Source organism: Dactylosporangium sp. NPDC051541 (assembly GCF_044454505.1).
In the GTDB taxonomy this organism is placed as follows: domain Bacteria; phylum Actinomycetota; class Actinomycetes; order Mycobacteriales; family Micromonosporaceae; genus Dactylosporangium.
Window position 1 is genome coordinate 1 of the sequence record NZ_JBITDU010000008.1, and the last position, 57005, is coordinate 57005.

The following is a 57005-nucleotide window of genomic DNA, read 5'->3' on the forward strand; positions in this document are numbered from 1 at the left end:
ACCACGAAGGTGCACACTATGGCCGACGGGCGTGGCCGGTCGCTTGCCACGCGGATCACGCCCGGTCAGGCTGCCGACACCCGGCAGCTGATCGCCCTGCTGGATCACGTCTCGGTGGCCCGGCCGGGTGGGGTTGGCCGGCCGCGGAAACGGCCGGACTCGGTGACAGCGGACAAGGCGTACTCGTCCAGGGCGAACCGGGCGGCGTTGCGGGCCCGCGGGATTGTGGCCGTGATCCCGCAGCCGAAAGACCAGATCGCCAACCGGGCAAGGAAAGGATCACGTGGTGGACGGCCACCAGCGTTCGACCCGATCCGGTACAAGGACCGCAACCAGGTCGAACGCGGGTTCGGCCGCCGCAAGCAGTGGCGCGGCCTGGCGACCCGGTACGACAAGCTCTTGACGAGCTACCAGGCCACAGTGGACCTCGTCGAAACCCTCGACTGGCTCCGCGCCGTACCCGACCACACCCCATGATCCGCTAGTCACGGCCTAGTCAGCGCAGGTCGGCCAGGGCCGCGGCGGCGTGGTCGGACCAGTGGGTGTGGCCGAGCTCGACGAAGCGGTCGTGTGCGGTCTTCAGCAGCGTGCGGGCCTCGTCCACCCGGCCCTCGGCCGCGCGGAGGCGGCCCAGCTCGAGGCGGGCCCGGGCGGCGCCGGTCTCGTCGCCGTGGCGGGTGAAGATGGTCAGCGCGTCGGTGAACCGGTCCGCCGCGGCCGGGGTGCGGACGGCGGCGCAGTCGAGGCGGCCGAGGTCGAGGGAGAGGTACGCGACGCCGGTCTCGTCCCGGAGCTGCTGGGCGTCGCGCAGGCTGCGGCGGAAGCAGGACAGGGCTTCGTCGTGGCGGGCGTGGGACTCGTACCACATGCCGAGGCGGCGTTCCATCATCGCGGCCTGCCGGATCGCGCCCAGGTCGCGGAGGCGGTCGCGGCAGTCACGGTAGGCGGCGGCCACCGCGGGGCTGTCGGGGTCCTGTTCGTGGTCCCAGCGGACGAGCTTGCCCTCGGCGTTGACGGCCATGTACTCGTCGCCCGACTCGCGGGCGGCGGCGATCGCGGCGCGGAACAGGCGGCGCACGTCGTCGCCGTTGTGGCGCCACTCCGCGATCTCGGCCATGGCGAACAGGGCGATCGAGCGGCCCATGGCGTGACCGGCGGCGTCGAAGATCTCGAAGGCCGCGAGGGCGTCGGCCTCGTCGACGGTCCCGCCCTCCGACGCCACCCGCTGGGCCAGGGAGACCAGCATGCACGCCTCGCCGATGCGGGACCCGGCGCGGCGGGCGGCGGCCAGGCCGGTCTCGGTGGTCTCCTGCCACAGCCGCCAGTGGCCGCGGGTCTCGAGGTAGTTGCGCAGCACCCAGGCCAGGCGCCAGCAGTGCTCGTCGAGGCCGAGCGCGTGCGCCTGGTGCACGGCCGCGGCCAGCGCGTCGGCCTCCGCGTCCAGCCAGCCGAGCGGGTCGCCCGCCGGTTCGGCCAGTGCGCTCAGGCCCCAGGCGCGGTCGGGGCGGTCGCCGCTGAACGAGCACACCGCGGCCAGAGCCAGGGACAGCCAGCCGTCCATGACCCGGGTCGCGGCGGCCCGGACGTCGGCCGGGTCCTCCTCCTCGGTGCAGCGTTCGGCGGCGAAGAGCCGGACCAGGTCGTGCAGCTGGAACGCGGCCCCGCCGGCGCTCTGCAGGAGCTGCGCGTCGCTCAGCTCGTCGAGCACCGGGTCGGCCCGCACCGCGTCGCCGTCGAGGACCGCCGCGACCGTCCACGCCGGGAACGGCCGGGTGGTCAGCGAACCCAGGCGGCGCAGGGCGGAGCGGGCTGCGGTACCGAGGCCGCGGTAGGAGACGAGCAGGCTCGCGGCGACCCCACCGTCCGAAGTGGACAGGGCGGCGAGGCGGCGGCGCTCGTCGGCCAGGCGCTGCGAGTAGGTGGCCAGGGGCAGCTCGACGCGGCCGGCCAGGCGGGCGCCGGCCACGCACAGAGCCAAGGGCAGGCCGCCGCAGTACCGGATGACGTCGCCCGTCGCCACCGGCTCGGCCTGCGTGCGGACGGCCCCGACGAGCTCGTCGAGCAGCGCGCGGCTGGGCCCCGGGCCGAGCAGGCCCAGCGACAGGTGCTCGGCCTCGGTCAGGCCGAGCAGGCGCGGGCGGCTCGTGACCAGCACGGCCGAGCCGATGCCGGGGCTCAGCGCGCGGACCGTCGCCGCGTCCTGCGCGTCGTCGAGCACCAGAAGCACCCGGCGGGCCGCGAGCCGGGCCCGGTACAGGGCCTCGCGCTCCCCCGGCCCGGCCGGGACGGCGGCCGGCGGCACACCCAGCGCGATGAGGACGGACGCGTGCGCCTCCCACGGCCCGTCGAGGCCGCTGAGGCGGACGTGGACCTGCCCACCGGGGAAGCGCGACCGTACCGAATGCGCCACCGACAACACCAGAGCACTCTTGCCGATGCCGGCCGCGCCGCTCACCGCGAGAATCCGGGTCGCCTCCCCGCCGATGCGGGCCAGCAGCCACGCGATCTCGTCGTCGCGGCCGACGAGCGGGCGCGGCGGTGGCGGCAGCAGGCACGGCCCCGGCGGCTCGGCCGCGCCGGCGTCGTCCACCAGGATGCTCTGCTGCCGGTCGCGCAGCTGCGGCCCCGGCTCGATGCCCAGGTCCTCGACGAGGCGGCGGTGGCCGTCGCGGTAGACGGCCAGGGCCTCGGCCCGGCGGCCGGCCCGGTGCAGGGCGGTCATGAGCTGCGCGCGGAGACGTTCGGCGTAGGGGTGCTCGGCGACCAGCGCGGTCAGCTCCGGCAGCGGGTCGCCACCGACGGCGAGCTCGGCGTCGAAGCGTTCCGCCAGCACGGCCAATCGGAGTTCGGCGAGGCGGGCGGCCTCCACGGCCATCGGCGGGGTGTCGAGGTCGGCCAGGGCCGGGCCACGCCACAGGGCGGCGGCGGCGCGGTACAGGGCCACGGCATCCTCGAGGCGGCCGTCGGCCACGGCCCGGCGGGCGTCGGCGGACCGGGCGCTGAACACACCGAGGTCGATCTCGTCGTCGGCGGCGGCGAGGAGGTACCCGGAGGCGACGGTCTGCACGGTGTCCTCACCGAGGACGGTGCGCAGCCGGTGGACGGTGCTGTGGACCTGCTGGCGGGCGGTGGCGGGGGCGGTTTCCCAGGTGGCGTCGACGAGCTCGGCCAGGCTGACGGGGCGGCGGGGGCGCAGGAGCAGGACGGTGAGCATCGCCCGTTCCCGCCGGCCGCGGGGGCGCCAGACCTGTGGGTCCGGACCGATTTCCAAAGGGCCCAGCATCCGGTACCGCACGCGACTCCCTCCGAATCTGCCCGTCGACTCGCCTGCGTCTGCGTCGACGCGGTCGGCGCCGGTTGCGCGGTAGGTACTTCGTAGGCCGACGATAGCGGCCGATGTCATGGTGCCTCGTCGGCCGTGGTGGCCTCCACGGCGGCCGGGTGCCGCCGACGGGGGGAGGCCACTGCGGCGGAGACGCCTATCGGAACAGCGTCACGATGTCGTCGTAGGCGGTGACGACGATGCCGGCGACCAGCCCCGCCGCCCCGGCGACGACGGCTCCGGGGATGGCGATCGCGCCCGCACCGGCCCCGACGGCCGCGGCGGCGGCGAGCCCGGTGAGGGCGATCACGATGAGTATCAGATTGCGCACGATGTGTCCCCTGCCGAGCGGCGTCGCCGAGGCCCCGAAGCACCGGCACGGCGCCCGGTTGCCGCCGCGCAGGCTGATCGCGATGGCCGCCGCGAAGACGGCGAGGAGCCCGGCCGCCAGCACGAACCCGGCGACGGCGGCCCACCGCCACGGCAGCACGAGCAGGAGGACCACCGCGCCCTCGGTCACGACCGAGGCGAGCGCGGCCGGCCGGGCGACCCGGGCCGGCAGCACACGCATCCGCGCGATCGAGTCGGCGAACGCCGCGTACGCCCGGCCGCCCGTCACCTTCCCGAACAGCGCCACCGCGAACACCGTGGCCAGCAGTAGCCGGGCCGCTACTTCGAGATACCCCATAGCGTCCTCCCCGTGATCGATGCCAGCCTATCCTCAGGCGATGGATCTGAACGCGTTCGCCCGGGAGTTGCTCGACGAGAACCGATACGTGGTCCTCGGCACCGCGGACGAGCACGGCGAACCGTGGGTGTCGCCGGTGTTCTACGCGCTGGACGGGTACCGAAGCGTGCTCTGGCTCTCCCGCCCGGACACGCGGCACTCGCGCAACCTGGCCGTCCGCCCGCAGGTGAGCCTGGTCGTGTATGACTCGACGGTGCCGGTCGGCGGCGCGAAGGCGGTGTACATGTCGGCCCGGGCCTCCATCGACCCGGACGGCCTGGATGCGTTCAACCGCGGCTGCTTCACCAAGGGCGCCGAGCCGTTCCCACCGGAGAAGATCGCGGACGGCGGCCCGTTCCGCCTGTATCGCGCGACCGTCCGGGAGCACTGGGTCCTCGACCCGACCGCCCCCCGCGACGAACGGGCGCCCGTCACGCCCTGACCGGCAGCGCTTGACAAGCGGAGTTTGTTTGTGTGTACTCACTTACATGCGCAGCACCGCCGAGCACCGCCGAACCGTCCTGGTCGACCGGGCCGTCACCGTGTTCGCCCGCAACGGGTACCACGCGACGCCGGTCACCGCGGTCGCGGCGGCGGCCGGCATCTCGGAGGCGTACGCGCTGCGGCTGTTCACCAACAAGCTCGGCCTGTTCCTCGCGGCCATCGACGCCTGCTACGACCGCATCCTCGCCACCCTGGAAGCCGCCGCCGAGACCGCGCCCGACCGGAGCCCGGAGCGGCTCCTCGAGCACCTCGGCGACGCCTACGCCCGGCTGATCTCGGACAAGAGCCTGCTCATGCTGCAGGTGCAGGCCCAGAGCGGTACGGACATCCCGGAGGTCAAGGCCGCCGTGCAGGCCGGCTACAAGCGCCTGGTCGCGTTCCTGCGCTCCATCGGGGCCGGCGACGCGCACATCCAGCAGTTCATCGCGCTGGGCCAGCTGTGCCATCTCATCGTGACCGCGGGGCTCGACGACGTCGACGAGTCCTGGGCGCGGGCGCTGACGTCCGGCATGACGCACGTGCGCTGACGCGCCCCGTTTTTCTGTCCATTTTTGTGAGTCAGTGCACACATACTTACTTCAGGAGGTCCCCGTGAACGCCACCGAAATCGTCCTGCCGGGCATCGTCGAGCCCGCCGGCCTGCTGGTCCGCGACCGCGAGCTCCCCGCCCCCGGCCCCGGGCAGGCCCTGGTCCGGCTCGAGGCCAGCGGGGTCTCGTTCGCCGAGCAGCAGATGCGCCGCGGCAAGTACTACGACCAGCCGCCGTTCCCGTTCGTCCCCGGCTACGACCTGGTCGGGCGGGTCGAGCAGGTCGGCGCCGGCGTCGATGGGGCGCTCGCCGGGGCCCGGGTCGCGGCGGTCACGAAGACCGGCGGCTGGGCCACCGCGGTGCTCGTCGACGCCGGCCACCTGGTGCCGGTGCCGGACGGCGTCGACCCCGCCGAGGCCGAGACGGTCGTGGTCAACGGCGTCACCGCGTGGCAGATGCTGCACCGCATCGCCCGGGTCGGCCGGGGCGGCACGATCCTGGTCCTCGGGGCCAACGGCGGCGTCGGGTCCACGCTGACCCAGCTGGCTCGCTCCGCCGGGATCCGGGTCGTCGGCACAGCGTCACCACGCCATCACGACACGCTGCGGGCACTCGGGGCCGAGCCGATCGACTACAAGGATCCGCAGGTGTACCGGCTCGCCCGCGACCTGGCCCCCGACGGCTACGACGCTGTCTTCGACCACGTCGGCGGGCCCGGCATCGTGGAGTCCTGGCGGCTCGTGCGGCGGGGCGGGGCACTGGTCTCATACGGCACGGCCGCCACCAGGGACGCCACCGGCAGCTCCCGACTCCCCATCTACGGCCTGTTCGCCCGCCTCCTCGCGTGGAACCTGGCTCCGAACGGCCGCCGCGCCCACTTCTACAACCTCTGGGCCGGCCACCGCCGCCGGACCGCGTTCCAGGCGAAGCTGCGCGCCGACCTCACCAAGGTGTTCGCGCTGCTCGCCGACGGCACCCTGACCCCGCAGGTCGCCGCCCGCATCCCGCTGCGCGAGGCCGCCGAAGCCGTGCGCCTGGCCGAGTCCGGCACCGTCGCCGGCAAGGTCGTGCTCGTCCCCTGAGCATCGGGCACGCGCGTCGGCGCCCTGGTCGCCCGGCGCCGGGCGACCAGGGCGGATGAATATCACCGCTCGTTCTGATCATGCCGTCGCCGCCGGTGCCGATCGACTGGGGTGGAGGGTGGTGCGATGAAGCTGGCGAACCGGACCAGAGGGCGGTCGCTGCGGGCCCGCGTGTACCTCGTCGTCGCCGTCTGTGCCGTCCCGGCCGCGCTCGGCAGCGCCATCGCGCTCGTCGGGCTGGGGCAGACGCACGGGAGCGTGATCGAGCTGCACTCGCATTCGGTGCGGCCGCTCGCCGCGCTCGGCGACCTGCGCGACATGGAAGGCGACACCCGGGTCCAGGTGTGGCAGTACCTCGCGGCCGCGCCGGGCGACCGCTCGGCCCTGCGCGGCGAGATCGCCGACACCGACCGCACGGCCGACGACGACATCGCCGCGTATCTGCGCACGCATGACAGCGCCGGCGACGGCCGCGAGGAGCTCATGCACGACTTCGCCGGCCGGCTGCACGACTGGCGCACCGTCCGCGACCAGCAGGTCATCGCCGCCGCCGACGCGGGCCGGACGGCGGAGGCGTACGCGGCGGCCAACGGGGCCCTCGCCGACGCCAACGAGGCGATGGCCGACCCGCTGGACAAGCTGTTCGAGTCGGAGGTCGCCGCCGCGGAGACCCGGGTGGCGCAGTCCAACCGGGAGTTCACCCGCGTCCGCTACGCCGTCCCCGCGATCATCCTCGTCGGGCTGGCCCTCGCCGTCGCCGTCGCGCTGCTGCTCCTGCGGGCCGTGATCGGCTCGGCCCGGCGGATCAGCGACCTGCTCGCCGCCGCCGACCGCGGCCGCCGCATCGGCGCCAACCGCGACACGAGCGAGATCGGCGACCTCGGCCGGCAGCTCGACTCGATGCTGGACGCGCTGCACGCCCAGGAGGACAGCCTGCAGCGCGAGCGGGCGGCGAAGGAGGCCCAGCTGGTGCGCAACACGGTGCGGCAGCGGCTGGCCGAGCAGAGCACCCGCCGCCGCGCCGGCGACATCGTCCAGCAGACCGGCGGCGCCGTCGTGACCGAGCTGCAGGCCGTCCTGGACCGGGCGGGCACGGTCCTCGAGGGAGCCAACGCGATCGAGCGGGAGGCGGCGTCGGCCGACGAGGAGACCCGTACGGTCGTGGCGCGGGCCGCCACCGCGGACACCGTCGTCGGCGCGGTCAACACGAGCCTCGGCCAGGTCGACGGCATCGCCACACTCATCGCCGCCATCGCCGGGCAGACCAACCTGCTCGCGCTCAACGCCACCATCGAGGCGGCCCGGGCCGGGGCGGCCGGCCGCGGCTTCAGTGTCGTGGCCGGCGAGGTGAAGGCCCTGGCGGCCAAGACGAAGGACTCCACCGACCAGATCGCCACGACCGTCGAGGCGCTCGGCACGGACGCGTCGGCCATGGCGTCGGTGATCGCCGACATGAGCGCCGGCGTGGTCCGCATCGGGGATGCCACCGCCCAGCTCACCGGCGTTTCGGCCCGCCAGCGGGAGGCCGTGCACCAGCTCGTCGACGGGGTGCGGGAGGCGGTCGGGCGGATCGAGGCGCTGTCGCAGGTGACCGAGCGCCTCGAGCGCCGCCGGCACGATCGCGTCACCGTCGAGGACCGGGTGACGGTGCGGTCCGGCGCCGACGAGCACGCGGTCAACATGCTCGACCTGAGCGTCAGCGGCGTGCGGTGCACGACCGGGCCGGGCTGGCACCCGCGGCCCGGGGACGATCTGGAAATCACGATGCGGCTCGGCGACCGGCCGCTCACGGTGCGGGGCCGCGTGGTCCGGCTGATCGACGGCGACGAGGGCGAGGAGGCCGGCATCGAGTTCGCCGGGCTCAGCGCCGTCGCCGCGGGCACCATCGAGGCGTTCCTGGACGACCTGATCGGCGGGGGCCCACCGGCGCCCGCCGTGACGCCCGGCGCCGGCGGCTGAGCGGTCCGGTCAGGCCGCGCGCAGGTGCACGATCGTCGTGGTCAGCGGGGCCGGTGGCGGGCCGGACAGCCCGACGTCGGCCAGGCTCGCGCCGCTGACCGGGCCCGGCGGGGGCGTGTAGTCCGGGCGCCGGCCGGGATCGATCCGTGTGACCAGATAGCGGCGATCGGGCGCCAGGCCGGGAATGAGGAACGCCGGGGGTTCGTGGTCGAGGTCGTCCAGCTGCACATACGCGAAGACGGCGGCCGACCGGTCGGGCGCGACGATGCCGTGGACCCAGGCGCCCGGCTCGGCCAGGTCCAGGCGGATCAGCCGTCCACTGTGGAGCAGAGCGCGATGCTCCTTGTACACCTGAATCCAGCGCTCCAGGGCGGCGAGGTCGGCGTCGGTGGCGGTGGTGATGTCCCACTCGATGCCGAAGTGGCCGAACAGGGCGGTACCGCAGCGGAAGTCCAACGGCAGGCGGCGGCCGGTCTGGTGGGAGCGCGGGCCGCTCACGTGCGCGCCCAGATACTCCGGCGGGACCAGTTGGGCGGTCCACCGCTGGATCGACTGCCGGGCCAGGGCGTCGTTCTGGTCCGACGTCCACACCCGGGAAACGAGCGAGAGCACCGCCAGGTCGATGCGGCCGCCGCCGGACGCGCAGCTCTCCCACTCCACGGCCGGGAACCGGGTCCGCAGCGTCGACAGCAGCCGGTAGAACGCGGCGGTCTGGGCGTGCACGGCGGGGCGGCCGGCGGCGGTGGCGGAGCCGCCCTCGATGACGTCGCGGTTGTGGTCCCATTTCACGCTGTCGATGTCGTACTTGGCCAGGACCGCGGTCATCTGGCCCAGCACGTGCGCGAACGCGGCCGGCTGGGTCAGGTCCAGGATGTGCTGGTTGCGCTCCTCGGGCGGGATGCGGCCGCCGCTGGCGAGAATCCAGTCGGGGTGGGCGCGATACAGGTCGGAGTCGGCGTTGACCATCTCCGGTTCGAACCACAGCCCGAACTGCAGGCCGAGCGCGTGCACGTGCTCGACGATCGGGGCCAGGCCGTCGGGCCAGACGTCCGGCGACTCCAGCCAGTCACCGAGTCCGGCCGCATCGTGGCGGCGGCCACCGAACCAGCCGTCGTCGAGCACGTACCGTTCGACGCCGATCCGGGCGGCGAGGTCGGCGAGTTCGCGCAGCCGGCCGAGGTCGTGGTCGAAGAACACCGCCTCCCACACGTTGAGCGTCACCGGCCGGTCACTGTGCGGGTGCGCGGGCGTGGCGCGCAGGAACGCGTGGAACCGTGCGGCGAGCCCGTCAAGACCGTCCCGGGCGGCACCGGCGTAGACCCACGGCGTTGCGTAGGACTCCCCCGGACCGAGCGTCACCTCGCCCGGCAGGAGCAGTTCACCGCCGCCGAGCGTGGTGATCGTCGGGCTGATCCGCCCGAGCGGCGTGCGTTCGAGGCGGTGCCGGTGATTGCCGCTCCACGCGACGTGCACGCCCCACACTTCTCCAGAGCCAAAAGCGATTCCGGGGGTACCGCATGTGAGGACGGTCGCCGCGTCGAACCCGGTCTTGCCGCGCCGGTTCTCGCGCAGCCACAGTCCGTCACCGATCCGATGCCGCTGCGGCACCCGTTCGCGGGCCCACCGCCCGGTGAAGTCGAGTGCTTCGGTGACCCGATCGGGCACCGGCAGTACCACTTCCAGGGCTTCGAGAAAATAGGGGGTCGTCCCGGTGTTGGTGATCGTGTGCCGGATGCGCAGGAGGCCACCGGCGACCCGTTCGATCTCCGTCACCAGTCCCAGGGCCGCCACCGGGTCGTGCGCGTGCATGCGGGCGCCGTGCTCGTCGATCGCGACGTCGAGGGGCATGAACCGGGTCGACCACGCGCCCGGCTCCGTGCCGCCGCGGTGACCGGCGAGGCCCGGGCGGCCGTACCAGATGGTGGAGGCCTCCGGGAGCAGGCTGACGCCGTGGCCACCGAGGGTGACGATGTCCTCCGCGTTCGTGTCCGGGGTGACGACGCCGCACCACACGGCGGTCGGCAGCCGGTCGGGGTGGTCGAGCAGGACCAGGCCGGTCTCGCCCGGCGCGCCGATGAGATGCGCGGCCGGGGTCATTTGATCGCGCCGCGGGTGACGCCGGAGATGACCCACCGCTGGGCGAAGACATACACGATCAGCAATGGCGCCATCGCCATGAGATAGCTGGCGAACGCGACCGGGTAGTCGGTCTGGAACTGGCTCTGGAACACGTACTGCACCAGCGGGAGGGTCGCCGAACGCGGGTCGGACAGGATGACCAGCGGCAGCAGGAAGTCGTTCCAGGCCCACAGGCAGGTGAGGATACCGACGGTCGCGTTCATGGGGCTGAGCAGCGGGAAGATGACCCGCCAGAAGATGCCCCAGGTCGACGCGCCGTCGATGGCGGCCGCCTCCTCCAGGCCGCGCGGGATGCTGTTGATGTACGCCGTGAAGATGAAGATGTTGAATGCGAGCCCGTACACGACGTACAGCAGGATCAGCCCGACCCGGTTGTCCAGGTGCAGGATCGCGGTCTCCTTGGCGACCGGCAGCATGATGATCGGGAACGGGACGAACAGCGCGGAGACGAAGTAGAAGTACAGCGTCTTGAACAGTTTCCGGTGCATGTTGCGGGCGATGGCGTAGGCGACCATCGAGTTGGTGAGCAGGGTCAGCACGACGGCACCGACGGTGATGACGGCGCTGTTGAACGCGGCGACCGGGAAGTCGGTGAGCCGCCAGGCGGTCGCGAAGTTGTCCCAGTGCGGGGTGCCGGGCAGGCCGAAGCCGGTGCCGGTGAGCTGGTCGGGGGTCTTCAGCGCGGTGACGACGGCGAAGTACAGCGGAATCGCGATCGTCAGCGCGAACACGATGAGCAGCGCGGTGAGCCACCAGTTCACGGTGCTGCGGCGGCGTTTCACACCGAACGTGGTCACTCGGTCACCTCCCGGCGGCGCAGGACGTTGAGCTGGACGATGGAGAACCCGACGATGACGATGAAGAAGACGACCGAGTTGGCGCTCTGGTAGCCGTATTCGCCGCCCTGGAAGCCGCCCTTGTAGATGAGCAGCGCCACCGATTCGGTGTCGGTGCCGGGGCCGCCGCCGGTGAGCGCGACGATGTGGTCGAAGATCTGCAGGAACCCTTTGAGCGACAGCACCATGTTGATGGTGAAGAAGCCGGCGATCATCGGGAACGTGATGCTGCGGAACTGCCGCCAGGCCGAGGCACCGTCCACTCTGGACGCCTCGAGGACCTCGGCCGGCACCGTCTGCAGCCCGGCGATGTAGATGATGATGTTGAACGCGGCGGCCTGCCACACCGCGAGGATGACGATCCCGATCCAGGCCGTGCTCGCCTTCGTCAGCAGCGAGGTGGAGAGCGCGTCGATGCCGAGCTGCTCGCCGAGCGCGGGCAGCGAGTTGGAGAACAGGTAGTTGAAAATGTAGCCGACGACGAGGATGGCCAGCACGTTCGGGATGAAGTACACCCCGCGCAATGTCGTTTTGAATTTGATCCGGCCGTTGAGCCCGACCGCGACCGCCAGGGACACGATATTGACCGCGATCGTCGCCACGATGGCGATGAGGAACGTGAACCAGTAGGCGTGCAGCACCCGCGGGTCGGTGAACAGCGCGATGTAGTTGCGCAGGCCGACGAGCTTCGACGGTCCGTAGCCGGGCGAGTCGGTGAAGCTGTAGTAGACGCCCTGGATGACCGGGATCGTGTGGAAGACGAAGAACAGCACGAACGCCGGCAGCACCATGACGTAGTAGGCGACCGGGAACAGCTTGCGACCGCGCGGCTTCGGCGGGTCATCCCGGCGGTCGATGCGCGGCTCGTCGCGCAGGGTATCCGTGGCCCGCACCGCACTCTTCTCGGTCGTCATGACTGCACCGCCCCGAGGGCCCAGGTCCGGCGTTTGGCGACCTTGTCCCAGCTGCTGTCCAGGCCGTCGAGGAATGTGCGTTCGTCGCCGGTCAGCAGGAACGACTGCAGCAGCGGCGCGAGGGGAATGGCCGGGATGAACTGGTGGTCGGTGAAGCCCACGATCCGGCCGTTCTGAATATATTCGCGAATGCCGGTGAGCGCGGGATCGTCGTTCGTCAGGCCGGTGCGGGCGGGGATGGCGACCTGGGCCGCGCAGTAGTCCTGCATGATCTTCTCTCCCATGAGGAAGTCGATGAACTTGCCTACCTCCTGCGGGTGGGGACCGTTGCGCGCGGCCGTGATAACCACGTCGACGCCGGAGACGAGGGTGGTCCGGGCCGGATCGTCGGTGGCCGGCAACGCCATGCTGCCGACGGTGAACGTGGGCTTGCCCTTGCGGATCTGCGGCACGGCGTAGGAGCCGAGGAGCAGCATCGCGGACTCGCCGCGGGCGAATGCGGCGGTGCCGTCCTCATAGCCTTTCGACAGAGGATCCGGCTGGGTGTACTGGTACAGCTGCGCCAGTTCATCAGCGGTGCTCTTCCAGCCGGCCGCGAACGTCGTGCGGTTCTGGAAGCGCTGCTGGAAGAAGTCGGCCGGCTGCAGCTGGGCCGACAGCGGCGCGAGCGGCGACTGCGCGGTCCAGGCGTCGGCGAGCATCCCGTAGAACGGCGTGACACCGGCCGCCTTGAACGTCTTCGCGGCCGCGATGAGCTCCGCGAATGTTTTCGGCACGGCGACGCCGAATTTCGCGAACAGCTCTTCGTTGTACAGCAGCCCGCTGGCGTTGGCGGCGAAGGGCACCCCGTTGACCTCGCCCTTCGAGCCGGCCCCGAGATTGCCGATGACCCGCAGATAGGCCGGGTTGACGCCGGCCAGGACGGGGTCGTCGCGGAAGTCCTTGAAGATCTTCGCGGTCGCGAACTCGCCGAACGTGCCGTTGGCGTTGAGCGTGAGCACGTCCGGGACGTCGTTCTTCACGAGCCGGGTGCGCAGCGCCGTCTCGGGGTCGGCGGGGTTGTCGACGATGACGCGGATGCTGGGGTTCGCGCGCTCGAACTGCGCGGCGAGGTCCTGGAAGTACTGCTGAGCCTCGCCTTTGAACTGGAAGAACGTGATGGTGGTGCGCGCGTCGCGGGCACAGGCCGACAGCATCGCCGCGGCGAGCAGCAGCAGGACGGCACCGGTGGACATCGATCGGCTCGACATAGCGACCCCTCAATCGACTTTTTTCCATCCTGGTTGAAAGTAACCTCGTAACATCGACGAAACAAGAGGCCTTTGTAATCTGGCCTCGTGGCCCTCGAACCAGCAGGCCTGTCCGCCGGCGAACTGGCGGTCACCCGGCACCTGCTCACGCACGGCCCCGCCTCGCGCGGGCACCTCGGCGACACGCTGCGGCTCTCCGTCGCCTCGATGTCCCGGCTGGCCCGCTCCCTGGTCGCGGGCGGCATCCTCGTGGAGGACCTGGAGCCGCAGCCGGGCATCGGCCGGCCCCGCCAGATCCTGTCGGTCCTGCCCGGGGCCCGGCACGTGGTCGGCTGCAAGCTGACCGGCGACACCGCCTACGGCGTCGTCTGCGACATCTACGGCGAGGTCAAGGCCTCCGCCCGGGCGGCACTGCCGGCCGGCACCCCGGTCGCCGGCACGGTCAAGGTCATCGCCCAGCTCGCGAACCGCCTCGCCCGCCGGGTCCCGTCCGTCGACGGCGTCGGCGTGTCCCTCGGCGGCATCGTCACCGGCCGTTCCGTGGTCCGCGAGGGCACGTTCCTGGGCTGGCACGACGTCGACCTCGGCGCGGCCCTGCGGGAGCGCCTGGGCGGCCCCGTGGTGGTGACCAACGACGTCACCGCCCTGGCCCGGGCCGAGCTCTGGTTCGGGGCGGGGCGCGGCCACAGTACCTTCGGCCTCCTCACCATCGGCGCCGGTCTCGGCTTCGGCGTCGTCCGCGAGGGCGTCGTCGTGGAGTCCCTGGTCGACAACGGCCACCTCCTCGCGCACGCCCCCGTCACCGGCACCGGCCCCCGCTGCGGCCTCGGCCACCGCGGCTGCGTCGCCGCCTACCTCAACCGCGACGACCTCGAACGGCACGCCGGCCGGGGCTTCGAGGACCTCGTCGCCGCCCGGGCGGCCGGCGACCAGGCGGCGACGGCGGTCCTGGACGCCGCCGCCCGCGCCCTCGGCCACACGGTGGCCACCTTCGCCGGCGCCCTGCAGACCACCCGGATCGTCCTGGCCGGCGAGGACGTCGCGGCCGTCGCCGACTCCCCCGCCCTGGCCGCGACCGTCGACGAGCGGCTGCGCCCCGGACCCGACGAGGCCCAGCGCTGCCGCCTGGAGATCACCACCGCGCCGCTGACCTTCGCCGACTGGGCCAGGGGCGCGGCGGTCGTCGGCATCCAGAACGTCCTCGGCGCCCTCTGACGGCCGCCGCCCCCGGCGATCGGTGCGACGCCGAGGTGCGGCTTCGTCATCCGCCCGGGCCACGCCCGCGGCTCGAGGGCCGCCGTTGCTCCGGCCACGCCTCGGCCAGCTTCGTGAGCAGGTCGCTGGCGGTGAAGGGTTTCTCGATGAAGACGATGTCGTCGTCCAGGATGTGCGTCGTACCGAGAAGGCCGTTGCTGTACCCCGACATGTACGCCACCGGGAGGTCCGGGTGTTCGGCCTGCAGCAGCGCGGCCAGGTGCGTGCCCAGCATCTCGGGCATGATGACATCGGTGAGCACGATGTCGGCACCGTACTGGCCGAACAGGTCGAGCGCCTCGGCGCCGTTGGCGGCGGTGCGGACGTGATACCCACCACCGGTGAGGATTCGGGCCACGACTCGCCGCAGCGGCGCCTCGTCCTCGACAACGAGCACCGTGCGGCCCTGCCCCGGGGGCGACGCCGTGCGCTGTGCCGGTGTGATGGTGTCCGAGCGCTCGGTGCTGCCGACGACCGGCAGGTAGATGCGGAACGTGGTGCCGATGCCGGGCTCGGAGTACAGGTTGATCCCGCCGCCGGCCTCGGTGACGACACCGTAGACGGTGGCCAGGCCCAGGCCGGTGCCTTTGCCGCGCGGTTTGGTGGTGTAGAAGGGTTCGAAGATGTGCGCGGCGACCTCGGGGGGAATGCCGTGGCCGGTGTCGCTGACGACCAGCCGGGCGTAGGCGCCGGCCGGTAGCGCGGGCTGCATGGCGAGCTCATCGCCGTCGAGGCTGGTCATACCCGCTTCCAGCACGATGGTGCCGCCGTCGGGCATGGCGTCGCGGGCGTTGATGGTGAGGTTCAGCAGCACCTGCTGGAGCTGGCCGGGGTCGATGTGCACGGTCAGCGTCTCCGGGCTCGGCCGGGCGATGAGGGTGATGTGCTCGCCGATGGTGCGTCCGAGGATGTCGCGGATCTCGATGACGGCGCCGTTGAGGTCGACGTGCTGCGGTTGGATCGCGTCGCCGCGGGTGAAGGTGAGCAACTGCCGGGTCAGGTTGGTGGCCCGGTCGGTGGCCGCGCGGACCTGCCACAGGTCGGCCTGCACCTCGGTCTGGCCGGCGGTCTGTTCGAGCGCGAAGTCGGTGTAGTTGGCGATGACGGCCAGCAGATTGTTGAAGTCGTGGGCGACGCCACCGGCGAGCTTGCCGAGGCTTTCCATCCGCTGTGCCTGATGCGTGCGCTCGGTGATGGCATGATGCCGCTCGGCGGCCTCCCGGGCCGCGGTGACGTCGCGGGCGGTGACGGAGATGCCGATGACCGCTCCGGCGGGGTCGGTGATGGCCGTGATGCTGAACGACACGTCGACCGGGGTGCCGTCCTTGCGCAGCCGCTGGGCCTCGTAACTGATGCTGCGCTCGCCATGGCGGATGCGGTCCAGGGTGTCGCGCTGGTGCCGGCCGCCGGGGTCGTCGGCGAGCATCGCCCCGGGCCGGCCGATCACCTCATCGGCCACATAGCCGAAAATGCGTTCGGCACCGTGATTCCAGGCCGTGATGACGCCTTCCGGGTTCAGGCCGATGATCGCGTCGTCGCTGTGCTGCACGACGGTGGCCAGCGTGGCCCGATGGGCCTCAGCGGCGTCGCGGGCCGCCCGCTCCCGGGCGCCGGCCTCGTCGAGGACCTGTTTGCCGGTCGGGTCGAGGTAGATCGCGCCGCGGCTGAGCAGCACGCCGTACGCGCGCCGCAGCGTCCAGTAGTAGACCCCGACGGCCGCGGTGAGCACATCCCACCCGGCCGACAACATCGACGGACCGGCCATGACCATGCCCGGATGACCGGCATCGGCGGTCTGGGCGGCGGCGCGCAGCGCCATCAGCGCGTGCAGACCATGCCGACCGAGCAGCTGAAGAAGATCATCGCCGTCGCCGTGGCCAGCTTGTTCGTCCGCAGCTGCCCGGCCCGCGCGACCGGCACGACGATGGCCACGGTGATCGCCGCGTACGCGGTCATGATCACCGAGTTGGCCAGAATATGCATCTGCTCCGGCACATCACCGGATTCGGCAGCGTCGCGGCCCGCTTGAGGGAAACCGGTCCGCCGAGCACGACCGCGACCCGCGCGGCACCCACATCGCGGCGGCGTCCGATCGGGTTCAGCCGGGACCGCGCACGGTGTTGGCGTACTCCGACCAGCCGGCACCGAGCAGGCTCAGCTTCTCCTGTGCGCTCAACGGGTTGCCGGCCGCGCAGCTGACGCAGGACCGGGGCCGACACCGCCCGAGCCGCAGGTCAGTGTGCTCCAATTCGCCCGCACAACCGTCACGGCCGAGGCCGAGGATACCAAGCCCGCGGCGCCGGTACCGGCACAATGGTCGCGTGGCGACGGTTCGCTGGGTGCTGCGCCGGAGCGCTGTGGCGGCGCTGCACGTCACGGTGTGGCTGGCGCTGCTGCTGGTCGCGCCGGCCGTCGGACCGCGGTGGCTGCTCCTCCTGGGCGCGGTGTATGCGCTGGTCACGTGCCTGATACTGGTCGAGATCGCCGACGGGGACGGCGGCCGCCGGGGTGTCGTCCGGGGCGTCCTGGCCATGCTCGCCAGCGGCGCGCTCGGCCTGGGCTTCCCGAGCTGGTACGTGCAGCAGCACGGCACCGACACCCCCGCGGTCGTCACCGCCCACCGGTGCCTCGACACCGACCGCACCCGGTGCGGCCCGCAGTACCGCGTGACGGCGGCCGCCTCCGAGCGCGATCTGGGCTGGACCGTATGCACCTCCGGGCACCTGGACGACGGCGCGCTGGTCATGGTCCGCACCGACCCGCTCCACCGGCTCCCGGCGGTGATGCAGGGCTGCGGCGCTCCTACCATGCCATCGGTGATCATCGCCGTCAGCGCCGCGATCGGCGGGCTGACGCTGACCCTCACGTCGTTCAACGTCCGGCGACGCCCCGCACGCCCCTCGTGAGATCGTCGCACCGGCGCGGCGCGGGCGCCGGCCACAGCGGTGACGGCGCCCGCCCGTGGAGCCTACGCGCGGCGGCGCCGGGTGCCGGCCAGCACCAGCGTGCCGCCGCCGGTCGTGGCGGCCACGCCGATGAGCAGCAGCATCAGCGTGTTGGTCCCGGTGACGGGCAGGGAGCCGCCGGCGGCCGGGCCGCGGACGGTCACCGCCAGCTTCATCGCCCGCGGTGCGCCGTTGGGGTCGACACCGGAGGCGATCACCTGGTGCTGGCCCGCGGTCAGGGCGGCCGGGAGGGTGACCGCCTGGCTGAAGCTGCCCGCGCCGTCGGTGACCGTCGTGCCCAGCGTGACCGGCGACGAGTAGACGACGATCGACGCGGTCGAGTAGGGGGCGAAGCCGGTGCCGATGACGGTGATCCGCTGGGCCGGCGCGGCCGTGGTGATGGCGCCCTTGTCGGTGGTCAGGGTCAGGGTGGTCGACGGGGGCTGGGCCGGTGGTATCGGCGCGGCCGGTGTGGCCTGGTTCGACGGACCGGCCGCGACCGAGTCGCCGTAGTCGTTGAGGCTGGTGACGGTGTAGGTGTAGGTCGTCCCGGCGGTACCGCCGAGCACGCACGTGGTGGCCGTGGTGGTGCAGGTCGCCGGGCCGGGCGTCGCCACCACACGGTAGCCGGTGATGTTGGTCGTGGTCGTGGGCGCGGCCCAGGTCACCGTCACCGACGAGACGCCCGCGGCCGCGGTCACCGCCGTGGGGGGCTCGGTCGCCGGGTCCACCGTGAAGCTGCGGCTGACCGTCGGCGCGGCCCCGTAGGTCGCGTCGCCGGGCTGGTCGGCGGCGATGGTGCAGGTGCCCGCCGAAACCAGGGTCACCGTCGTCCCGCTGACCGTGCAGACGGCCGGCGTCGAGCTGGTGAAGGCCACGGTCAGGCCGGAGCTGGCGGTACCCCCGACGCTGATTGTGCCTTTGGACAGCGACCACTCCTGGGGCTGTTCGAAGGTGATGGACTGAGCCAGGCCGACGACCGCCAGCGAGAGCGTCCCGCAGGCGGTTTCCTGCTGGCCGCACGGCGTGCTCAGACTCACCTTGATGTTGTCGTGGGTGGTGGCCACGGTGTTGGGCATCGCATAGGTGGCCGACGTCGTCGACGTGACCGCGATGGACAGGTCACAGGTCGACGTTCCGGTCATCGACCCGCCCGTCCACGTGATCGCGCCGTCCGCCGCGGTGAGCGTGCCGCCGCAGGTGTTGGCGGGCGTACCGCTCGCGACGGTCAGGCCGGCGGGGAGCGCCAGGGTGAGGTTCATCCCGGTCGAGACGCCGGTCGGGTTGGCGTCGGTGCGGGCGAGGTGCAGGCCGAGCGTCGACGTGCCGCCCGAGTTGATCTGGTCCGGGGTGAACGAGCCGGTCAGCGTGGGCGTCGAGTTGACCGTGAGGGTCTGGTCGGTGACCCCGTTGGTCATGCCGCCGCCGGTGAGGCCGGTGAACGAGCTGCTGTGGAAGGTGTACTGGCCGGAGGCGGTAGGTGTGACGAACACGGTGTAGCGGCAGAACGTGTAGTTGGAGTTGATCTGCCAGTTCGTCATCGTCACCGACGTCGCGCCGATCGCGATGTTGTTGGCGCCGCTGCAGGCCGCGCTGGTGCGATACACCGTGCCGTTGGAGAAGGTCAGGCCGGTGGGCAGGGTGAACGTGTAGCCGAGGCCGGACAGTACCGATCCGGTGGTGGACCGGTCGATGCTGATCTCGACGGCGACCGCGGTGCCGATATCCACTGTGGACACCCCCCAGGCCGCGGTCAGTGCGACGCCGGCGGTTTCGGCGTGCGCGGGCGGCGTCGTGCTCGGCGCGTTGACCGTCCGCGTTCCGTCCGTTTCCGTGTGCGCGGCCTTGTTCGCCGGGTTGGCGGCGTGCGCCGCGCGACTGGCGGGCCGCGGCGGCGGATCGTGCGGGGCGCGGGCGGGGCCGTGCGTCCGCTGGTGACGATGATGATGCTGCTGCTGATGCTGATCCGCGGCGAACGCGGCCTGTGGTGCCGCTGCGATGCCGCCGACGACGGCGACCGCGACGACAGCCACCGCCCGCCAGGACCTGACGTTCAGGCGTTCCAAGTTCTCCACCCCCGTGGCCGGCGCCGGCCGAGCCACCGGCACCATTAGCCACAAAATAGGGCAAAACTCACATCCGCCTCACGGTTTTGCAAGGATTGTTGCCGTTTGGACCATCAGCGGCCGGGAGCGCCGGCCAGCCGGATCAGCACGGCGGCGACGTCGTCGTCCGCGGCCCGGAACCCGGGCGGCGCGGCGGACAGCACGGACTGCAGCATCGCCGGCGCCGACTCGGCCAGGGCCGACGCCAAGGCGCGGCCGAGCTTGTCGATCGCTTCCATGATCGGCTGCCCGCGGCCCTCGACGAGGCCGTCGGTGTAGGCGAGCAGGATGCTGCCGGGCGGCACCTCCACATACTCGACGGTGACCGGACTCGCGGGCACGCCGATCGGCAGGGTCCGGCCACCGGTCAGCGCGACCGCATTGCCGTCGGCCGTTCGCAGCAGCGGGTACGGGTGGCCGGCGCTGAGCAGGCCGACGCGCCGGCCCGCCGGGTCGACGTGCAGCAGCTGCGCGGTGGCGTACATCTCCGGCACCAGCGGAAGCTTCCCGGTGACGAAGCTGAACGTCTCGGCCATCGGCACGCCGGTGTCGACGGCCGCGGCCACGAGGTACTGCAGCCGGGCCATCGTCGCGATGCCCGCGACACCGTGCCCGACCACGTCGCCGACCAGCACGATCAGCGAGCCGTCGGGCAGCGCGACGAACTGGTACCAGTCGCCGCCCATGGCCACCGAGTCCGCCGCCGGCCGGTAGTACACCGCCGTCTCGATCCCCGGGACCGGCGGTGGCGAGGGCAGCAGGGCCTGCTGCAGCGCACTGACGACCCGCCGTTCGGCCTCCGAGAGCTGGGCCCGGATGATCGTCTGGGCGCACAGGCCGGCCAGGGCCCGCAGCGCCGCCGTGCCGCGCGCGTCCGGGACGAGCGGCTCCTTCCAGCGCACGACGAGCCAGCCCACCACCGCATTGTCGGGTCCGGGCATCGCCTCGAGCGTCTCGGTGACCGGCGGCCCCGCGCCCGCGCCCGCACCGGGCCCGAGCGCCGCGCCGGTCGCGGTCTCGGTCTCGGTCTCGGCCATGATCGTGTCGACGGTCTGCGCACCGAGGACGTCGGGCGCCAGGCGGGCGATGACCGCCAGGACATCGTCGGTGTGGGCGGCCGCGGACAGCTCCGCGGCGAGCGCCGCGAAGGCCGCCGCCTGCTGCGCCACGATCTGCTGCTCGGCGGCGGCGGTGCGGCGGGCCCGGTCCAGCTGCACGTTGCGGATTCGCAGCGTGATCGAGACCGCGGTCAGCAGCAGGGTGCAGACGCCGATCGCGAGCGTGAGTGCCGGGTCGAACGGCGAGCGGTCGTGCGCGACGATCGTCAGCGTCAGGCCTCCGGCCGCGACCTCGCGCCGCGTGCCGGGCCCCGCATAGCCGGTCAGCGTCGTCCCGCCGACGGCCAGCCCGAGCTCGACCGTCCGCCCCGCGGCCGACGCCGCGCTCCTGAGCAGGTCGTCGGCGGCGAGGGCCGCGGACACGTAGCCGACCGGCGCGGACGAGGCCCCGCCCGGCATGATCGCGTCGACCACGAACACGCCCGGCCGGTTGTCGGACGCCAGCCCGGTCGGCCCGGCCAGCACCGGCCCGCCGGACTGCCGGGCCCGCCCGACCGCCGGGCCCCGCACGGCCTCACTGCCGATGTCGAAGCCCAGCACCGGACGGGTCGTTCCGTCCAGGGGTACCACCTGCACCACGGCGATGTACACGTCGCGCTCGGCCGCCACGACCAGCTCGCCCGCCCCGTCGCGCTCCCTGATCGGGAAGCCGCGCTCCCGCTCGAACGACGCCCGGCCGGCCCTCGGCACCGCCACCTCGCGGGCCAGCGACACGAGAGGCGAGTCCGTCAGCACGTCCCGGGCGAACAGGTCGAACTCGACGTCGCTGACCACGCCGTCCGCGGCCAGCCCGTCGACGCCGCGCAACGCCGACAGCGCCCGCGTCAGCGACTCCTTGACCGACGCCACCGCCGCCTTCGCCGCCGCGGCGTCGCGCTCCTCCGCCAGCCGCCGCTGCTGCACGGCGGCCGCGGTGCTGCCGGCAACGCCCACGGCCAGCAGCAGGGCGATGGCCGCCCACGGCAGGAGCCGCCGCACGCTCGCCGCCCGCTCGCGCGTCGCGGGCCGAATATTCCGCCCGGTCGCCGGCCAGATCATGGAGCGCCTCCGCCTGACCGCCACCGGCGGCCGGCGGCGCGCGGCGCCGGCGTCCCGACACTCAGCAGGCCGGCCGTGCCCGTGCGCTCCAGCAGCAACGCCACAATCGGCCCCGGGCGGACGTCGTACACGATGCCCTCCTCGCGCGCGCGGCGGCCGCCGGCCAGCAGGATGGCCAGCCCGACCGAGTTCATGAATACGACAGCCGTCAGGTCCACTTCCAGGTGGGTCGGCGGCCCGGCCAGCGCGGCCTGGACCGCGGCATCGAACCGGTGACTGTTCGTCCAGTCGATCTCGCCCCGCACGGTGAGGACCGTGACGCCGCCCGGCCGCACCGCGGTGTGGACCGACAAATCCGTCATGCCGCTACCCTTTTGCCCCAACGCCGATCCGAGCCTGACGCCGCGAACCCCCGTCGTCGCGGCACCGTCCGGCCGCGGGAAGTACACCACCGGCCCGCCGCCGGCGCCAAGAATCGACGCAGCCCAGGGCCACCCCGGACCGGCACGATGGCGCTCATCGGCCGGGTCCCATAGGCTCGCCGGGTGTCACGCTCCGGGCAGCGCCCCGTCCCCATGACCAAACGAGCCCTGGTGACGGTGTCGCACGCCATCGAACGGGCCGCCCTCTTCGCCGCCGACGACGCGCCGATGGTGGTCTTCGGGCTGTTCCAGCGATGGGCGTACTTCGACCGCGAACGCGCCGTCTACACCAAGATCGCCGCGCAGGCCGACGCCACGATCGTGGCCGGCGTCGGGCTCGACCACGCGGCGCCACCCGGCGACCTCGTAGCGGTCGCCCTCGCCGACGACGACCCGCTCGCCCGCGAGTGGAGCGTGGTGATCCTCACCCCGCGGTTCGGCGCGGTGCTCGTCGCCCGGGATCTGGAGCAGGTGAGCGCGGCGCCGACGCTCGAGGCGGGCCGGCTGTTCGACGCCGCATGGTGGTTCCGCCGGGACGAGGCCCTGCACGAGGTGGCCCGGCTGCGGCGCGTCCTCGGGTCGCGGCTCCCGCAAGCCACCACAGCGGCGATCGACGGCGTGCTCAACCGTGCCCGCGAGCTCCCCAGCACCGCGGGCGAGCTGCGCGCCGAGGCCGCCATCCGGCTGCTGGCCGAGCGGCTGGAACGGCGGCCGGCACCGGCACCGGTCCCCTCCGGGCGCGACGACGAGCAGACCCAGGACCTCACCGAGCAGCGGGCCGCGCAGCGCTGGCTCGGCGACACGGGCACGACCGCCGCCGGCACGCTGCCGCTGGCACTGCTCGGCATCCGGCTGCAGCACGCCCACGAACTGTCGCCGCGGCTCGGCCGGCGCGCCGAGACGATCGCCGCCATCGAGGTCGTCCGCGCGGCCACCGCCGTCCTGCGGCCGGTCGACCGCGCCGTCCGCCTCGACGCCGACGATCTGCTGCTCATCATGCCGGCGCTGCCGCACGACGAGGCGGTCGCGGTGGCCAACCGGCTCACCGAGGACATCGCGCGGCTGCGGGGCACCCACCCCTTCATCCCCCGCACGACGTGTGCCGTCCTGGTGACGCGGGACCGGCCGCTGCCCCTCGACCAGCTCCGGGCCGGCCTGGATTGGAGCGCGGCCCAGCAGATCCCCGTGGCGACGCTCGGCGACTCCGAAGCGCGGCCCTGACGACCACGGCGGCCGGCCGGTGCCCGGTGTCGTGCACGATGCGGGCGCCGGCCGGGCCGTCTCAGCCGACGACTTCGACGTCCTTCCAGAAGGCGACGCGGTCGGAGACCATCGACGCCTCCGGCTTCGGCTGCGGGTAATACCACACGGCGTCCGTGCTGCGGGCGCCGTCGAGCTCGAGAGTGTAGTAGGACGCCGTGCCCTTCCACGGGCAGACGGTGTGCGTGCCGGACTCCCGCACCACGTCGTCGCGCAGGGCCGCCCGCGGGAAGTAGTGGTTGCCCTCCACGACGACGGTGTCGTCGCTCTCGGCGATGACCGTTCCGTTCCAGATTGCTTTCGGCATACCCGCAAAGCTAGCGCGGCCGCCCGGGCGCCGGCCCTGAAGTGACGTGACCGGTTGCCCGCCACGACGTCGACGATGGGCGCGGTCAGGTGCCGGGCCGCAGGACCGGCCGCCGCCGGCGCAGCGCCGTCGCCGCGACCGTCAGCAGCCCGGCCACCGCGGTCGCGGCCAGCACCGGCCGGCCCGCCATGACGGCGCTCACGGTGACGCCGGTGAGCGCCCAGGCGGCGGTGAGGGTGTACGGCAGCGTCAGCCAGGCCGGCCGGGACCCGGCGGCGAGCAGCCAGCCCACGAAACCCAGCTGCACGAGACTGAGCGGCAGCTGGACCAGCCGATACGGGGTGGTGGCGGCGCGCCGCCGGGGCAGTCCCCACGCCGCGGCGAGCAGGCAGCCGAGCACGACCGCGCCCCAGACGGCGAAGAACGGTCCGGGCGGGACGATCGGCGGGTCCGTGGCGTCGCCGGCGAAGCCGATCAGCGGCGGCGCGGCCGCCTGCAGCAGCGCCGTGCCCAGCAGCAGCCATCGACCGGCGCCGCCGGCCGCGCTTTCGGTGCGAACCGTCATACCTCGCATTCGCCGGCCGCCCGGGCCGCAGATGCGCCGGCCCCGCTGTTCCCGGATCGCCGATTCGAAACAACGTTCGAAGAAAAGCGAAATTCGGACCGCCGGCCGACCGGAAATGCGACCGACCGCAGCGGTTCGGCATAACCGTTTCCGCGAATTTTCGATAATTTTATTCCCGTCGCAGCCCGCTCCCGAAAGCAATCTTCCGATAAACTTCCGGAAATTGTTGTCATCGATTAACTCCTATGCCAGCATCGCGTACGCACTTACGCATGAGGAGGTAGGAGTGGCACGCAGACCCGTCAGCAGCCGCCTGGGGCTCGCGATCGGCGCCGCCATCGCCGCGGTCACCGCGGCGGCCGTCATCGTCCCGAACGCGAATGCGGCCGCGAGCACGCTCGGTGCGGCGGCCGCGCAGTCCGGGCGCTATTTCGGCACGGCGATCGCGGCCGGCCGGCTCGGCGACTCGACCTATACGACGATCGCCGGTCGTGAGTTCAACATGATCACGGCCGAGAACGAGATGAAGCCCGACGCGACCGAGCCGCAGCGGGGGCAGTTCAACTTCAACTCCGGTGACCAGATCTACAACTGGGCGACGCAGCGCGGCCTGAAGGTCCGCGGGCACACCCTCGCCTGGCACGGGCAGCAGCCCGGCTGGATGCAGAGCCTGTCCGGGTCGACCCTGCGGCAGGCGATGATCGACCACATCAACGGCGTGGTGGGCCATTACAAGGGCAAGCTGGCCTACTGGGACGTCGTCAACGAGGCGTTCAACGAGGACGGCAGCCGCCGCAACTCCAACCTGCAGGGCACCGGCAACGACTGGATCGAGGTGGCACTGCGCACCGCCCGCGCCGCCGACCCCTCCGTCAAGCTGTGCTACAACGACTACAACATCGAGAACTGGTCATACGCCAAGACGCAAGGCGTGTACCGGATGATCCAGGACTTCAAATCGCGTGGTGTCCCGATCGACTGCGTCGGGCTGCAGACCCACTTCACCGGCGGCAGCTCCCTGCCGTCCAACTTCCAGACCACCCTGTCGAGCTTCGCGGCACTGGGTGTGGACGTGGCGCTGACCGAGGTCGACGTCACCAACTCGGCCACCAACCAGTACGCCGGGCTCACCCAGGCCTGCGTCAACGTGCCCCGCTGCGTCGGCATCACCGTGTGGGGCGTGCGCGACAGCGACTCCTGGCGCTCCAGCGAAAACCCCCTGCTCTTCGACGGCAGCGGCAACAAGAAGGCCGCCTACACCTCCGTCCTCGACGCGCTCAACGCCGCCCAGCCGAGCACCTCGCCGTCCGTCACGGTGTCACCCTCCACGCCCGGCGGCGACACCAACCCGTACCAGCGCGGCCCCGACCCGACCGTCGCCTCGGTCGCCGCCACCTACGGCCCCTTCGCCACCGCACAGCTCACCGTGCCGCCCGGCAACGGCTTCAACGGCGGCTACATCTACTACCCGACCGACACCAGCCAGACCTACGGCGCGGTCGCGATCGTGCCGGGCTACACCGCGCTGTTCGCCAACGAGGAAGCCTGGATGGGCCCGCGGCTGGCGTCGTTCGGCTTCGTCGTCATCGGGATCGAGACCAACAGCCGCAACGACTACGACACGGCCCGCGGCACGCAGCTGCTCGCCGCGCTGGACTACCTCACCGGCCAGAGCGCGGTCCGCGACCGGGTCGACCGCAACCGCCTCTCCGTCATCGGCCACTCCATGGGCGGCGGCGGTGCGCTCTACGCCGCCACCCAGCGCCCGTCGCTGAAGGCCGCGATCGGCCTGGCACCGTACAAGCCGTCGGGCAACCTGGCCGCCGACACGGTCCCGACGCTGATCGTGGGCGGCCAGAACGACACCACCGTCACCCCGTCCTACCTCGACGGCCTCTACCCGACGATCCCGGCCACCACCCCCGCCGCCTACATCCAGCTGGCCGGCGCCGACCACCTGTACTTCACCAAGCCCAACGACATCGAGCTGCGCAGCCAGATCGAGTGGCTGAAGATCTTCGTCGACAACGACACCCGCTACAGCCGGTTCCTGTGCCCGAGCATCGCCGACACCACCGGCATCGCCCGCTCGAGCGTCAGGTGCTCGCTGGTGCCGTCCCCCGGCGGCCCGACGTCCCCGCCGCCGTCGTCGTCCCCGCCTCCGCAGGGCGGCGCCAAGCGGATCGTCGGCACGCAGTCCGGCCGCTGCCTCGACGTGCCGAACGCCTCCCACACCAACGGCACCCGCGTGCAGCTTTACGACTGCAACGGCCAGACCCAGCAGCAGTGGACCCCCACAACGGCCAAAGAGCTGCAGGTGTACGGCAACATGTGCCTGGATGCGGCCGGCTCCGGCAACGGCGCCGCCGTGCAGGTCTACAGCTGCAACGGCCAGACCAACCAGCAGTGGAACATCAACGCCAATGGCACCATCAGCGGCGTGCAGTCCGGCCGCTGCCTCGACGTCTGGGGCACCGGCAACGGCCAGCAGATCCAGATCTACGACTGCCACGGCCAGGCCAACCAGCAGTTCAAGCCGGCCTGACGCGCCCGGGCCGGCCCGGGCACCGGGCCGGCCCATCAGGACAGGATGCCGCGCAGCAGGGAATGCCCGGAGTGGGCCGCGTTGCCGTCGTGGGGCTCGGCGGAGATGTCGATGATGCGGTACTGCTCGAGGTTGAGATCGGCCGGGACGGGCAGGTCCTCGTCGGTGCCGCCGGCGAGGACACCGAGGGCCTCCATCCGCAGGCTGGGACCGTTGAGGCTGGTGGCGTCGAGGAGCCAGGCCTCATAGTCGCCACCGGCCGGGGCCGGCATGCCCTGCGCGTGGATGTGCAGCCGGCGCTGGCCGTCGACGGTGCGCAGGCAGGCGGAGCCGCTGACCCCCGCCGGCACGCCCGGCAGCGCCTCCAGCCGCACCTCGGCGACCCCGGCGCACGGCGCGGCCTGCGGCGCCGGTGCGGGCCGGCCGGTCGCGACCAGGGTGGCGACGACCGCGAGCGCGGCGGCGAGCCCGGCGATGAGGCCGGTCATCGCCCAGCCGGGGCCGCGGCGGGCCCGGCGGGCGGCGAGCTCGTCGGCGACGGGCGCCCGGCGGAGCGGCGAAGGCGGGACGACGTCGACGGGCGCGGCGAGCGGAGGCGGGACGACGCCGGTGTGCGCGACGAGCGGAGCCGGGACGGCGTCGGTGTGCAGGGCGACCGGCGGCGGGGCGACGTCGCGGCCGGCGGCGGCCAGCTCGGCCTGGATGCGGTCCCAGACCCGCTGCGGCGGGGCCGGCAGGTCCTGCAGCCGCTGCGTGTGCCGGACCTCGCGGGTGAGGTGGCGCAGCCGGTCGAGGTCGCCGCGGCACTGGAGGCACCCGTCGATGTGCTCGGTCTCCTGCTGTGTGAGGGGCTCCTCACCGAGCGCCCGTAGGATCAGCTGATCGGCGTCCAGGTGCGGCAACGTCCACCTCCCATCGTTCGCGGAGCCGGGCCATCCCCCGGCGGAGATGGCTTTTCACTGTACCCAGCGGCAGATCGGTGACCGCCGCGATCTGGGTGTGGGTCAGGTCGTCGTAGAACGCCAGCTGCAGCACCCGGCGCTGCTCGTCCGGCAGCCGGGCGAGCTCGTCGGCGAGCACGAGCCGGTCGACGACCTCGTCTGCGGGCGCCGCCATCGCCGCGGCCGGGACGCTGCGGCGGGCCGACTCCGTGGCCCGGTCGTGCCGTCCGGCCGCCCGCAGCTGGTCGACGACCTTGCGCCGGGCGATGCCGAGGAGCCAGCCGAGCAGGGTGCCGCGGGCCGGGTCGAACCCGGCGCGGCCCTGCCAGGCGGCCACGAAGGTCCCCTGGGTGACATCCTCGGCGTCGGCCGCGGCGCTCAGCGTCCGGGTGGCGAGGTGGAACACGGCCGGCGCAAAGCGCTGGTAGACCAGGCCGAGGACGTCGTCGCCGCGGTGGAACGCGGCGGCGAGCTCGTCGGGCTCACCGGGTGGGCCACTGCCGGCGCTGTCGGTGCCCGGTCCGGCCGGGGTCACCGTCGGTGCCACCATCGCACAACCACCTCCAGACGGTATCGCATGAACAGCGGGGCCGGGCCGGGTCGGACGGCCGTCGTCGCCGACGGCCGATGCCGGCGCGGCGCGCGAAGCCACCGGCCACGGCGATCAGCAGACCGGGCGCGCGCCGTCGGCGGTGAGGTGGGCGACGAGGTTGATGTTGGCGACACCTTGCTCACACCGGCGGCGTGCACGGCCGCGGCGAGCCCGGCGATCCCGATGGCGGCGGCGACAGCTTCCACACGGTGCAACCGCGGGCGCCCCCGGCGACGAACGCGAAGCCCCGGACCTCATCGGGAGCAATCGCGGCCGGGGTGCATCCGACTCCGGGGGCGGGCGCGAAGTACCGGTCGTGACGGCCGTCACCGCCAACCGTTCCAACCGACGCGCCCGCTGCCGCGAGCGCGCACCGGCCCGAAAGGTTCTGCTGATGCACCTCACCCGACTGGTCCGCGGCCTCGCCGCCGGCACCGCCGTCACCGCCATCGCGCTCGCCGCCGCGCCGGCGCCCGCCTCCGCCAACAGCGGCTCGAAGCCGTCCGGCACGCGCTCCCTCGCCGCCGTGCTCACCGCGGACACGAGCGGCTTCGACCGCAACAGCCGCGACTACGACATTCTGACCAAGGCGGTGCTCACGGTCCTGCAGGCCAAGCCGCAGTCGCCGGTCAAGGTGCTGACCGACGGTACCGTCGCGCTGACCGCGTTTCTGCCCGACGACCGCGCCTTCGAACGCCTGGCCCAGGACGTCGGCGGCGGGCACAGCCTGCCGTCGGAGCAGCAGGCGTTCACGGCCGTCGCCGGGCTCGGCGTCGACACCGTCGAGCAGGTCCTGCTCTATCACGTGATCCCCGGCGCCACCATCGACGCGCGCGCGGCCCGCAAGGCCGACGGAGCCGCGCTGACCACCGCCCTCGGCCCGGCGATCACCGTGGACGTGCGCTACGGCTGGTGCATCCGCCTCGTCGACGCCGACCGCAACGACCGCGACCCGGTGGTCGTGCGGACGGACATCAACCGGGGCAACAAGCAGATCGCCCACGGCATCGACCGGGTGCTGCGCCCGGTCGACCTTCCCTGACCCGACCGGTCACAGCGACCGGGCCGGAGGTTGACCGGCCTCAGCCTCCGGCCCGGTACGGCCACGACGCAAGTGTCCGCATCGAGCCGTCGCAGTGGCGGACCACCCGCCGCCCGGAGCCGTCCAGCTGGACTCCGGGCCCGGCCGCGATCCAGCTGTGGCCGGCCCGGAGCCCGGCGACGATCGCGGCCGGGGTGCGCTCCTCGGCCCGGACGACGGTGTGCGGTACCCCCAGCTGCCCGGCCAGGTGCGCATCGCTGGACCCGATGGCAGGCTGGCGGATGCCCGCGTCGAGCCGCCGGCCCCACTCGGCCAGGGCGGCTTCGTTGTCGGCCTGCCACGGCCGGTCGGACGTCCACGGCCCGTTCCAGACCTCGATCACGTCGAATTCGTCCCAGGGCCGCCGCATCGTGCCGGTCGGGTAGGGCGCGAAGGGATGGGCGGCGATCCGCAGGCCGCCCTCGATCTCCAGCCAGTGCCCGTCGGGCGTGACGTGCTCGACCCCGCGCAGCACGAGCAGGTCACCGGCGACGGCCCGGAAGTGCTCGTAGGTCTCGGCGTGGCCGTGCTCGGTGACGGCGATGAAGTCCAGCCCGGCCGCCACGGCCTCGGCGACGACCTGCTCCGGCGTGAGCTCGCCACCGGTCGAGGCGGCCGAGTGGACGTGGCAGTCACCGCGGAGCCAGATCGCCATCCATCGAAGCCTACCGACCGGGCCGCAGGATCAGCTTCCCGGTCCGGCCGCCGCCGGTCAGCCGCTGGTGGGCCGTGGCCGCCTCCGACAGCGGCAGCACCGCCTCGATCGCCGGGCTCAGCACCCCGCGGGCGAACCGGTCGACCAGGCCGAGGAGCTGCTCGCGGTCGTAGCGGACCGAGACCACCAGGGGCTCGATGCCCCGCGCGGGAGCGAACGGGCCGCCGGGGACCCAGAACTCGGGGACGACCGTCGCGTATCGGCCGCCGGGGCGAACCCGCTCGAACGCCGCCCACGCCCGGGCGCCGCCGACCGTGTCCAGGGCCGCGTCCACCGGGCCGTCGTCGTCGACCGGCGTGAGACCCCGATCGGCCGCGAGGGACCGGGCGAACGCGCCGACCGCGCCCCGGCCGTTGATGGACAGGGTCCGCACGTCGTCGCCCAGCGTGTCGAGGGCCTGCCAGGCGGTGAGTCCGGCGAGGGGCAGGGCGGCGGCCGCGACCGGGTCGGCGCCGGGCGGCAACGGGACGACGAGATCGGCCGGGAGGGCGACGAACTGCGCGTACCCGCCGCGCTGGGTCGTCTTGTGCATCGTGAACGCGACCACCGCCACGCCGGTCGCGGCGTCCTCCCCGGCCACGTCGTAGCCGGGGACGAGCGGGAAACGGACCGGTTCGGCCCAGCGGTAGCGGCCGGCGACCATGCCGGCGTCGGCCGGGTTGACGGCCGCGGCCCGGACCCGGACCAGCACCTCACCGGGGCCGGGCGCGGGGATTGGTACTTCCAGCAGGCGCAGCGGCTCGCCGAAGGTCTCGACCCCGGCCACGCGCATCATCGCGGTACTCATGAGCGCGACGTTAGAAGCCGTCCCGCGGTCCCGCCTTGATGTCCATCAACGCCGGGGTGTGACGCAGCCGGCTCAGCGCCTCCGGGGTGATCCCGACGTAGGCCGCGATCTGCCGCTGGGTGAGCCGCGCCGCCAGCGCCGGCCGCTCGGTCAGGAAGCTGCGGTAGCGGGCGGCCGCGTCGGCGCCGAGCAGGTCCCGGGAGCGCCGCTCGGCGTCGAGGAACAGCCGCTCCTGCATCGCGTTGAGCATCGCCGTCCACGCCGGGTGGCCACCGCAGAGCGCCGCGAACGCGGGCCGGGCCGCGGTCAGCAGCTCACACTCCTCGAGCGTCTCGATGAACTCGGCCGACGGGGCGCGGCGCAGCGCGGCCGCGTAGGCACAGACCAGGTCGCCCTCGGCCCGGAACGCCCGGACCCGCTCGGTGCCACCGCCGGCGACGAGGTAGATGCGGGCCAGGCCGCGCACGATGAACGACACCCGGTCGGAGGGCTCACCGGCCCGCTGCAGCAGCGTGCGGGCCGGCACCCGGTGGGGGCGGAAGATCCGGTGCGCCCGGGCCAGCTCCGCGTCCGGGATCGGCGCCCACTGCCGCAGGGCGGTGTCGAGGGCCGCGTAGGGGCTCAAGCCAGGCGGGCCGGGAAGCCGCCGGTGGCGATCGGGCCCCAGCGGTCGATCGTGATGCGGATCAGCGACTTGTTCTGCTCGCGCATGGCCTGGCGGTACTCGTCCCAGTCGGGGTGCTCGCCGGAGATGCAGCGGAAGTACTCGACGAGCGGTTCCAGCGCTTCGGGCATGTCGAGGACTTCGGCGGTGCCGTCGACCTGGACCCAGGCGTCGTTCCAGTCGTCGGACAGCACGAGCACCGACACCCGCGGGTCGCGGCGCAGGTTGGCCGCCTTGGCCCGGTCCGGGTAGGTCGACACGACGATGCGGCCCTCGGTGTCGACACCGCACGAGACCGGGGAGGACTGCGGGCGGCCGTCGGCGCGGGTGGTGATGACGATCCCGTGGTGGCGCGGCCTGAGGAAGTCGACGAGCCCGGCCCGGTCGACGGTGTCGTTCGTCGCGATTTTGCGTGCCATGCCTGTGAAGGTACCCACACATCGGATCTGGTTCTTGAGAGGGAGGCCCGCCGTCGACCGGCGGGACAGAATGACGGCATGCGCGTGAGGGCCGTCGACCTGCTCATCGCCGTGGCCGTGGCCGCCGCGACGACGTTCCCCGCGCTGTGGTACCTGCCGTTCGACCTCGGCACGCTGGCGCTGGGACTGCTCGCCTCGGTGCCGCTGCTCTGGCGGCGGCGGGCGCCGGTCCTCGTCGCGGCGGTCGTCGGGGTCGGCACGACCTGGCTGTCGGTGCTGCAACTGCTGCCCGACATGCCGTACGGGCAGCTGGTGGCCACCTACACCTGGGCCGAGCTGGCCTCGCCCCGCTGGCGGGTCGCGTCCGGCCTGGCCACCGCCGCCGGTGTCGTGTTCTCCCTGGTCGTGCCCCAGGAGAACCCGCCGTCGTTCGGGTACGTCGGGCTGATGTTCGTCACCGCCTACGCCCTCGGCGCCGGGGTGCGGGGCCGCCGTGATCGCATCGCGTTCCTGGAGGAGCGCACCCGGCGGCTCACCGAGGCGCAGGCGGCCGCGGCCACGAACGAGCGCGCCCGCATCGCCCGGGACATGCATGACGTGCTCGCGCACTCGGTCGGGCTCATGGTCGTGCAGGCCGAGGGCGGCGCGTCGGTCGTGCGCACGGATGTCGACCGGGCCGAGGCGGCGTTCGACGCGATCGCCGACACCGGGCGGGAGGCCCTCGTCCAGCTGCGGCACGCGCTCGGCGTGCTGCGTGAGCAGGCGCCCGAGGCGGCCGGGGTGGACGCGATCCCGTCGCTGGTCGAGCGGGCCCGCCGGACCGGCCTGGATGTGCGGCTGGAGCGGGGGGCTGTACCCCCGATGCGGTCCGACGTCGGTGCGACGGCGTTTCGTGTCGTGCAGGAGGCGCTCACGAACGTCATCAAGCATGCCGGCGCGCAGCGGGTGCTCGTGTCGCTCACCGGCGCGGCGGATGCGGTCGAGGTCACCGTCCGTGACGACGGCCGGGGCGGCCAGGCGGTGTTCGGGCACGGGCTGTCCGGCATGCTGGAGCGGGTCCAGGCCGTCGGCGGCACGCTGCGGACCGGCCCGCGGGCCGACGGGCCCGGCTTCGAGGTCGCCGCGTCCCTGCCGGTGGGTGGTTGAGCCGTGACGCTGCGCGTTGTCGTCGCCGACGACCAGGACCTGGTCCGCGGCGGCCTGTGCATGATCCTCGGCGCCCAGCCCGACATCACCGTCGTCGGCGAGGCATCGGACGGGCGGCAGGCCGTGGCGAAGACCAAAGCCGAAGCGCCGGATGTGGTACTGATGGATGTCCGCATGCCCGTGATGGACGGGATCGCGGCGACCCGTGAGATCTGCGCGGCGACACCGGCGAGGGTGCTCGTGCTGACCACGTTCGACCTCGACGAGTACGTCTACGACGCCCTGCGCGCCGGGGCCAGCGGCTTCCTGCTCAAGGACATGCACCGCACGGCCCTCGTGGCGGCGGTCCGGACCGTCGCCGCCGGGACGTCACTGCTCGCGCCGACGGTGACTCGCCGTCTCATCGCCGACGTGCTCGGCCAGCGGGCGGCGGCGACCGGCCCCGACCACCGCCTCGACGCCCTCACGCCGCGTGAGCGTGACATCCTGCGCGAGGTCGCCCGGGGCCAGTCCAACGCGGAGATCGCGGCCGCGCTGTTCGTCACCGAGCACACGGTGAAGACGCACGTGTCGAACCTCCTGGCCAAGCTGGGCCTGCGCGACCGGGTCCAGGCCGTCGTCCTCGCCTACGAGTCCGGACTGGTGCGCCCGGCCGGATAAGTCAAGGCTTGTCCGCGGCCGTGTTCGTAACGATCCTGAGCCGCATGACTGTGACGCGCGTTGAGGTCCCGTTCGCCGCGGCGGACTCCGGCGTCGCCGAGCTGACCTGGGGCCAGCGCGCGATGCTGCGGGCGATGCGGCGGGAGGACTCGTGGCTGCCGATGGGCGGGCACCGGCCGGTCGCCGCGGGCACGACGCTGGCCGATGTCGCGGGCGAATTGCGGTACACCATGGAACGCTGGCAGGCTTTTCGGACCCGGCTCCGGCCCGGCCGCACGGAGCAGGAGGTCTTCGCCTCCGGGGTGGCGCGGCTGGACGTCGTCGACGCCGATGGTTCGGACCCGAACGAGGTCGCGGCCGCCGTCGAGCGCGGCTACCGGACTTCGGCGCCGGACCTGGTCGCGGACTGGCCGATGCGGATGGCCGCGATCTGCGAGCGCGGCACCCCGGTGCGCCTGGTGGCCGTCATGCCGCACCTCGTCACCGACGGTCTCGGCGGGGCCATCATGGTCGACGAGGCCACCCGCCGCGTCACCACCCCGATCACGGGCCTGACCCCGCTGGGGATCGCGGCCTGGCAGGCGTCGGCGGCGGGCGTCCGGCAGCACGCGGGCGCCCGGCGGCACTGGGACCGCCACGCCGGCGACCTCCCCGCGTTCACGGCGAGCGTTTCCCGGCCGCGGTACCGCAAATGCGTCCTGGAATCCCCCGCGCTCGCCGACCGCCTGCCGAAGGCCGCCGCCCGCTCGGGCACGGACGAGTCCACGGTCCTCCTGGCGGCCTACTTCGCCGCCCTGGCCCGGGTCACCGGGTCGGCGACGATCGGGGTGCGCCAGGTCGTCAGCAACCGGTTCCGCAGTGGACTGTCCGATGTGGTCAGTCCGATTACGCAGCTGGGCCTGTGCGTCGTGGACGTCCCCCCGGCCTTCGCGGACGCGGTCCCGGCGGTGGCGAAGGCCGCGCTGCCCGCCCGCAAGTACGCCTACTACGACCCGCACGCGATCCCGGCCCTGGCCACGCCGTGCTTCAACGACCGCCGGACCGTGACGACGACCTCGTTCGGAGCCGAACCGTCCTCGAGCGTCCTGACCTGGTCCGAGCCCGTCGGCCCGACCGAACCGCTGTTCCTGCACGCCGACGACGTGCCCGGCGCGGTCCGGCTCATCCTCGACGTCGACACCGCCTGCTTCACCCCGGCCGCCGTCGAGGAGCTCGTCCGCACGATCGAGTCCGTCGTCGCCTGACCCGGCCCGGCACGCACGGACCCGAACCTGCACACACGGACCATCCGTACCGGCCCCGCGGGCGCTAGATTTCGCGCATCGACACTCGTGGAGGGGTGCGGTGCTCGTTCTCGACACGCGGTCGCTGCCCGCCGGCGACCGGGCCGAAGCGTTCCAGGCCACGGTCAGCGTCAACTGCTCGTCGAGCACAGCCTCGTTCGAGGACCCCGGCGGCATCGCCGCGCGCATGACCGTGTCCGAGTTCGGCGCCGCGACGGTGTTCAACATCGACGCTACCGGCATCACGCTCAACCGGACACCGCGCATCGCCCGGGCCTCGACCGAGACGTCGATCGTCCTCGCCCTGCCGATGCGGGCCGACAACCACATGGCGTGGGCGCGGGAGGAGCGCCTCTTCGGCCCGCGGGACCTGATCCTGCTGGACCTGTCGCTGCCGTACGTCTACGGCTGGAAGGGCACCGGCGCCTCCTACGCGCTGCACGTCGACGTCGACCGGCTCGGCCTGCCCCGGGACCTGATCCACGCGGCGAGCCGGGAGCTGCGCGGCAGCCCGCTCTACAAGCTCGTCCGCGACCACGTCGCCCGGGTGACGGCGCAGGCCGAGACCCTGGCCGCGACCCCGGGCGCGGCCGAGCTCGGCGCCGCGTCGGCGGAGCTGATGCGCGCCCTGATCATCTCGGCCGCGGGCGACGGTCACCGGCTGCGCGATGCCATGCACTCCTCGCAGTGGCCGCGCGTGGAGGCGTACGTCCGCCGGCACCTGCGCGACCCCGACCTCACACCGGCCCGAATCGCACAGGCCAACGCCATGTCGGTGCGCGCCCTGTACAAGCTGTACCAGTCGATGGGCCGCAGCCTGGAGCAGTCGATCATCGAGCAGCGCCTGCAGGGTGCCCGGGCCGACCTGACCGCACCCCGCCCCCGGCACACCTCCATCGCCGCCGTGGCCCGCGCCTGGGGCTTCACCAGCCCGAGCTACTTCACCAGCCGCTTCCGGGCCGCCTTCGGCGTGACACCACGCCAGCTGGTCGCGCTGCACGCGAACGAAGGAAGTGCGCACTGACGAACACCACCCCCGAACGCCGCCGCCGTCATTCGCGCGCCACCGCCGTCATTCGCGCACCGCCGCGGTCATTCGCGCACCGACAGCCGCGACGTCGCACACCAACGAAGGAAGTGCGCACTGACGAACACCGCCCCCGAACGCCGCCGCGGTCGTTCGCGCGCCGCCGGTGTCGTCGTGCGGCGCCGGGCGGTGGCGTTGCGTGGCCGCGGGCGGGGGCGCGGCGGGCGTTGGCGTTGCGTGACGGCGGGGCGTGGCGTTGCACGCAGGCGACAGAAGCGTGCACTGACACGACACCGGTGCACTGCTCGCTCTGCGACAGTCGTCGCCGAGGGGCGAAGGAGGTGCGGCTGTGGCGGTGCCGATGCACGGGCGGGACCGTGAGCTCGCGGCGGTGATGGGGGTCCTCGACGGGGCCCGCGACGGCCGTGGGGCGGCGCTCGTTGTGCGCGGCCACGCCGGGACCGGCAAGACGACGCTGCTGACGGCCGCCCGGCGGGCCGCGGGCGCGGCCGGGATGACGGTGCTGCGGGCCGACGGCGTCCCGGCCGAGACGGCCCTGCCCTACGCCGGACTGCACCAGCTCCTGACACCACTGCGCACGGATCGGCCGGCCCTCACACCACGGCTGCAGCGGACCCTGCGCGGCGCGTTCGGCGAGGACGACATCCGGCCGGACCCGTTCTCCGCCGGGCTCGCAACGCTCGAACTGCTCACCGTCCGCGCAGCCCGCGGACCACTGCTCCTCCTGGCCGAGGACGCACAATGGCTGGACCCGCCGACCCTCGACGTCCTCGTGTTCGTGGGCCGCCGCCTGCGGGCCGAGCCGATCGCGGCCCTGCTGGCGGTGCGCAGCCAGCACACCATGATTCTGTCGAAGACCGGACTGCGGCAGTTGTACCTCCCGGAGCTCGACGACACCACCGCGCGCCGAATCCTGCAGGACCGTGCACCCGCCCTCTCCCCCGCCCGCCGCGACCGCATCCTGGCCGCCGCCGCCGGCAACCCGCTCGCGCTCGTCGAACTGCCGAGCCTGCTCACCCCCGCCGACCCGGATGCCCCGCCGGACCCGAACAGCCCCGACGACCCGCCCGGCAGTCCGCGCCCGCTTGTCGAACCGGCCCACCTTCCGGCCACCGCCGGCCTGGACGATCCGGCCGGGCTGCCGCCACTCAACGAGCGGCTCGAGTCGGCCTTCTCCGACCGGTACGCGCCGCTGCCCGCCACCACCCGCGCCGTCCTCGCGGTCCTCGCCGCCGGACCCGACACCGCGCTCCCGGCCCTGCTGAACATCGCCGCGACGGTCGCCGGCACCGAGGTCACCGCGGCCGCGATCCAGCCGGCCATCGACGCCGGGCTGCTCCTGCTCCACGGCCGGCACCTGCGGTTCCGGCACCCGCTCGTCCGCGCGGCCGTGTACCGCGCGACCGGTGTCATCGCCCGCATCGGCATCCACACCGCACTCGCCGCGGCGCTGTCCGCCGACCCGGACCGCTCGGCCTGGCACCGCAGTGCCTCCGCCCTCGGGCCGGACGAGGCCGTCAGCGCCGACCTGGAGGCGGCCGCCCGGCGGGCGCGCGAACGCGGAGCCTTCGGTGCGGCGGTCACCGGACTCGACCGCGCCGCCGAGCTCACGACCGACCCGGCCCGCCGCACCTCGCTGCGGCTGGACGCGGCCGACCTGGCGGCGCAACTCCCCGACCGCCGGGTCGCCGCCCGGCTCATCGCCCAGATCGAACCGCCCGCCGGCGACGCTGTGCGGCAAGGCCGGAACCAACCGTCCGCCGGCGACGCTGTCGGGCAAAACCCGATCCAACCGGCCGCCGGCGACGCTACCAGGCCGGGCCGGATCGAACCGCCCGTCGACGACGTTGTGGGGCAGGGCCGGCTGGCGCTCGTCCGGGAGATCGTCGACCCGGGCGACCTGCGGGACGTGACCCGGATCGATCGGCTCATCGACCTGGCGTCCGAAGCGTGCACGACCGGTGCGATCGACCTGGCCGCCGAGCTGTGCCGGCGGGCCGCGGCGCGCGGCTGGTGGGCGGGCCGGCCGCCAGGGGCCGCCGCCGGCATCGCGGCCGTGCTCGACCGGCTGGGTCTCGGCGGCGACGATCCGCGTGGGCTCGCGATCGACGCCTACCGCGACCCGGAGGCGTACGGCGCGGCTGTCCTGCGCCGCCTGCCCGCGCTGGTCCCCGACCGCACCGACCTCGACGGGCTGCGCGACCTCGGTGAGGCGGCTCTCGTCCTCGGCGAGTTCGGGACCGCCGCGTCGTACCTCGCCACCGCGGCCGCCGGGTATCGGGCCCAGGGCCGGACGGCGGCGCTGTCAAGAGTTCTCGTCGGCGGCGGCCTCGCGCAGCTGTGGCTGGGCCGCTGGCCGGCCGCGCGGGCCGCGCTCGAGGAGGCCGAGGGTCTGTCCGGCGAGGCCGGTGAACCGTTCTGGGCCGATGCCGCCCGGGCCACCCTGGCCCTGCAGGCGGCGATGCGCGGCGACGGTGACGAGGCCGTCCGGCTCGCCGGGACGGCGCTGAGCAGCCCGCACCTCGGTGGTGCCCGGTTCGCCGCCGCGATCGCCCAGCACGCCCGTGCGGTCGCGGCGCTCACGGCCGGGCGCCCCGACGAGGCCCTCGAGCTGCTGGTACGCGTCCACGACCCGGCCGACCCGGCACACCACCCCGACCTGTCCGGCTGGATGCTGCCCGACCTCGCCGACGCCGCTGTCCGCACCGGCCGCCGCGACGACGCATGGCAGATCCTGGCCCGCTTCCGGGACCGGGCCCTGCGGCTGCCGTCGCCGATGCTGCTGCACTGTGTCGCCTACGCCGAAGCCGTCCTCGGGAACCCACCGCCGGCCGATCACACGGCCGCGGGCGGGGCCCGCTCCACCCGGGCTCCCGGGTCCGCGGAGGATGCGTTCGCGCGGGCCCTGGCCGCGGATCTGACCGGGTGGCCGGTGCATCGGGCGCGGCTGCAGCTCGCGTTCGGGGCCTGGCTGCGGCGGCGGAAGCGGATCCTTGCCTCACGCGGTCCGCTGCGGTCCGCGCGGGAAGGGTTCGAGGCGCTCGGGGCGGGGGCGTGGGCTGAGACGGCGCGGGGTGAGCTGCGGGCGGCGGGCGAGCCGGGTCAGGGGCGGGCGGCGGACGGGCGGGAGCAGTTGTCGGCGCAGGAACTGCAGATCGCCGGGCTGGCCGCCGAAGGGCTGTCCAATCGGGAGATCGGCCAGCGGCTCTTCCTGTCGCATCGCACGGTCAGCTCGCACCTGTACCGCATCTACCCCAAGCTCGGCATCACCCGCCGCGCCCAGCTCGCCGCCGCCGTGAGTGGCTGACCCGGAGCCGCCGGCCCGGGCCCGGTCGGCGTCAGCGGGTGTGGCGCAGGGACCAGTCCAGGGCGGTGTCGGCGATCTGTTCCCAGCCGGGCTCGCCGCAGGTCCAGTGGGAGCGGCCCGGGAACTCACGGTACTCCGTGATCGTGCCTTCGGCCTTGTAGTGGTGGGCGTTGGAACGGTTCACCGACGGGGGCATGATGTGGTCGGCGCCGCCGGCGATGAACAGGAGCGGGGCTCGGGCCGGGTTGCGGTAGTCGACCCACGTCTCCTGCTTGCCCGGTTTGAAGTTGGCGATCAGGCCGTACGACCACACCCAGCGGCCCGGGGCCGGGATCGCGTACCGCTCGTACGCGGCCCGCGAGTCCTCCTCCGACAGCGTGTTCGTGAACGCGTAGTGCCACTGCTCGTGTGTGAAGCCGGCCGCCTGGTGGCGCTTGGCCGGGTTGTTGAGGATCGGGAACAGCGAACGGATCTGTGACGGCGGTGTCACCCGGACGCCCTCCGTCGGGGCGGAGTCGATGACGACGCCGGCCGCGCCGTGGCCGCGGTCCAGCAGCAGCTGCGTGAGGGTGCCGCCGAACGAGTGGCCCATGATGATCGGCGGCTCCGGCAGGGCCGTGATGATCTTCTCCAGGTGGGCGACCGTCTCGGGGACGGTGGCGGCCACGATCGGGGCCGGGTCGGCCCGCAGCGCCTCGACCTCGACCTCGAAGCCCGGGTAGGCCGGCGTGATGACGGTGTGCCCCTTGGCCTCGAAGTACGGCACCCAGTGCTCCCAGCTGCGCGGCGTCACCCACAGCCCGTGCACAAGAACGATCGTGCTCATCCGGTGTACTCCTTCAGGAACGCGAGCAGATCATGGCCGAGCTGCTCTTTGTGGGTGTCGGTGAGGCCGTGCGGGGCGTGGGAGTACACCAGCAGCTCGGCGTCCTTGATGAGGGCGGCCGAGCGCTTTCCGCCGACGTCGAACGGGACGACCTGGTCGGCGTCGCCGTGGATGACCAGCGTCGGCACGTCGAACTTCGCCAGGTCGTCGCGGAAGTCCGTGGCCGAGAACGCGGCGATGCATTCGTAGGCGTTGCGGTGCCCGGACGCCATCGACTGCAGCCAGAACGCGTCCTGCACCCCCTGTGAGGCTCCACCGCCGAAGAACGGGCCGGCCGCGAGGTCCTTGTACGTCTGCGAACGGTCGGCGCGGGAGCCCTTCCGGATCGCGTCGAACACCGAGATCGGCACGCCGTCCGGGTTGTCCGCGGTGCGCAGCATGAACGGCGGCACCGCGGAGACGAGGACCGCCTGGGCGACCCGCCCGGTGCCGTGGCGGCCGATGTACCGGGCCACCTCCCCGCCGCCGGTGGAGAACCCGACGAGGGTGGCCTCCCGCACGTCGAGCGTGTCGAGCAGCGTGGCCAGGTCGTCGGCGTAGGTGTCCATGTCGTTGCCGTCCCACGTCTGCGTGGAACGGCCGTGGCCGCGCCGGTCGTGGGCGATGACCCGGTAGCCGTTCGCGGCCAGGAACAGCGCCTGCGCCTCCCAGCTGTCGGAGTTGAGCGGCCAGCCGTGCGACAGGACGACCGGGCGGCCGGTACCCCAGTCCTTGTAGAACAGCTGCGCGCCGTCGGTTGTCGTGACGTACATCGTGTCGGCTCCTTCAGCGGGCGGCGGCGATGACGGCGGCGGTGGCGATCGCGGCGGTGCCCGCGATCAGCGTGCGGCGGGTGGTCGGCATGGGGCGGTTCCCTTCGTGGTGGCTCGTTGCTGTGCCACCACGCTGCCGGAGCCGGGCCCCGGCCCGCTTCCGTCGATCGACTGTCCCGCGGCGCTACGGTTCGCGCAGATGACGGCGCAGCCACTCGCCGGGTGACATGCCGTAGGCGGCCTTGAACCGGCGGGCGAAGTGCCGCGGGTCGGTGAAGCCCCAGCGCCGGGCGACGGCCGCGACGAGGGTGCGATGGGTGGCCCGGGTGGCGAGGTCGCGGCGGGCGCCGTCGAGGCGGCGGCGGATGATGGCTTCCGCGGGCGTATCGGCTTCGGCGGCGAACAGGCGGTACAACTGCCGCTTGGAAATCCCGTGCTCGCGGGCTATCCGCTCGGGGCCGAGCGCGGGGTCGTGGAGGTTGGCCTCGATGTAGGCCAGCACGACGGTGTGCAGCGACTCGGCCCGTCCGGTGCGGGCCTGCGGGCTGTCCGGGACCGTCGCGGCGACCATGGCCCGGACGAGGTCGAGCATGCCGGCGCCGAGCATCCCCAACGCCGGGCCGGGCGGTGTCTGCCGGACGATGCCCGGCAGGTCGCGCAGGTGCTGGCGGGTCAGGTCGTACAGCGGGCTGGCGGGCAGCCGCGGCACGGCGGTCCGCACCAGGTCGACCGGCAGGCCCAGCTCCGTGTAGTCGGCCAGGAACCCGACGGCCGCGTTGGGACCCGTCCAGCGCGTGTCGTACTCGGAGGTGAGGTCCATCAGCACCTGCTCGTGCTCCCGCAGGACGCCGGGGCCGAGCTGGGTGGCGGCGCAGGCGCACTCGCCGCGGGTGTTGTAGCCCAGGGAGATCCGCTCCGGGGCGGCGATGCGCAGGTGCCGCCGGGTGCGCCGCATGTGCAGCGTGTCGGTGGTCACGGTGTTGACGAGGTCGACGCCGGCGCCGAGCGACCAGCCCTCGATGATCGAGTGGGCGCCGGGGGCCACGTCGATCGTGATCGGCACGGACGTCGAGCTCAGCGCCGCGACGATGGCATCGGCCGACTCCGTCGCCGGCAGGCCGCTCGTGTCGACCAGCACGGCCATGGCGCCCTCCCCGACACAAGATTACAACGGCAGCCAGTGCAGCCGGTCGCCGAGGCCGCCGGGCGCGGTGGCGAAGGCCCGCTCGACGTCGGCCCGGCCCTCGCGGAAGTGTTCCCAGCCCTCGTAGTGCACCGGGACGATCGTGCGCGGCTGGACGAGCGCGCACAGCTCGACCGCCCGTTTCGCGGTCAGGCTGTAGCGGATCGGGCCGGTGAGCGGGAACCGGACCCCGCCGAGGTGCAGCAGGACGGTGTCGACGGTCAGCCGGCGCGGCACCTCCCGCAGCGCCGGGAACAGCACCGTGTCGCCGGTCATCCACAGCACGCCGTGCTCTTGGCCCGGCCAGTGCAGGGCGAAGCCGACGACCGGCCCGACGATCGGCCGGCTCAGCGGCGGGCCGTGCCGGCACGGGGTGGCGGTGACGGTGATCGGCGGGCGGCCGGGCGCGGTCAGCACCGTCTCCGCCCACGGGCGCAGGCCGCGGACGTCGGCGGTCACCCCGGCGAGGCGGCGGGCGCCGGCTTCGGTGGTGAGCAGGACCGGCGCGTCCGCGAGGACCGCGCGGCCGCGCTCGTCGAGGTTGTCGGCGTGGTGGTCGTGGCTGAGCAGGATCGCGTCGATCGGCCCGAGGTCGGCGGGCGGCCGGGCCGGGCCGGTGCGTTTCCGGGATCCGGTACCCCAGCCGAACGAGTAGTGCCGCCCGGGCGGGTCGAACGTCGGGTCGGTGAGGACGCGCCACTCGCCCACCTCGATGAGCGCGGTCGGACCTCCGATGTGCGTCACGCGTACGTCCCTCAACGGTCCGCTCCTCACCTGCGGTCGCGCGCCGGTGCGTGCGAGCTGCGACCCACGATGCACGGCCGGCCCGGTGCGCGCATCCGTAGGATGACCGTATGCCGCTGGGGCCGGGTGTCGATCTCCTGTACGGCCGCCGGCACCGGATCACCGGGGGTGGGGCCTCCGCGCGGGTGGCGGTGCTCGGCCGCGGTGACGTGCTGCGGCTCGCCGACCTCAGCCGGCCGTGCGACCTGCACGCGTCGGCGGACGCCGTCACGCTGCTCGTGGATCGGGCCCGGCTCGGGCTGCCCGCCGAGGCCGTCCGGGCGGCGGCGCCCCGGCTGACTGCGAGCCCGCTGTACGGGCTGGTCCTGCGCCATGTGACGCACCTGCCCGCGCTGCTCGACCGGGTCGGACCGGGGCCGGCGGTGGCGTTGCTGGGCTCGTCGGCGGTCGAACTGGTCCGCGCGCTGGTGGCCACGGTGTCGGCCCCGGACGAAGCCTGGCTGCGCGCGGCCGCGGCCGGAACGCTGTTCGACCGGATTGCCGGCTTCGTCGGCGACCACCGGCGCGACGCGGATCTCAGCGCCGCCCGGCTGGCGGCCGAGCACGGCGTGTCGGTCCGGGCGGTCTACGCCGCCTTCGCGGCGCGCGGTGAGCGGCTGGCCGCCTGGGTGATCCGGGAGCGGCTCCGCGGCGCCCACGCGGAGCTGGCCGAGCGCCCGGACGCGACGGTCGCGGCCGTCGCCGGGGCCTGGGGATTCACCGACGCCCGGCACTTCGCCCGGCGGTTCCGGGCCGAATACGGGATGAGTCCTACGCAGTGGCGGCTTCGCCGGCCAGGAGCGGGGCGACCAGGAGCTTCGGGTGGTCGTTGGTGACCGAGCGCAGCCGCCACTGGTCGAGGAACAGCGCGAGGCGGGTGTCGTCCCGGGCCCGGACCAGCACCTCGACGCCGATCGCCGTGCGCAGCAGCTGCTCGCCCTCGGCGTCGGTGCGCCGGGCCAGCCGGTAGGGCAGGTGCTCGATCGCCGTCGGCACGCCGAACTCGACGTCGAGGCGGTGCGTGGCCACCTCGAACTGCATCGGGCCGACCGCGGCCAGGACCGGGGCCTGGTCGCCGCGGCGGTTGGAGCGCAGCACCTGCACGACCCCCTCGGCGTCGAGCTGCTCGATGCCGCGGCGGAAACGCTTGAACTTCGACGAGTCGGTGGCCCGCACGACGGCGAAGTGCTCGGGGGCGAAGGACGGCAGCGGCGGGTAGGTGACCGGCGGCGAACCGGCGTGCAGGGTGTCGCCGATGCCCAGGGCGTGGGCGTTGACCAGGCCGATGACGTCGCCCGGGAAGGCCTCGTCGACGGTCTCGCGCTCGCGGCCGAAGACCTGGTGGACATACTTGGTCGCGAACGGCCGGCCGGTCTCGGCGTGGTTGACGACCATGCCGCGCTCGAACCGGCCGGAGCAGACCCGCACGAACGCGATCTGGTCGCGGTGGGCCCGGTTCATGTTCGCCTGGATCTTGAACACGAAGCCGGAGAACGGCGTGTCCAGGGGCCGCTCGTGCCCCTCGGCGTCGGGCCGCGGCGACGGCGCCGGCGCGTGGTCGACGAGGACGTCGAGCAGCTGCCGGACGCCGAAGTTGGCGACCGCCGCGCCGAACATCACCGGCGTGGTCTTGGCGGCCAGGAACGTCTCCCGGTCGTAGTCGGCGCCGGTGAGGCCGAGCAGCTCCAGCTCCTCGGTGGCCCGGACCCAGTCGCCGCCGAACCGGGCCGCGGCCTGCTCCGGGGTGAGGTGCTCCTCGATGGCGGCGCTCGACCCGCCGCCGCTGCGCTCGAAGCGCACCATCTCCCCGCGCAGCCGGTCCACGACCCCGTGGAACTCCCCGCCCGGCCCGACCGGCCAGGTCAGCGGCGTGCACGTGAGCCCGATCCGGCGTTCGATCTCGTCCAGCAGCGCGAGGGGCTCGATGCCGGGCCGGTCCCATTTGTTGATGAACGTCACGACCGGCACCCCGCGGGAGCGGCACACCTCGAACAGCTTCAGCGTCTGCGGCTCCAGGCCCTTGGCCGCGTCCAGGAGCATGACCGCGCAGTCGACGGCGGTGAGGACCCGGTAGGTGTCTTCGGAGAAGTCGGCGTGGCCGGGCGTGTCGAGCAGGTTGATGACGGTGTCGCGGTAGGCGAACTGCAGCACGGTCGAGCTGATCGAGATGCCGCGCTCCTTCTCCATCGCCATCCAGTCGGACACGGTCGCGGACCGGCCGGCCTTCCCGTGGACGGCGCCGGCCTCACCGATCGCCCGGGCGTGCAGGGCGAGCGCCTCCGTCAGCGTCGACTTGCCCGCGTCGGGGTGGCTGATCACGGCGAACGTCCGCCGCCGCGCCGCCTGCACCGCGATCGGCGACCGGTCCGCCGTGGCCCGTTCCCGTGTTGCTGCCGCGTCTGACCCCTGCACTGCCGACCCGCCCGTTCTCGTTCCGCCGCCAAGATTCGCCTCTAAACGTAACAGCCTCAGTGTCCGGCCCGGATCGGCGCCTTCCGCCACCAGGTCAGGCAGCGCCACGCCCACTCCGCCGGGCCGTTGCGGAACGAGCGCAGCCACAGCGTGCTCCACACCGCCTGGACGACGAGGATGGCGACGGTCAGCCCGATGATCTGTGGCCGGTCGGCGGGGTCGTCGATGCCAAGCAGCGGCCCGAAGACCAGGAACAGCACGGTCGCGCTGAGATAGTTGGTCAGCGCCATGCGGCCCATCGGGGCGAGCACCGCCGACAGCGCCGGACCGGCCGGGGTCCGCAAAAGCAGGAGCAGGCCGCAGCAGTACGTCAACCCGGTCGCGATTCCCGCCAGCGGCCCGAGCACATTGACGCGGCCGCCCGGCCCGCCGACGAAGTTGACGAACGGCACGCCGACCCCGTGGCCCTCAGACAGGGCGCCTCTACACAGCAGTGCGCGGCGCCCGCGTCTGTCCCAGGCGACGGTGAGCGCGTGTGGTTTGCTGAGTCGCCGGGCACCTTCTGCGTTTGTGTGAACTCTATGATGCGCGAGTGAACTTGACGGCGTGGGCGGCGTCGACCGGCATCATGTGCGTCATGGGCCCGGCGGCAGTAGTGCGCAACGTAACGACAATCGTGTCGTTGATGAGCGCCCACCGCTTCGGTCGCTGTGCTGCGGCGGGCTGCTCCCGGTGCGCCGTCGATGCCATCCTCGGGGTCCGTGCGTGAAGACGCTGCAGGCGTACCGGTTTGCGCTGGACCTCACGCCGGGTCAGGAACGTGCCGTCCTCGCGCATGCTGGCGCGGCGCGAGTTGCGCACAACTGGGCGCTGGCCCAGGTCAAGGCCGTGATGGACCAGCGGGAGGCGGAGCGCACCTACGGGGTGCCGGAGGAGCAGTTGACGCCGGTACTGTCGTGGTCACTGGCCGGTCTACGCAAAGCGTGGAACACAGTGAGCCCGAGGTTGCGCCCTGGTGGCGTGAGGTGTCCAAGGAAGCGTTCAACACCGGCTTGGATGCCCTCGCTCGTGCGCTGACGGCGTGGGCGGATTCCCGGTCAGGAATGCGAGCCGGCCGACCGGTCGGGTTCCCCCGGTTCAAGTCCCGGCGCCGCACCACACCCAGCGTGCGGTTCACGACCGGAGCGATCCGGGTCGAGCCGGACCGTATGCATGTCGTACTGCCCCGGTTGGGCCGGCTGAAGCTGCACGAGTCTGCTCGGAAACTGGTTCGTCGGACCGACAACGGCAACGCGCGGATCATGTCCGCGACCGTGCGCCGTGACGGCGGCCGCTGGCATGTCTCGTTCACGGTCGAGGTCGAACGCGCCACGCTGACCCCTGCCTGCCCGACGGCAGTCCTTGGTGTAGATGTCGGCATCAAACACCTTGCGGTGCTGTCCACTGGCGAAGTCGTCCCCAACCCACGGCACCTGGCCGAGGCGCAGGCCCGGCTACGCCTGCTCGGCCGGGCGCTGTCACGCAAGACCGGCCCGGACGGCAGGACCGGACAGCGGCCGTCAAAACGCTGGCAACGCGCCGCCGCGCGGCTCGGGTGGGCGTACGCCCGGGTTGCGAACCTGCGCCGTGACGGCCTGCACAAACTCACCACCCGGCTCGCCACCGAGTATGGCACCGTCGTTGTCGAGGACCTCAACGTTTCCGGCATGCTCACGAACCGGCGCCTGGCCAGGCACATAACCGACACCGGGTTCGCCGAAATCCGCCGGCAACTCGCTTACAAAACCACGTGGAACGGCGGTCGGCTGCTCATCGCCGACCGCTGGTAGCCATCCTCGAAGACCTGCTCGGGTTGCGGCGCCGTGAAAACCACACTGGCCCTTGCCGAGCGCCAGTACCAGTGCCAGGCGTGTGGCCTGGTTATCGATCGTGATCTCAACGCCGCACGCAACCTCGCTGCTCTCGCGGCGCAGGTCGATACCGCCGGGAGTGGCCCGGTGGCAGGACGTGGAGCCGACCAGAAGACCCGTGCCCGCGGGCAGGTGGCCGTGAAGCGTCAACCCGGCACCGCAGCCGCGGGTCAGACCGGGACTGTCCCGCCGCAAGGCAGGACTACCGAACATGCGCTTTCCGAAGTGCACTGTGAGGTAACGGTACGTCTCCCGGTTGCTCGTGAAGCTGAGCTGCGACAACCGCACGGAGGCGGCGCTGCTCGCGCACGACGCCGGCCTCCGCTCCCCCGGTCGTTAGCCCTTGACCGCGCCCGCGGTGAGGCCCTCGGTCAGGAAGCGCTGCCCGAACGCGTACATGACGACCACCGGGATGCTGACGAGCAGCGATGCGGCCGCGAGCTGGCCCTGCGGCACGACGTCGCCGATGATCATCGATTGCATGCCGACGGGCAGGGTTTTGTACTCGTCCTTCGTGATGAAGACCAGCGCGAAGAGGAACTCGTTCCAGGCGTTCGTCAGGGTGAACATCGCGACGGCGAGCAGCCCCGGCCGGGCCAGGGGCAGGACGACCCGGCGCAGGGCCTGGATGCGGGTCGCGCCGTCGACCAGCGCGGCCTCCTCCAGCTCGATCGGGATCGACGCGAAGTAGCCGGTCAGCAGCCAGGTCGCGAACGGCAGCGTGAACGTCGGGTAGGTGACGACCAGCGACCACAGCGAGTCGGTCAGCCGGAAACCGATGAGCAGCTGGTAGAGCGGGATGAACAGCAGCGCGCCCGGCATCACGTAGGTGAGCAGGACCGTGACGGTGAAGCCCTGCGCGCCGCGGAACTTGAGCCGGGCGAGGGCGTAGCCGGCGAGGGCGGCGCACACCAGCGCGACCGCCGTGGACGCCACGGAGACGATCAGCGTGTTGAAGTACCATTGGCCGAAGGGTTTGGTCGTGAAGAGGTTGCCGAACTGCTCCAGGGTCCACGGGGTCGGCCACAGGTCGTGGTCCCGGATGACGATCTGGCTTTCGGACTTGAAGGCCGTGACGAAGATCCAGTAGAGCGGCGCGAGGACGAAGAAGAGCAGGCCGGCCAGGGCGACCGCGGACCCGATGCCTTTGGGGAGCCAGGCGCCGAGGCGGACCAGGACGGCCGCGACCAGCAGGATCACCGCGGCCTTCCAGAAAATATGCGGTGAGGCCCAGGCCAGCAGGATCGTGACGACGGCCGCGAGGGCCCAGGGCAACGCCTTGCGGATCGGGCCGGGCGGCCGGGCGGGCTCGGCGTCGGACTCCCGGCGCAGCTGGCGGACCAGGAAGTACACCAGGCCACCGATGATCGGCAGCATGACCAGGGTGACGGCCGCGCCGGCGCCGTACTGCAGCTGCAGGATCGCCTTCGAGTAGGCCACGAGCACATACGGCGCGGTCGCGTCGCCGGGGCCGCCCTGGGTCAGCAGCCAGATCAGGTCGAAGTTGTTGAACGTCCAGATGGACGACAGGGTGACCGTCACCGTCATCACGTGGCGCAGGCCCGGGAGGGTCACGTGCGCGAACTTCTGCCAGGACGTGGCCCCGTCGACGGTCGCGGCCTCGTAGCGGTCGGCCGGGATCGCCTTGAGCCCGGCCAGGAACGCGATGGTGAAGAACGGCACGCCCTTCCACACGTTGACCAGGATCACCGAGGGCATGGCGAGGGCCGGGTCGGACAGCCAGCCCGCCGGCCACTCGTCGACCAGGTGGGCGGAGGCCAGCAGCGGCCCGATCCCGGAGTCGGTGAGCAGCATGTTGACGCTGCCGAAGATCGGGTCGAGCAGCGAGCGCCAGCTGAACGCGGTCACCACCGTCGGCACGACCCACGGCAGCAGGAGCAGCCCGGCCAGGACGGCCCGGCCCCGCTTGCGGTGGTGCAGCAGCAGGGCCGCGGCCAGGCCGAGGATGACCTTGAAGACCTCGGCGTAGGCGGTGAAGACGAACGAGTTCTCCACGCCGGTGCGGAACTGCTCGTCCCCGACGAGGGCCCGGTAGTTGTCCAGGCCGACGAAGACGCTCTCGGCGCCGTGCCGCTCGGTGGTGCTGGTGATGATCGACCGGAAGATCGGCAGGAGCACGAGCGCGCCGACGAGCAGGGCCGTCGGCGCGAGGAACAGGGCGGCCAGGCGCCAGTCGCGGCCCAGCCGCCGCTGGGCCGTGGAGAGGGAGCCGGGCCCCGGCGGCCCCGCCAGTGTCGCCGGGGCCGGCGCGGGGCGGACCGTCGTCACTGCGGCAGCCCCTGCTGGTTGAAGATCTGGACCATTTTTGTGTGCGCGGCCTGGACCGCCTGCGCGGCCGCGGTGCCCTGGACGACCTGCTGCATCATGTCGGTGAGGACGTAGGCGGCGACGACCGCCTGCTGGCCGGCGCTGGCCTTCTGCGGGAACTCCAGGCCGTTCTTGGTCTTCAGCGGCAGCGCCAGCTGCGTGATCTTGCGCATGATCGGGAACGCCCGGTCGCCGCTGGTGAAGAACGGGTCGGCGTCCCAGACCTTCTCCCAGGCCGGCAGGGCCAGGCCGGGCGCCTCCTTGGCCACCCCGAGCAGGGCCGGCGCGGTGATCAGGTACTGGGCGAGGAGCTTGGCCAGGGCCGCGTTCTTGGCGTTCTTGAACACGACGAAGCCCTGGGACTGCCCGAGCAGCAGCGGGTTGGCGGTCGCGGGCCCGATGCAGTCGGCGAAGACGTGGGTGTTGTCGTAGACGGGGTTCTTCTTGGTCTTGGAGTCGGCGTAGACGCTGAACTGGTTGCGGGTGTAGCCGAGGATGCCGGCCAGCCAGTTCTCGTTGTTGCTGGAGTCGGTCCAGGCGGCGACACCGGGCGGGAGCATGTTCTTGAACTTCGGGTTGGTGTAGATGTCGCCGAGGAAGGCCACCGCCTGCACCGTCTCCGGCGAGTTGAACGTGACCTTGCGGCCGTCGTTGGAGGCGATCGACCCGCCGTAGGCGTTGATGAGCGCCTCGATCATGCCGTTGGCGTCACCGGAGCGGTTCACGGTCATGCCCCAGCCGTAGCGGCGCTTGCCCGGGTCGGAGATCGCCAGGCACAGGTCGCGCAGCTCCTCCCAGGAGTACACGTCCTTGGGGGTGATGCCCTTCTCCTGCATCCAGTCCTTGCGCAGGAACGAGCCGATCCCGATGAAGTGGTACGGGATCGCGTACCACTTGCCGTCGAAGACGCAGTAGTTCTTCGACTCGGCCGTCGGCTCGCCGTACTTGGCGGTGAGCGCCTTGACGACGTCGGAGACGTCCTCGAGGTCGCCGAGGGCCTGGAACTGCGCGACGAACCGCGAGTCGGTCATGAACGCCAGGTCGCGGGCCACGCCGCCCTTCACCTCGGCGTCGATCTTCGCGACGACGTCACCGGCGTCGGCCTGGACCAGGCTGTTCTCGATCTTCGTGCCGGTCGCGTCGGCGAACTTCTTGACCGAGTTGTTCAACGCCGCGTTGGCCGCCTCCGAGTACAGCTTCTGCGACAGCATGCCCAACGCGGAGCCCTTCATCGACGCGGCCGCGTCGAGCAGTTCCTGCGGCACCTCGGGCGGTGGCGCCGCGGGGGTGGTCGGCGTGCTGCTCCCGCACGCTGCCAGACCGGCCGCGCCGGCCAGCCCCACGCCCATCCCCAGAACGCTGCGCCGGGACCACAGCGGGCTGTCCTCCATGAACGCCTCCCGTCCGCCGTTCGAAATCTCGAACGCGGTTCGATATTTCGATTCAAGTGGTGGCGACGGTAAATGGGCCGAGCGGCAGGTGTCAATGCCTGAAGCCGAGCCGGGCCGAGAGTGCGGCCGCGCCCTGGCGGATCAGCCGCGTCCACTCGGCCTGCGCCGCGGGCGTCCAGCGGATGATCGGCGCGGAGACGCTCAGCGCGGCGACGGTCGCGCCGGTGTGGTCGCGGACCGGCGCGCCGACGCAGCGCACCGCGCTGTCGGACTCGCCGTCGTCGACCGCGAACCCGGCCGCGCGGACCTTGTCCAGCTCGGCCCGCAGCAGGTCCGGGTCGGTGATGCTTTCGGGCGTCATGCCGAGCAGCTCGCCGTCCTCCGGCAGCCGCGTCGCGAGGTCGATCGGGTCGAGGCTCGCGAGGAGCATCTTGCCGACGGCGGTGCAGTGCGCGGGCAGCCGCCGGCCGACCGCCGACACCATCCGGACCGGGTGCGTGCTGTCGACCTTCACCAGGTAGATCACGTCGGTGCCGTCGAGCACGGCCGCGTGCACGGCCTCGTCGCAGGCGGCGGCGACGTCCCGGGCCACGTCCTGCGCCTCCTGCACCAGGTCCAGCTGCCCGGCGAACGCGGCCCCGAGCTGGAACAGCGGCATGCCGAGCCGGAACTGGACCGGCTTGCCCGGCAGGGAGATCAGGTAGGAGCGGGCCACCAGCGTCACGAGCAGCTCGTGGACGGTGGTGCGGGGCAGGCCGAGCCGCTCGGTGATCTCACCGGCCGACAGCAGCGGGTGGTCGAGGAACAGCTCGAGGATGTCGAGGGTGCGGATGACGGCGGGTACCACGCGAGGCATGCGGTTGATCCTTTCGAAATCTCGAACCGAGTCCGAGATTTCGACAGGATAGTGCTCTATGTGCCGTCCGTTGCGAGGGGCTCGCGCTGCGTCAGCCATTGGGCCGGAATGCCCGGCCGGCCGGTGTAGGCGGCGACGATCCCGCCCACGATCGCGCTCGTCGTGTCGACGTCGCCGCCGGCCTCGACGCACGCCCCGACCGCGGCCGGGTAGTCGTCCAGGCGGGTCGCGGCGACCCACAGGGCGAACGGCACCGTGTCCTGGGCGAGGACCTGGGCGCCGTTGCCGAGCTCATACGCGGCCTCGCCGACGGATGCGTCGAGCATCGTCCGGGCGCGGCGGATGCCGTCGAGCACCTGACTGTCGACGAGGTATCCGGTGACCGCGTCGAGCAGCTCGGCCGGGGTGGGCCGGTTGCGCACCAGCCGGGCCCAGCCCGCCTCCGCGGCCGCCACCGCCACCGCGACGGCGCCCAGGATGCCCTCCGCGTGGGCGTGCGTGACCTCGGCCGAACGCAGCGCCTCCAGGGCCGCGGTCCTGGCGTCGCCGGCGTGGAACGCACCGAGCGGCGCGACCCGCATCGCCGCCCCGTTGCCCATCGACCCCTGGCCGCCGAACGCGTCGCGGGCCACGTCCCGCCAGGGTTCGCCGTCGCGGATGCGGCGCAGGATGACGACGGCACCGCCGCCGTAGCCCCGATAGGGCTCGAAGCGGTCCGCGAAGCGGCGGGCGAGGCGGTCCTGGTCGACGCGGCCGTCCTGCCGCAGCTCCGCGACGAGCGAGAGGGCCATCTCGGTGTCGTCGGTCCAAGGCCAGGAGCCGGCGGGAGCGGTACCGTCGAGAAGATCGTGCAATGTGGTGCCGGGGACGAAGAACTGGGCGCCGAGCGCGTCCCCCACGCTCAGCCCGTCCAGGCTGTCGCGGCAAAGTTGTAGGTCGGTCATGGCTGCCGACGACGGTAGCAAAAAATGTCGTACCCCACGGATAGCCTGCGTTCGTGAGTGCGGTTCAGGAGTTCCGATATCTGGCCCCGTCGACGGCGGGCGCCGGTGGAGTGGCGCTGCAGACCAGCGGCGGGCCCGCGGCCAATCCGTGCTTCTTCGCCGGGTTCCTGACCACGCCGCCGGCGGCCGCGGCCGGGCTGCTCGCCGTCGCCGACGTCGCCCGCACCCGCTACTTCCAGCCCCGCGACCCGGCCAGCCTCGACCCGGTCGTCACCGGCAGCACCGACCGGCTGCGCTTCGAGTCGTTCTCCGGCTGCGGCGGGGTCTACGCGCGCCTCGACATCCTGCCGCCCGGCCTGGACGGTGAGCACGCCGGCCACGGCACCACCAACGTCGACGTCAACCCGCCGCTGCGGGAGTCCCTGGCCCGCGTCGCCGGCCTCGACCCGCTGCACCTGTCGGTCGGGCCCGACGCCCTGACCGCCGCCACCATGACCGGCACCGTCGTGGAGAAGAAGGTCCCGCTCCCGCCCCGCTGGCTGCGCGGCTTCGCCGAGGTCCACGTCCTGTCGGCGGGCTTCGACAGGCGGGCCGAGCTGTCCCCGGCCGAGGCGTCCGCGTTCCTGCGCCGCCTGCCGGCCGCCACCGACCGGTCGACGCTGTGGGCCGTCCCCGCGGGCCGGACGCTGCGGCTGACGTCCCGCCCGGCTCCCGGCGCGATCTGCCTCGCGGGAGCCGGACGGCTCGCGGCATTGCGACCCCTGCTGCGATACTGCTCAGGCCTTCGCGTCTACGGGCCGCACACGGTCGCGGGCTCGCCGCCGGTCCCCAGTGCCTGGGAGGTGCAAACGGGCGCGCTGCGGCTGACCCTCACGCTGTCGCCGGAGACGCACCGCGGGTTCTCCGGCGAGGGTGCCGCGCTCACCGCCCTCGCCGGCGACGACGTCACCGACGACGCCGACCTGGTCTCCGCGCTGCTGTCGTGGGACCCGACGATCGACGTGGCCGCGCTCGCCGGCGCGGCCGGCCTGCCGGTCGCGCGGGTCCGGGCCGCCCTGGCCCAGCTCGGCACCGCGGGCCGGGTCGGCTACGACGTGGCCGAGGCCGGCTACTTCCACCGGGTCATGCCCTACGACGCGGGGCGCGCCGAGCGCGACAACCCGCGGCTGGCCGGGGCCCGGGCCCTGGTCGAGGCCGGGGCGGTCGCACTCGACGGGGCGGCCGTCGCCACGGTCCGCAGCGGCGATCAGGTCTACCGGGTGCGGCGGCTCCCGGACGGGGCGCTGACGTGCAGCTGCCCGTGGCAGGGCAAGCATCGCGGCACCCGGGGACCGTGCAAGCACGCCCTCGCCGTGACGATCGCCGGAGGCCAGTCGTGATCGACTACGGTCTCATCGCCGACGGGAAGGTCGCCGACGTGTCGGCGGCGGTCGCGGCCCTCGACGAGCGCGAACGGCCGGCGGCGTTCAAGGGCCTGGAGGCCTACCTCAAGGCCAGCCCCGAGCTGCGGTGGCTGGGCGAACACAACACCGCCCTGGCCGTGGCCGCGGTCGGGACGGCGCCGTCGGCCGCCGCCGCCACCCGGGTCCTCAGCCGGCGCACGTTCTTCCCGAGTCCGGGCACCGGCCCGGCGGTCCTGGCCGCGGCCCGCGACCGCGGGATCACCTGGCTGCCCGACCTCGTCCGCCGCGTGGGCGACAAGCGCGGCCGCGAGCCGTTCGGCGGCCTGTGGGCGTTCCTGGCGGAGCTGCTGGCCGCCGGGTCCGCCCCGGCACCGGCCGGGGACTGGTTCGTGCTGGGCTGGCTCGACCACCTCAACTACCCGGCCGAGCTGCGGGCCCGCTCCGCCGCGCTGCCCGAGCGGCTGCGGGCCGACCCGTTCCTCGACGACCTCGTCCCGCGCCTGTTCACCACCGACCGGGCCGGCGAGCGCATGCTGCTGTGGGCGTTCAACGGGCGGCCCGGCGGCGAGCTGGCCCTGGTCGAGGGCCTGGCGACGCTGTCGGCGGAAGGCCGCCTGGACCGGCCGGCCCTGATCACGGCCACCCTGTCCCGGCTGCTGCGCGGCGGCGACCGGCGCCAGGCCAACCGTGCGTTCGTGGCCCTGCTGACCGCCCTCGCCCCTACCCCGGACGAGGTCGCCGCCAACGCCGCTGACTACCTGCGCCTCCTCGCCGACGCGCCGGTGACGGTGGCGACGGCCGCGCAGAAGGCGCTGCGCAAGGCCCCGGACCTCGAGCTCGACGCCGTCCTCGAGGCCTCCCGCGCGGTGCTGCGCCGCCCCGACAAGACCCTGGTCCGCACCCAGCTCACGTGGCTCGCCGCCCTGCGCCGCCGGCACCCCGACCGCGAGTCCGACATCGCGGCGACGGCGGCCGAGGCCCTCGACCACCCGCTGATCGACGTCCGCGAGCGCGCCGCCGCGCTCACCCCGCCCGCCGCCGCTTCGCCCGCCGCCGCTCCGCCCGCCGCCGTCAGCGTCGCGCTGCCGGCGGCACCCGAGGTCGCGCCCGCTCCCCCGCCGATCACCGACCCCGACGAACTCGCCGAGGAGGTCGCGGCCTTCTACAGTCACCGGCCGTTCTCGTCGCTGCCGCAGCTGGAGCGGGTCCTCGACGCCACGGTCCGGCTGGCCGCCACCGACCGGGCCGGGCTGCGCACGGCGCTCCTGCCGGTGCTGGACCGGCACACCGACGGCACGGGCGAGCACTCCTGGGACCCCAACTGTCTCTGCGGCGTGTTCGCGCGGCTGCTGCGCACGGCCGCCGACCCGCAGGCGGCCCCGCCCCGGTCGGCGTGGGCGGCGCTCATGGCCTCGGCCCGGCGGTTCCTGCCGCAGGGCCTGCCGATGCCCGGCCCGCGGATGGCGCCGCCGCAGCGGCTCCTGTGGGCCCGGCTGACCGAGATCGGCCTGCACGTCGGCGTCGGCAACGACCGCACCGGCGGCCTCGTCAGCGCACCGACCGCGGCCAACGGCGCCCTCGACACCGCGGTGCTGCTCGACCGCCTCGCCGCGCTCGGCGGGCGCGAGCCGTGGCCGTGGGACCTCAGCCAGGCCCTGCTGCGCCTCCCACCCACCACCGACTCCGCCGCCGCCGCGCGAGCCGCGGCGCTTGGCACCGCGGCCGGATCCCGCGTGGCCGCCTGGCTGCGCGACGGCGGGCTGCCCGCGCCGCAGTGGCAGGTCGAAGTGGTGCCGCGGCGGCCGAAGCAGCACGGCGGGGACTACGAACACCGCTCGCTGCCGGTGCTGCGGGTGCAGGTCACGACCGCGGCCGCCGACGGCGAGACGTTCGAGCTGCTCGGCGCGGCCCCGCCGGCGATCGCCGCCGGGAGCTTCGGGTGGCACGTGCTGTGGCCGGGGCTGCTGCCGTGGCACCGGGGGCTGGCCGCGGCGTTCGCGCTGCCCGAGGTCGCGTCCGCGGCCGACCTGGACCAGCGCGGCGGCGGCGCGGTCCTGCCGCTGCTGGCCGAGGCGTCCGGGGACGGCGGGCCGGCGCTGCCGATCGCGGTCGCCTACGGTCTGGCCGCGCGGCACGAGTCGGACCGGCTCGCCGCGGTCGACGCGCTGCTGGTGCTGGCCGCCGGCTCCGGCCCTTCCAACGGGTTCGGGCCGTTCGACGGCTCCGGCCCTTCCAACGGGTTCGGGCCGTTCGACGGCTCTGACGGGTTTGACGCGGAGACGGCTGGGCGCTATCTGGGGCTGCTCGCGGCCGGTGGGGTGGTGGTCGTCAACCGGGCCGTCCAGCCGCTGCGGGACGCGGCCGCGGCGGGGGCCGCGCGGGTCGTGTTCCGGCTGCTGCGGGCGGCGCTGCCGGAGCTGCTGACGGTGGCCAAGCTGCCGCCGGGGACGCCGGACCTGCTGACCCTCGCGGCGGAGACGGCGGCGACCGCGTCGGGGGGCGTGCCGGTGGAGATCGCCGGGCTGGAAGCGGTAGCCGGGCGGCGCGGATCGTCGCGGCTGGTGCAGGAGGCGCGGCGGCTGCGGCGAGCGCTTGTGTGACGACGGCGGCGGGCGCTCAAGTGACGTCGGCGGGCGCTCAGGTGACGTCGGCGGCGGTGGCGCGGGGTAGGTGGACCGTGACGCTCAGGCCGC

At 73.2% G+C, this 57005-nt stretch carries 50 protein-coding genes (1 of these 50 running past the window's edge); 21 read left to right on the top strand and 29 right to left on the bottom strand.

From position 1 onward, the window contains the following. On the top strand, window positions 1–477 hold a 477-nt coding region (locus ACIA8L_RS31765; RefSeq protein WP_395910275.1), incomplete at its 5' end, for an IS5 family transposase. Between the two features lie 19 nt (window positions 478–496). On the opposite strand, the gene ACIA8L_RS31770 is transcribed toward ACIA8L_RS31765, so the two are convergent. Both ACIA8L_RS31770 and ACIA8L_RS31775 read right to left on the bottom strand, forming a co-directional pair. Continuing rightward, window positions 497–3271 carry a BTAD domain-containing putative transcriptional regulator gene (locus tag ACIA8L_RS31770; protein ID WP_395910276.1) on the bottom strand — a complete coding sequence of 925 codons (2775 nt, stop codon included), beginning with the start codon at window positions 3269–3271 and terminating at the stop codon, window positions 497–499. A gap of 208 nt (window positions 3272–3479) precedes the next feature. Continuing rightward, window positions 3480–4010, bottom strand: a complete 531-nt coding sequence (locus ACIA8L_RS31775; protein ID WP_395910277.1) for a MauE/DoxX family redox-associated membrane protein — start codon at window positions 4008–4010, stop codon at window positions 3480–3482. Between the two features lie 40 nt (window positions 4011–4050). On the opposite strand from ACIA8L_RS31775, the gene ACIA8L_RS31780 reads away from it, so the two are divergent. The 4 genes from ACIA8L_RS31780 (at window position 4051) to ACIA8L_RS31795 (ending at window position 8123) form a co-directional block, all read left to right on the top strand. Continuing rightward, the gene (locus ACIA8L_RS31780; RefSeq protein WP_395910278.1) at window positions 4051–4491 is read left to right on the top strand and encodes a pyridoxamine 5'-phosphate oxidase family protein; all 441 of its coding nucleotides are present in this window, start codon (window positions 4051–4053) and stop codon (window positions 4489–4491) included. A gap of 46 nt (window positions 4492–4537) precedes the next feature. Continuing rightward, window positions 4538–5080, top strand: a complete 543-nt coding sequence (locus tag ACIA8L_RS31785) for a TetR/AcrR family transcriptional regulator (RefSeq protein ID WP_395910279.1) — start codon at window positions 4538–4540, stop codon at window positions 5078–5080. A 64-nt stretch (window positions 5081–5144) separates the two neighbouring features. Next, window positions 5145–6164, top strand: coding sequence for a medium chain dehydrogenase/reductase family protein (locus ACIA8L_RS31790; RefSeq protein ID WP_395910280.1), 1020 nt, complete (start codon window positions 5145–5147; stop codon window positions 6162–6164). A 126-nt stretch (window positions 6165–6290) separates the two neighbouring features. Then, window positions 6291–8123 carry a methyl-accepting chemotaxis protein gene (locus ACIA8L_RS31795; protein WP_395910281.1) on the top strand — a complete coding sequence of 611 codons (1833 nt, stop codon included), beginning with the start codon at window positions 6291–6293 and terminating at the stop codon, window positions 8121–8123. Between the two features lie 9 nt (window positions 8124–8132). Here ACIA8L_RS31795 and ACIA8L_RS31800 read toward each other — a convergent pair whose 3' ends face one another. From ACIA8L_RS31800 to ACIA8L_RS31815, 4 genes are read right to left on the bottom strand one after another with little or no spacing between them, the layout of a single operon-like run. Beyond that, entirely contained in the window at window positions 8133–10220 is a 2088-nt protein-coding gene (locus ACIA8L_RS31800; protein ID WP_395910282.1) for an alpha-galactosidase, read from the bottom strand. Beyond that, a complete protein-coding gene (locus ACIA8L_RS31805; protein ID WP_395910283.1) occupies window positions 10217–11059 on the bottom strand; it encodes a carbohydrate ABC transporter permease in 843 nt (280 codons plus the stop codon). Before ACIA8L_RS31805 ends, ACIA8L_RS31800 begins: the two co-directional genes overlap by 4 nt. Further along, entirely contained in the window at window positions 11056–12012 is a 957-nt protein-coding gene (locus ACIA8L_RS31810; protein ID WP_395910284.1) for a carbohydrate ABC transporter permease, read from the bottom strand. Before ACIA8L_RS31810 ends, ACIA8L_RS31805 begins: the two co-directional genes overlap by 4 nt. Further along, entirely contained in the window at window positions 12009–13262 is a 1254-nt protein-coding gene (locus ACIA8L_RS31815; RefSeq protein ID WP_395910285.1) for an ABC transporter substrate-binding protein, read from the bottom strand. Before ACIA8L_RS31815 ends, ACIA8L_RS31810 begins: the two co-directional genes overlap by 4 nt. Window positions 13263–13349: 87 nt before the next feature. Here ACIA8L_RS31815 and ACIA8L_RS31820 point away from each other — a divergent pair, with 87 nt between their 5' ends. Continuing rightward, window positions 13350–14477 (top strand): ROK family protein, encoded by a 1128-nt coding sequence (locus ACIA8L_RS31820; protein WP_395910286.1) that lies wholly within the window; start codon window positions 13350–13352, stop codon window positions 14475–14477. A 46-nt stretch (window positions 14478–14523) separates the two neighbouring features. On the opposite strand, the gene ACIA8L_RS31825 is transcribed toward ACIA8L_RS31820, so the two are convergent. Then, complete coding sequence (locus tag ACIA8L_RS31825) at window positions 14524–16287, bottom strand: ATP-binding protein (protein WP_395910287.1); 1764 nt, start codon at window positions 16285–16287, stop codon at window positions 14524–14526. 6 nt (window positions 16288–16293) lie between these two features. On the opposite strand from ACIA8L_RS31825, the gene ACIA8L_RS31830 reads away from it, so the two are divergent. Further along, window positions 16294–16545: a hypothetical protein gene (locus tag ACIA8L_RS31830; protein WP_395910288.1), complete on the top strand. Its 252-nt coding sequence runs from the start codon at window positions 16294–16296 to the stop codon at window positions 16543–16545. 292 nt (window positions 16546–16837) lie between these two features. Then, window positions 16838–17422, top strand: a complete 585-nt coding sequence (locus tag ACIA8L_RS31835) for a hypothetical protein (protein WP_395910289.1) — start codon at window positions 16838–16840, stop codon at window positions 17420–17422. A gap of 62 nt (window positions 17423–17484) precedes the next feature. Here ACIA8L_RS31835 and ACIA8L_RS31840 read toward each other — a convergent pair whose 3' ends face one another. From ACIA8L_RS31840 to ACIA8L_RS31850, 3 genes are all read right to left on the bottom strand, one after another. Next, on the bottom strand, window positions 17485–19527 hold the full coding sequence (locus ACIA8L_RS31840; protein WP_395910290.1) for a fibronectin type III domain-containing protein: 2043 nt from the start codon (window positions 19525–19527) through the stop codon (window positions 17485–17487). Window positions 19528–19640: 113 nt separating this feature from the next. Next, window positions 19641–21722 (bottom strand): SpoIIE family protein phosphatase, encoded by a 2082-nt coding sequence (locus ACIA8L_RS31845; RefSeq protein ID WP_395910291.1) that lies wholly within the window; start codon window positions 21720–21722, stop codon window positions 19641–19643. Next, window positions 21719–22084: an STAS domain-containing protein gene (locus tag ACIA8L_RS31850; protein ID WP_395910292.1), complete on the bottom strand. Its 366-nt coding sequence runs from the start codon at window positions 22082–22084 to the stop codon at window positions 21719–21721. The genes ACIA8L_RS31845 and ACIA8L_RS31850 overlap by 4 nt, the downstream gene beginning before the upstream one ends. A 183-nt stretch (window positions 22085–22267) precedes the next feature. Here ACIA8L_RS31850 and ACIA8L_RS31855 point away from each other — a divergent pair, with 183 nt between their 5' ends. Beyond that, the gene (locus ACIA8L_RS31855; protein WP_395910293.1) at window positions 22268–23365 is read left to right on the top strand and encodes a DICT sensory domain-containing protein; all 1098 of its coding nucleotides are present in this window, start codon (window positions 22268–22270) and stop codon (window positions 23363–23365) included. 61 nt (window positions 23366–23426) lie between these two features. On the opposite strand, the gene ACIA8L_RS31860 is transcribed toward ACIA8L_RS31855, so the two are convergent. Continuing rightward, the gene (locus ACIA8L_RS31860) at window positions 23427–23711 is read right to left on the bottom strand and encodes a DUF427 domain-containing protein (RefSeq protein ID WP_395910294.1); all 285 of its coding nucleotides are present in this window, start codon (window positions 23709–23711) and stop codon (window positions 23427–23429) included. A gap of 85 nt (window positions 23712–23796) precedes the next feature. Then, complete coding sequence (locus ACIA8L_RS31865; protein ID WP_395910295.1) at window positions 23797–24276, bottom strand: hypothetical protein; 480 nt, start codon at window positions 24274–24276, stop codon at window positions 23797–23799. Between the two features lie 286 nt (window positions 24277–24562). Here ACIA8L_RS31865 and ACIA8L_RS31870 point away from each other — a divergent pair, with 286 nt between their 5' ends. Beyond that, window positions 24563–26821 carry an endo-1,4-beta-xylanase gene (locus tag ACIA8L_RS31870; protein ID WP_395910296.1) on the top strand — a complete coding sequence of 753 codons (2259 nt, stop codon included), beginning with the start codon at window positions 24563–24565 and terminating at the stop codon, window positions 26819–26821. A 35-nt stretch (window positions 26822–26856) separates the two neighbouring features. Here the strand turns inward: ACIA8L_RS31870 and ACIA8L_RS31875 are convergent, their stop codons facing one another. Both ACIA8L_RS31875 and ACIA8L_RS31880 read right to left on the bottom strand, forming a co-directional pair. Next, window positions 26857–27723 carry an anti-sigma factor gene (locus ACIA8L_RS31875; protein WP_395910297.1) on the bottom strand — a complete coding sequence of 289 codons (867 nt, stop codon included), beginning with the start codon at window positions 27721–27723 and terminating at the stop codon, window positions 26857–26859. Further along, window positions 27677–28312 carry an RNA polymerase sigma factor gene (locus ACIA8L_RS31880; protein ID WP_395910298.1) on the bottom strand — a complete coding sequence of 212 codons (636 nt, stop codon included), beginning with the start codon at window positions 28310–28312 and terminating at the stop codon, window positions 27677–27679. Before ACIA8L_RS31880 ends, ACIA8L_RS31875 begins: the two co-directional genes overlap by 47 nt. A gap of 436 nt (window positions 28313–28748) precedes the next feature. Here ACIA8L_RS31880 and ACIA8L_RS31885 point away from each other — a divergent pair, with 436 nt between their 5' ends. Further along, complete coding sequence (locus tag ACIA8L_RS31885; protein ID WP_395910299.1) at window positions 28749–29396, top strand: fasciclin domain-containing protein; 648 nt, start codon at window positions 28749–28751, stop codon at window positions 29394–29396. Between the two features lie 40 nt (window positions 29397–29436). Here ACIA8L_RS31885 and ACIA8L_RS31890 read toward each other — a convergent pair whose 3' ends face one another. From ACIA8L_RS31890 to ACIA8L_RS31905, 4 genes are read right to left on the bottom strand one after another with little or no spacing between them, the layout of a single operon-like run. Then, window positions 29437–30090 carry a PHP-associated domain-containing protein gene (locus tag ACIA8L_RS31890; protein ID WP_395910300.1) on the bottom strand — a complete coding sequence of 218 codons (654 nt, stop codon included), beginning with the start codon at window positions 30088–30090 and terminating at the stop codon, window positions 29437–29439. Window positions 30091–30100: 10 nt separating this feature from the next. Next, window positions 30101–30937, bottom strand: coding sequence for a zinc-binding dehydrogenase (locus ACIA8L_RS31895; protein ID WP_395910301.1), 837 nt, complete (start codon window positions 30935–30937; stop codon window positions 30101–30103). A gap of 10 nt (window positions 30938–30947) precedes the next feature. Further along, window positions 30948–31562, bottom strand: a complete 615-nt coding sequence (locus ACIA8L_RS31900; protein ID WP_395910302.1) for a Crp/Fnr family transcriptional regulator — start codon at window positions 31560–31562, stop codon at window positions 30948–30950. Continuing rightward, window positions 31559–32020 carry a PPOX class F420-dependent oxidoreductase gene (locus ACIA8L_RS31905; protein WP_395910303.1) on the bottom strand — a complete coding sequence of 154 codons (462 nt, stop codon included), beginning with the start codon at window positions 32018–32020 and terminating at the stop codon, window positions 31559–31561. The genes ACIA8L_RS31900 and ACIA8L_RS31905 overlap by 4 nt, the downstream gene beginning before the upstream one ends. A gap of 78 nt (window positions 32021–32098) precedes the next feature. Here ACIA8L_RS31905 and ACIA8L_RS31910 point away from each other — a divergent pair, with 78 nt between their 5' ends. The 5 genes from ACIA8L_RS31910 (at window position 32099) to ACIA8L_RS31930 (ending at window position 39464) form a co-directional block, all read left to right on the top strand. Next, window positions 32099–33166 carry a sensor histidine kinase gene (locus ACIA8L_RS31910; RefSeq protein ID WP_395910304.1) on the top strand — a complete coding sequence of 356 codons (1068 nt, stop codon included), beginning with the start codon at window positions 32099–32101 and terminating at the stop codon, window positions 33164–33166. Window positions 33167–33169: 3 nt separating this feature from the next. Next, window positions 33170–33826, top strand: a complete 657-nt coding sequence (locus tag ACIA8L_RS31915) for a response regulator (RefSeq protein ID WP_395910305.1) — start codon at window positions 33170–33172, stop codon at window positions 33824–33826. A gap of 44 nt (window positions 33827–33870) precedes the next feature. After that, window positions 33871–35070 carry a condensation domain-containing protein gene (locus tag ACIA8L_RS31920; protein ID WP_395910306.1) on the top strand — a complete coding sequence of 400 codons (1200 nt, stop codon included), beginning with the start codon at window positions 33871–33873 and terminating at the stop codon, window positions 35068–35070. Between the two features lie 100 nt (window positions 35071–35170). Beyond that, window positions 35171–36133, top strand: coding sequence for a helix-turn-helix domain-containing protein (locus ACIA8L_RS31925; RefSeq protein ID WP_395910307.1), 963 nt, complete (start codon window positions 35171–35173; stop codon window positions 36131–36133). A gap of 352 nt (window positions 36134–36485) precedes the next feature. Continuing rightward, window positions 36486–39464 carry an AAA family ATPase gene (locus ACIA8L_RS31930; RefSeq protein WP_395910308.1) on the top strand — a complete coding sequence of 993 codons (2979 nt, stop codon included), beginning with the start codon at window positions 36486–36488 and terminating at the stop codon, window positions 39462–39464. A 31-nt stretch (window positions 39465–39495) separates the two neighbouring features. Here ACIA8L_RS31930 and ACIA8L_RS31935 read toward each other — a convergent pair whose 3' ends face one another. The 4 genes from ACIA8L_RS31935 to ACIA8L_RS31950 all read right to left on the bottom strand — a co-directional run bounded on the left by ACIA8L_RS31935 (window position 39496) and on the right by ACIA8L_RS31950 (window position 43029). Continuing rightward, window positions 39496–40290 (bottom strand): alpha/beta hydrolase, encoded by a 795-nt coding sequence (locus tag ACIA8L_RS31935; RefSeq protein WP_395910309.1) that lies wholly within the window; start codon window positions 40288–40290, stop codon window positions 39496–39498. After that, complete coding sequence (locus tag ACIA8L_RS31940) at window positions 40287–41102, bottom strand: alpha/beta fold hydrolase (protein WP_395910310.1); 816 nt, start codon at window positions 41100–41102, stop codon at window positions 40287–40289. Before ACIA8L_RS31940 ends, ACIA8L_RS31935 begins: the two co-directional genes overlap by 4 nt. A 184-nt stretch (window positions 41103–41286) precedes the next feature. Continuing rightward, window positions 41287–42246, bottom strand: a complete 960-nt coding sequence (locus ACIA8L_RS31945; RefSeq protein ID WP_395910311.1) for a helix-turn-helix domain-containing protein — start codon at window positions 42244–42246, stop codon at window positions 41287–41289. A gap of 21 nt (window positions 42247–42267) precedes the next feature. After that, a complete protein-coding gene (locus ACIA8L_RS31950) occupies window positions 42268–43029 on the bottom strand; it encodes an MBL fold metallo-hydrolase (RefSeq protein WP_395910312.1) in 762 nt (253 codons plus the stop codon). 110 nt (window positions 43030–43139) lie between these two features. On the opposite strand from ACIA8L_RS31950, the gene ACIA8L_RS31955 reads away from it, so the two are divergent. After that, entirely contained in the window at window positions 43140–43904 is a 765-nt protein-coding gene (locus ACIA8L_RS31955; protein ID WP_395910313.1) for a helix-turn-helix domain-containing protein, read from the top strand. Here the strand turns inward: ACIA8L_RS31955 and ACIA8L_RS31960 are convergent. Both ACIA8L_RS31960 and ACIA8L_RS31965 read right to left on the bottom strand, forming a co-directional pair. Next, window positions 43840–45480 (bottom strand): peptide chain release factor 3, encoded by a 1641-nt coding sequence (locus ACIA8L_RS31960; RefSeq protein WP_395910314.1) that lies wholly within the window; start codon window positions 45478–45480, stop codon window positions 43840–43842. The genes ACIA8L_RS31955 and ACIA8L_RS31960 overlap by 65 nt on opposite strands. Before the next feature lie 56 nt (window positions 45481–45536). Continuing rightward, window positions 45537–45932, bottom strand: a complete 396-nt coding sequence (locus ACIA8L_RS31965) for a DUF418 domain-containing protein (RefSeq protein ID WP_395910315.1) — start codon at window positions 45930–45932, stop codon at window positions 45537–45539. A gap of 313 nt (window positions 45933–46245) precedes the next feature. Between ACIA8L_RS31965 and ACIA8L_RS31970 the strand changes: the two genes are divergently transcribed. Both ACIA8L_RS31970 and tnpB read left to right on the top strand, forming a co-directional pair. Then, window positions 46246–46557 (top strand): helix-turn-helix domain-containing protein, encoded by a 312-nt coding sequence (locus tag ACIA8L_RS31970; protein WP_395910316.1) that lies wholly within the window; start codon window positions 46246–46248, stop codon window positions 46555–46557. Beyond that, window positions 46506–47309 (top strand): IS607 family element RNA-guided endonuclease TnpB, encoded by an 804-nt coding sequence (gene tnpB, locus ACIA8L_RS31975; RefSeq protein ID WP_395910317.1) that lies wholly within the window; start codon window positions 46506–46508, stop codon window positions 47307–47309. The genes ACIA8L_RS31970 and tnpB overlap by 52 nt, the downstream gene beginning before the upstream one ends. A gap of 417 nt (window positions 47310–47726) precedes the next feature. On the opposite strand, the gene ACIA8L_RS31980 is transcribed toward tnpB, so the two are convergent. The 4 genes from ACIA8L_RS31980 to ACIA8L_RS31995 form a co-directional block, all read right to left on the bottom strand. Continuing rightward, window positions 47727–49679: an ABC transporter permease subunit gene (locus ACIA8L_RS31980; RefSeq protein ID WP_395910318.1), complete on the bottom strand. Its 1953-nt coding sequence runs from the start codon at window positions 49677–49679 to the stop codon at window positions 47727–47729. Continuing rightward, window positions 49676–51109 carry an extracellular solute-binding protein gene (locus tag ACIA8L_RS31985; protein ID WP_395910319.1) on the bottom strand — a complete coding sequence of 478 codons (1434 nt, stop codon included), beginning with the start codon at window positions 51107–51109 and terminating at the stop codon, window positions 49676–49678. Before ACIA8L_RS31985 ends, ACIA8L_RS31980 begins: the two co-directional genes overlap by 4 nt. Window positions 51110–51200: 91 nt before the next feature. Then, a complete protein-coding gene (locus ACIA8L_RS31990) occupies window positions 51201–51965 on the bottom strand; it encodes an IclR family transcriptional regulator (protein WP_395910320.1) in 765 nt (254 codons plus the stop codon). A gap of 56 nt (window positions 51966–52021) precedes the next feature. Then, window positions 52022–52909: an ADP-ribosylglycohydrolase family protein gene (locus ACIA8L_RS31995; protein WP_395910321.1), complete on the bottom strand. Its 888-nt coding sequence runs from the start codon at window positions 52907–52909 to the stop codon at window positions 52022–52024. A gap of 53 nt (window positions 52910–52962) precedes the next feature. Between ACIA8L_RS31995 and ACIA8L_RS32000 the strand changes: the two genes are divergently transcribed. After that, window positions 52963–54288, top strand: coding sequence for an SWIM zinc finger family protein (locus ACIA8L_RS32000; protein ID WP_395910322.1), 1326 nt, complete (start codon window positions 52963–52965; stop codon window positions 54286–54288). After that, entirely contained in the window at window positions 54285–56912 is a 2628-nt protein-coding gene (locus ACIA8L_RS32005; RefSeq protein WP_395910323.1) for a DUF6493 family protein, read from the top strand. Before ACIA8L_RS32000 ends, ACIA8L_RS32005 begins: the two co-directional genes overlap by 4 nt. 37 nt (window positions 56913–56949) lie before the next feature. Here the strand turns inward: ACIA8L_RS32005 and ACIA8L_RS32010 are convergent, their stop codons facing one another. Next, a protein-coding gene (locus ACIA8L_RS32010) for a sensor histidine kinase (protein ID WP_395910324.1) crosses the window boundary here: on the bottom strand, window positions 56950–57005 show its 3' end. It continues 988 nt past the right edge of the window; only the last 56 of its 1044 coding nucleotides appear in the window; its start codon lies beyond the right edge, outside the window; its stop codon occupies window positions 56950–56952.

What these genes read in the sequence shown, in the direction of transcription:
- ACIA8L_RS31775 (WP_395910277.1), bottom strand. Translation starts at nt 4,010, where the DNA reads ATGGGGTATCTCGAAGTAGCGGCCCGGCTACTGCTGGCCACGGTGTTC.
- ACIA8L_RS31780 (WP_395910278.1), top strand. Translation starts at nt 4,051, where the DNA reads ATGGATCTGAACGCGTTCGCCCGGGAGTTGCTCGACGAGAACCGATAC.
- ACIA8L_RS31785 (WP_395910279.1), top strand. Translation starts at nt 4,538, where the DNA reads ATGCGCAGCACCGCCGAGCACCGCCGAACCGTCCTGGTCGACCGGGCC.
- ACIA8L_RS31795 (WP_395910281.1), top strand. Translation starts at nt 6,291, where the DNA reads ATGAAGCTGGCGAACCGGACCAGAGGGCGGTCGCTGCGGGCCCGCGTG.
- ACIA8L_RS31800 (WP_395910282.1), bottom strand. Translation starts at nt 10,220, where the DNA reads ATGACCCCGGCCGCGCATCTCATCGGCGCGCCGGGCGAGACCGGCCTG.
- ACIA8L_RS31810 (WP_395910284.1), bottom strand. Translation starts at nt 12,012, where the DNA reads ATGACGACCGAGAAGAGTGCGGTGCGGGCCACGGATACCCTGCGCGAC.
- ACIA8L_RS31815 (WP_395910285.1), bottom strand. Translation starts at nt 13,262, where the DNA reads ATGTCGAGCCGATCGATGTCCACCGGTGCCGTCCTGCTGCTGCTCGCC.
- ACIA8L_RS31825 (WP_395910287.1), bottom strand. Translation starts at nt 16,287, where the DNA reads ATGGTCATGGCCGGTCCGTCGATGTTGTCGGCCGGGTGGGATGTGCTC.
- ACIA8L_RS31830 (WP_395910288.1), top strand. Translation starts at nt 16,294, where the DNA reads ATGACCGGCATCGGCGGTCTGGGCGGCGGCGCGCAGCGCCATCAGCGC.
- ACIA8L_RS31845 (WP_395910291.1), bottom strand. Translation starts at nt 21,722, where the DNA reads ATGATCTGGCCGGCGACCGGGCGGAATATTCGGCCCGCGACGCGCGAG.
- ACIA8L_RS31850 (WP_395910292.1), bottom strand. Translation starts at nt 22,084, where the DNA reads ATGACGGATTTGTCGGTCCACACCGCGGTGCGGCCGGGCGGCGTCACG.
- ACIA8L_RS31860 (WP_395910294.1), bottom strand. Translation starts at nt 23,711, where the DNA reads ATGCCGAAAGCAATCTGGAACGGAACGGTCATCGCCGAGAGCGACGAC.
- ACIA8L_RS31865 (WP_395910295.1), bottom strand. Translation starts at nt 24,276, where the DNA reads ATGACGGTTCGCACCGAAAGCGCGGCCGGCGGCGCCGGTCGATGGCTG.
- ACIA8L_RS31880 (WP_395910298.1), bottom strand. Translation starts at nt 28,312, where the DNA reads ATGGTGGCACCGACGGTGACCCCGGCCGGACCGGGCACCGACAGCGCC.
- ACIA8L_RS31885 (WP_395910299.1), top strand. Translation starts at nt 28,749, where the DNA reads ATGCACCTCACCCGACTGGTCCGCGGCCTCGCCGCCGGCACCGCCGTC.
- ACIA8L_RS31890 (WP_395910300.1), bottom strand. Translation starts at nt 30,090, where the DNA reads ATGGCGATCTGGCTCCGCGGTGACTGCCACGTCCACTCGGCCGCCTCG.
- ACIA8L_RS31895 (WP_395910301.1), bottom strand. Translation starts at nt 30,937, where the DNA reads ATGAGTACCGCGATGATGCGCGTGGCCGGGGTCGAGACCTTCGGCGAG.
- ACIA8L_RS31905 (WP_395910303.1), bottom strand. Translation starts at nt 32,020, where the DNA reads ATGGCACGCAAAATCGCGACGAACGACACCGTCGACCGGGCCGGGCTC.
- ACIA8L_RS31910 (WP_395910304.1), top strand. Translation starts at nt 32,099, where the DNA reads ATGCGCGTGAGGGCCGTCGACCTGCTCATCGCCGTGGCCGTGGCCGCC.
- ACIA8L_RS31920 (WP_395910306.1), top strand. Translation starts at nt 33,871, where the DNA reads ATGACTGTGACGCGCGTTGAGGTCCCGTTCGCCGCGGCGGACTCCGGC.
- ACIA8L_RS31935 (WP_395910309.1), bottom strand. Translation starts at nt 40,290, where the DNA reads ATGAGCACGATCGTTCTTGTGCACGGGCTGTGGGTGACGCCGCGCAGC.
- ACIA8L_RS31940 (WP_395910310.1), bottom strand. Translation starts at nt 41,102, where the DNA reads ATGTACGTCACGACAACCGACGGCGCGCAGCTGTTCTACAAGGACTGG.
- ACIA8L_RS31945 (WP_395910311.1), bottom strand. Translation starts at nt 42,246, where the DNA reads ATGGCCGTGCTGGTCGACACGAGCGGCCTGCCGGCGACGGAGTCGGCC.
- ACIA8L_RS31955 (WP_395910313.1), top strand. Translation starts at nt 43,140, where the DNA reads ATGCCGCTGGGGCCGGGTGTCGATCTCCTGTACGGCCGCCGGCACCGG.
- ACIA8L_RS31985 (WP_395910319.1), bottom strand. Translation starts at nt 51,109, where the DNA reads ATGGAGGACAGCCCGCTGTGGTCCCGGCGCAGCGTTCTGGGGATGGGC.
- ACIA8L_RS31990 (WP_395910320.1), bottom strand. Translation starts at nt 51,965, where the DNA reads ATGCCTCGCGTGGTACCCGCCGTCATCCGCACCCTCGACATCCTCGAG.
- ACIA8L_RS31995 (WP_395910321.1), bottom strand. Translation starts at nt 52,909, where the DNA reads ATGACCGACCTACAACTTTGCCGCGACAGCCTGGACGGGCTGAGCGTG.